The organism is Legionella sp. D16C41 (assembly GCF_048541585.1).
In the GTDB taxonomy this organism is placed as follows: Bacteria; Pseudomonadota; Gammaproteobacteria; order Legionellales; family Legionellaceae; genus Legionella_C.
In genome coordinates this window covers 1,478,084-1,535,754 of record NZ_CP183303.1, presented here as the reverse complement: position 1 = coordinate 1,535,754, position 57,671 = coordinate 1,478,084, and the positions used below count along the sequence as shown (strand labels likewise).

The following is a 57,671-nucleotide window of genomic DNA, read 5'->3' as shown; positions in this document are numbered from 1 at the left end:
GTCGCAATTTCTAAATCTTTTTGCGCAAGTTCTAATTGATATTGTTCTTTTATAGATTCAACCAAAGGCGCTGCCAAAGACTCGGTTAATTTGACTTCATTCTTGCAACTTGGGCAATTAATTATTGGCTCAGCCATAGGTAATTAATAATGTTTAAGATGCGCTTATACTAACTTAATTTTTTTTAGACTTTAAGATCGCTTGCATAAAATTAATTATTTTCAATTGCTTATTTTAATTAAATAGGAATTTAGTTTAACAAAATGAGCGGATTACAAACTTTTAACTAAGGTATGGGAATGTTTCATGATTTTTATTGGCAATAAATTCAACTTGCTCTAAGCTTACATCGCCAATGCCTGCAATATTTAATTTGATCTCGCCTAATTTTTGACCTAAATTTACACCATTGACATTGGCTATAATTAAAGTTTTTAAAGAAATTTTTCTGCTTTCAATAAACCCAAAAACATCTATTAAGTATTTACCAGCCGAAATCCGCAAGCTTTGTTGATCGAGTAAATCCCATTCAAATTCTAAAAAACCTGCTGGCTGCTCACCTAATAAAAGTTTACGTATTAATCTGCCTGTACAATCATAAATATAGGCAATGATCTTATTTACTTTTGTGATAATTTCAACAAGTATATGACAAGAAGACTCTTTATCAATTAGTAAATAATTGGCGGCAACAATAACTTTACGTCCGACAAGGGTTGAGGCCTGTAAAATTTGATTGGATTGAAAAGTAGAAGTTAGTCGCTTATTAAAATCGGGGACAACATAATTAAAATGATACCAGGTAAATAAACCCCATGTTTTATCTATATTCGGTCTAAAGGAATTTTCTTCAGCAAAAGAATCTTGTGTCTCTAATTGATTTAAATTGTCATACTTATGAGAATAACCATCTAAATCAAACACAATGTGCTCTCCAATGGTTTATTTAATTAATTTAGATGCAATAGCTATGCCATATACATTATAATTTTTTACCTCTAAGTAATTACAATAATAGCTATTAGAGTCTTTAATATCGGTTAAGCTTTCTAATTTTTTTAGGTGAAATATAGTATTATTAGGCAAATTTCCTGTTGAGATGGCCTGTGAGTAACCTACTTTTACCAAATAATGCAATTCAATTAATTAAAGATTATTTACTTAATCTGCAACAAAGTATCTGTAATACGCTAACTGCAATTGATGGTACGAAATTCCAAGAAGATATTTGGACACGAAGCCTAGGTGGTGGCGGCATTACTCGTGTCTTAGAAAAAGGTAATGTATTTGCTAAAGCTGGCGTTAATTTCTCCCACGTTTCAGGTGCACAACTGCCCCCCTCGGCAAGCGCGCTACGCCCAGAGCTTGCTGGTCGCTCTTTTAACGCTTTAGGCATCTCGATAGTAGTTCACCCAGAAAATCCCTATGTCCCTACTACTCATGCTAATGTTCGTTTTCTTACAGCAGAAAAAAGTGGTTCATTACCTATCTGGTGGTTTGGTGGGGGATTTGACTTAACTCCTTATTACGGCTTTGTCGAAGACTGTAAACATTGGCATTCTATGGCCTATCAAGCTTGTTTACCTTTTGGCGAAGAACTATATCCTCGTTTTAAAAAATGGTGTGATGAATATTTCTTTTTAAAACATCGTCAAGAAGCAAGAGGAATAGGCGGTTTATTCTTTGACGATTTTAATGAGATTAACTTTGAGCATAGTTTCGCTTTCATGCAAAGCGTGGGCAATCATTTTATTAAAGCGTACTTACCCATTGTGCAACAACGCAAAGATTATTCGTATAGCGAGAGAGAAAAAAGTTTTCAATTATATCGTCGTGGACGTTATGTTGAATTTAATTTAATCTTCGATCGAGGAACTTTATTTGGCTTGCAATCGGGAGGAAGAACGGAATCAATCCTGATGTCTTTACCACCGCAAGTAAATTGGCTTTATAATTGGCTACCTGAAAAAGGCAGCCCAGAGGAAAAACTTTATACTGATTTTTTACCTGCTAAGGACTGGCTAAGTGACTAATCTTATAAAGGCGATTGATTATTATTGTCACAAAAATATTAGTTAGTGCAATGAATAGAAAAACATCTTTTATTAAAAGATTAAATTTAAGCATAACTATAACTATAAGACTCCCTAATACCATGGCTAAAGCATTATAAATATTATTAGCCGCAATGGTTTGGGCTCGATGACTTTCTTTACTTATAGCTTGTAGATAGGTATATAAAGGCACAACGAATAAACCGCCACAAAATGAAAAAAGGAAAAAATCAATCGTAATTCGCCAATGCTGCCAAATCGATAAAAATTGGCTCAAATTAATAAGTTGAGAATCATTTTTTACAGCTGAAGGTGAAGCCCAATATAAATCTAGAGCAAACAAAGTTAATAAAAACATTGCAGCTGGGACATAACGAAGCGTAATTTTCCCAGCTAAAATTTTTATAATAGCTAATGAGCCTATGGCAATACCAATTGAAAATATAGCTAAGAACATAGCAAAGACGGTCGTGTTAGCCCCTAAAGTAAAATGGCTATAATCCGGTAATTTAATAAGGACCACAGCACCTATTAACCAAAACCAAGAGATTAACAACACGACCGGATAAGCTTGCTTATTAACAGATACTTTTTTAATCATTTCGAGGGTAGAGCACCAAATATTTAAATTTACTTTAGTTAAATTTAATTGTGCAGGAGGAGCAGGTAAAATAAATAAACTAGCTATAAGTCCACAAATGGAAGAAAAGTTAATTAAAAAAATGGCATAAATAACATGATCTTTATTGCCAATCGATAACGTTCCTAAAATAGTACCTGCAAGAATTGCCACGAAGGTACTTGCCTCAATATAACCTGTAGCAGTTAACAATTGTGATCGAGGTAGATGATCAAGTAATATTGCATATTTGATAGGGCCAAAAAAAGTTGAATGAACACCTAAACCAGTTAAAGTCAATAGCATAAAAAAAATACTACCTTTAAATAGCGCAACACTCCCTACGCACATTAATAAAACTTCACTAATCTTTATTAATCGTATTATAAATCCCTTATCATAAGTGTCAGCAAGCTGCCCTGAGATTGCTGAAAACACAAAAAACGGCAGCATAAATAAAATACTTGCTATCGATTGATACTGCTCTGAATTCGTTTGTGAGGTACTTAAATAATAACTAATTAATGTTAGCATTGCTAATTTAAACGCATTATCATTAAAAGCGCCAAAAAACTGTGTAAGAAATATAGGTAAAAAAGATCTACTTCTTAATAAATGCATTGTCTTAATATTATATAATTTTTAATTTACTACACGCTAAAGTAACCAAATATCAATCAGTTTACTCTGCTGAATTTACTTGCAATGCTCTTTTACTTAAAGAGACAATTATTTTTTCAATACTATGAACATGAGGCTCTGCTTGATTAACAATTGCCTCTGTTCGCTGCATACAATACTCCTTTACTTCTTTATCGGGTAGAATGTAAAAAGTCTTTTTTTCTACCTCATCAAGAATATATCCAGCAACATCTTCTGCAGGCCTACTGCGCTCTATTAAATCCTTTATCATGTCATGAAGTTTATTATTATTTAATGGCATTGAATTAGCTAATAATTGGGTATTTGTAAAAGAAGGACAAACTACAGATACCTCTACAGGCTTATTTAAACGCTTTAAATCAAAGTATAAAGACTCAGAAAGTGCAACTAAAGCATGCTTAGACATCGCATAAGCTGACATTTGCGAGCCACTACATAAGCCATAAAAACTAGCCATGTTAATAATATGAGAAGAATGAGGCTGATTAAACAGAATTGGTAGGAAAGCTTGTAATGCATAAATGGCACCAAAAAGATTAACGTCCATTACTTTGCGAATATGTTCCGAAGTTAATTCCCATATAGGTTCAAAATGGCCACAAATTCCTGCATTATTAAATAACCAGTCAATTCGATTGAATCGCTCAACTGCCTGCTTAGCTAGATGCTTAAGTTGTTCAGGTTTAGTAACATCGCAGGCTACTCCAAATACCTCTGCTTCTGTTTGGCCACTTAACTGTTCTACGCGATCACATAAAGTTGATACCGCATTATCTGCCATTACCACATTAATGCCACGCTGTAGACAATGTTGAGTTAGCGCAAGGCCAATACCATTTGCAGCGCCAGTAATCACAGCTACCGGTTTAACAGTTTTCATCGTTGCTGCTCCTACTGGTGAAGTTAAATATGACATGATTTAAGTTTTAACCATTTATAAATAACTTTATTTAGTTGATAGTATTATCAAAGATATCTGTAATAAAGCCAAGTAATTTAGAGGAATTAGGCCTATTCCCTAGAAATAGAAAACTAAAATAGAATTCTTTCCAAACTGTCATTGTTATCCACCAAAATTGAAAATAGAGATGCTAGTAGCCTACTTAAAGGCATTAAGTATCTTACCATTTTCCCAATTGATTTATTATACCATTAACAGTTTGGGAAAAACTCTATTAATTATTGCCTTAATTTAATTTTTTTTAGCAAATAGACATAAATTCATGCTTATTGTTAAAATAACATTTGCATAAACTTATGAACAAAAAGCTCCACTAAATCTAAATTAGTAATTTAGATTTTGCTTATCAAGGCAATAAATTTAGTATGGCTCTAATTATTCTTGAATAACGGTAACATCTTGAGCTTTAAAGCCTTTTGGCCCTTTATCAACGATGTATGAAACAAGATCATTCTCGTGCAGTGTTTTAAAACCTGTACCGTTAATATCTTTATAATGGATAAAAATATCATCACCATTTTGATTGACAATAAATCCAAATCCCTTTTTTTCATTGAACCATTTAACATGGCCGGTCTCTCTTTGCGACATTCGCTATCCCCTTTCGTCTGAAGCTTTGTAATCTAATCTAACCACAAAAGTATTTATTAGACTTAATTTAATTCCACTCCTTTATTAAATCCTCTAATTAGGAGAAAATTTAAGTTTAGAATAAATACCTAACAATGCTAAAAAATTACTAGCACTAAGATTAGCATAGCACTTTTTTGTTGATTGTTAAGGATTTTTGTAACATAGGAGAAATTTTATTTTGATTAATCAAGCACAAACGCCTCAAAATTATACGAAGCAGTCCTTTATTGAGCTTGCGTTAAACTGTGGAGTATTAAAATTTGGTAAGTTCACTTTAAAATCTGGCCGTGAAAGTCCTTATTTTTTTAATGCAGGGCTATTTTATCAAGGTCAAGCGTTAAAAATACTTGGCCAATTTTATGCTAAGATGCTTATTGACAACAAAGTGGATTGCTCACAATTATTTGGGCCAGCCTACAAAGGCTTACCACTGGCAACAGCTACCAGCATCGCTTTAGCAGATTATGGTATTAACACGACTGTTACCTTTAACCGTAAAGAGATAAAAGATCATGGTGAAGGTGGCATACTTATTGGCGCACCTTTATTAGGTAATACCGTTATGATTGACGATGTAATTACAGCTGGCACAGCCTTTAGGGAAGCGCAAACCTTAATTCAAGAAAATGGTGGTCATTTAACAACAGTCATTATCGCGCTTGACCGCTGTGAGCGTGGTTTAACCACTGAATCAGCAATAAGCGAGATACGTCAGCAAGGCATTGAGGTATTATCTGTTATTAATTTAAACGATTTAATTGATTATCTAGAAGCTAAACAATTGAATAAAGAATTAGAACTATTAAGAACTTATCAACAATTGTATGGTGCCTAGCCGTTTTAGGGAACTTGTGCCTATTTATAGGCACAAGCTTAAATATTTAAGTTCTATTAATTAAAAACTAGCAATATCAATTGTTTTTAGCTTATGGTTAAGCGTCTTACTACCTCGTTTAACTGTTAAATTAATCTCTTCACCTACTTTAACATCAGTAAGTAAATTATAAAAAGCATCATAATTAGGAACTGGATGCCCATTTACGGCAGTAATAATATCACCACGATGAATTCGGCCATCTACGTCACGATAAGTACCACGTAAGCCAGCTGCAGATGCAGGCGAACGGGGTAAGGTATCTAGCACTAAAATTCCTTTCTTAACGCCAAGGTGTTTAGCAATACTAGGTTCAACGCGACGAATTCCAACGCCTGCTAAAACTACACGACCATTTTTTATTATTTGCGGTACAATTCGCTCTACATCATCTGAAGGTACTGCAAAACCAATACCAGCTGATGAACCTGTGTTTGAAAAGATAGCCGTATTAAGCCCTATTAAACGTCCTTTGCTATCAAGTAATGGTCCACCTGAATTACCTGGATTAATAGAGGCATCTGTTTGAATCATTTCTCGAATAGTCACACCGCCTGCGCCTGGCACTTGTCGTCCTAAAGCAGAAATAACGCCAATAGTTAAGCTATGATCTAGTCCAAAAGGATTTCCTATAGCAATAACTTTTTGGCCCACTAACAAATCACGACTATGAATAATCTCAAAAGGAGTAATATTTTTTAATAAGTTTGCTGTTTTTGGCGAAGTTACAGAGAGAACAGCAATATCTTTACGAGGTTCAGCACCTATTACTTTTGCTGGTACTGTTATGTTACCAATAGTAACTGCAAGATCATCCGCTCCCTTTATTACATGATAATTTGTAACAATGTGTCCCTGATTATCCCAAATAATTCCAGAACCTGCGCCCGCAGGAACATGCATTTTTGTATAAGCACGCTGCACTCTAGCCAAACGATGAACTGAAACAACTTTCGGTGAGAATTTCTGAAAGATCTCTATAGAATTTTTTTCATAATTTAGAAGATCTTCTTGAGTGCTTGCTATAGATGTACAAGCAAAAAAACTGGAAAAAACAATGATTAGAATAGCCCAGAATTTATTGCGCATTTTCAAACTCCATAATAAAAAATTCTCAATTCACTATTAGCTGATCTAACTTAAATTTTATTTAGCTGTATTTTATACTAAAAAGAAGTTAGAAATTCTTCAATACCATCTGAAATTTTTTAACTAATTTTTTTGATAAAGTTTAAATTTAAATTAATTTAGATTTCTAATAAACAAATTAAGATTGAAAAGAGCACAATTATGCACTAATTTATTCTAAATTGGTAGAAAAAAATCCACGATTAACATTAATTAACCGTGGATTTAGTTGATTTTTAAACATTTAATGAAAATTGACCTGAATAACTTAGTGGTATTTTATCCTTATTTTTTGTATCTTTTTTGTCAAAACTAGAATTATTTGCTTCTTCTTGGCCATTGATTAAAGCTTCAAAAGCAGCAATATTTTGCCTTTTTAAAATTTCTTTTGAAGCTATATTTGGTGAAATATTTTTAGATAAATGGAACACTTTAGCCAAAAATTCGATAGGTGCTATTATTAATGCTTTAAATGTTTGCGTGGTTGAATCAATAAGTGATTTAGCAATATTTTCACTGTTTTCAGTGTGGCGAAGGAAAATCTTTTCAAGCAACGCAGAATGCTGTTGATAAACAGTATCCATATGCTCATTTCGCTTTTTTTCTTGGTCAAGAATATAGTCTTGCAACTCTTTATTCGAATTCCATAAATTTGCTCGTCTTGTTTGGAGTTGCTTGAGTTCTACATCATAAGCCCTAAGTTGCCCATCAATTTCTAGTCTCAACTTATCGCAAACCTCTTTTCGAGCAGGATTAGAGGTACCAGCAATTATTGCATTTGATTCTTTAATAATAGCTTTAGCATAACGCTCAATAAGCTCTGATTTCTTTTTTAAGATTTCCTCAATTTTTTGATCAAGATATTGAACTGCCTCTTTATTTTCACCTAGCACTTGGTAATAAGCATCATACCGTTTGTAATTTAACATCTCACTACGTAATTTCTCTAACTCAGTTGTTTCCTGAGATAATGCTCTTTGCTGTGCTAGATCATTTAAGCGTTTATCACGACTAGATAGTATTCGATGAATAAATGCTGAAATAGTACTGACAATACCGAAAACAGTTGCACAGATAACCGCTATAGCTATTGGCCCCATAGCCACCTCCTTAATGCAGATGAATTAATTGAGAGTGAATATCGATTGCGAAATAACGACTGAAGGCTTCATAAGAATCAATCTTTGGCCACTGATCTGCTTCATCACACATCCTAAGCATCTCAGCTTCAAAGATTTGAGGATAATACAAATTAAGGAACGGTTTTATTTCAGACAGATCATTAAAGTTCTTAACAATTACCGTCGCATTCTCAGCAAGGTTTGTAACAGATACTTTTTCTAAAATACTTGTTAAATCTCGTTGCTCTTCTACGGCTGTTTTCATCCACTTTAGTAAAACTGAGCGAGGTTTAACTCGTATTAATTGTCTGCCTTGTGACAAGGATTCTTCCATTAAAACAATATGTGAGTGCAGCTCAAATTTGAAACAACAGAGGAAATCTAAAAAACTACTCTCAATCTCATTATGTGCAGTGTCGCCTAGCCAGCGGCTAATTTCATGATGAAACATAAACTTAAAATGACGTTCTATTTCATTTAATGTTTCTTCATCACTGTTTTGTTTGGCAATAACGTAAGCTGTATTATCAACACTTAACAAATGTGGATCAGGTAATTCAAAATCAGGTAATTGTGAAGCTAGAAAAGATGAAAATACATAGGTTGGCTTGAGGATAATAACTTCCCACTCACTTAATTGCATGACGTTCTCCTTGATTTTTATTTGACTCATCCTGAGTACATCTAAAAAACTAAATCCTACGTCTACAACCTTTCTATATATAACCTTCTAATATAGAAGAATTTAAGAGTAAACTTAGTATTTTATAATAGCAATAGTATTAGTTTAATTTTTTTAATTTTTTTTAAATATTTATATTAAATTATACATTTTTGAGCTAAAAATACTTTAAATGAACACCTTTTTATTAAATTAGTTTATTTAAGTAAAGTTTCTTTGCATTTGCTTTGTATAATTAGGTTTTTTACTCAAGCATATTGGATAATAACTTGACATGATTTCAGTTATCTATATGCTTCCATTTTTATCTCTTCTAGTCGTTATGCAATTTATAAAGAAATTTATTATTATTTTACTCGGTTTTTTCTTATTAATTAGTTTTTTCTTTTGGTTTTTAACTAAAACAATTAGCCCGAAATTAATACAAACTTACGTATGCGCAAAAATTACGGCCCTTACTAAACAGCCTTGTGAAATTAAAGGCAATATTAGTTGGCAGATTCTGCCCCGCCCTAGTGTTAAAATAGAGAAAATTCAAATCGGCTCTGAAAATCAAGCTAGCCCTTATCAGATTAGTTTAGGGCAATTATTTTTTAACTTAAAACTTTCTGCTTTATTCCAAGGTAAATTAGTCTTTAATGATATTAAACTTGCCAATTTCACAGCAAATTTAAATACAAACCACTTAAAAGCTCCTTTAGATAAACGCACAGGAGCACCATCTAATGGAGTACAAACAAACCCTTTAGATGAGAAATTTGTTATTGAACAATTATTGATAACTAATGGCAAAATTAAAATAAACTTACCTAATCAATCGCTTACTCTTCATTCATTACAATTAGGGGCTGAGCAAATAAACTTAGAGCAAAATTTATTTCCATTCCAATTTAAAGCAGCTATAGATTTTGGTATTAATCAACAACCTAGTAATGCTCAATTACAATTTAAAGGTAATGCAAGTTTTGCTCCTAATTCAATTAATCAATTAGAAAATTTGCTGAAGTCGACGCTTGTAAGTGGCCAACTTCTTATCCAAAATTTGCAAATTGGGCAGTTAAAAATAACTAAATTAAGTGCCCATACATTATTTAAACAAGCGAGTATTTTATTAAATCCCCTAACCTTAAACCTTTATCAAGGTGAAGCCATTGGTGATTTAAGTTACAATTTTTTAGCAAAAACACTTAAGATAAATCAAACAGCAACCGGTATAAATAGCGCTAAATTAACAAATGCTCTATTTAATCAAGTTTTACTAAAAGGAAAGCTGGATTTGTCTTTACATAGTCAAACAAATTTCAATAATGATGACTGGCTGGCAACTACGATAGGCAATGGGAATATTAACCTAAATCAAGGTAGCCTCCAAAAAGTAAATTTGGATAAAGTAATTAAACAAATTAGTGCAAAAATAAGTCAAGCGCAAGAAGATAAGGCACTAGCATTAGCTTTAAGCCAAGAAATGTTCGATTACAAAGATGTAGTAGATAACATAACGCCAATTAAGCTCATATCCATGCAATATCATCTTGCGCATAAGCTTTTATTTGGCGATACAGTCGTATTGCAAACTAATATGTTGCAGCTTAAAGGGGATAGCCAACTTAATCTGGCCGATTACAGTTTATCCAGTCATTTAACCGCAACATTATCCATTGCAAATAATAAATTAAATGAAATTCAAGAGCTACTGGGTGGAAACTTTCCGCTGATTGTGCAAGGTGATCTTAATCACCCAGTGGTTCTTCCTGATTTTAAAAAAATTAATTCTAGTTTGGCTAAATTATGGATTAAAGATAATTTAACCAAGCCAATACTAAAAATAAAAGAACAACTTGTAGCCTTTTTTAATAATTAATTATGCATAAAGAATCAATTTATCATTGTTTCAGTAAGCCACTTTTAGAGTGGTTTGAAAAGCATGGGCGTAAAAACTTACCCTGGCAGCAACCCAAATCCGCTTATCGGGTTTGGATATCAGAAATTATGTTGCAACAGACTCAAGTTCAGACAGTTATACCCTATTTTAAGCGGTTTATGGCAAGTTTTCCTAGCGTTTACGATTTGGCTCAAGCGCCAGAAGATAGCGTATTGGCGCATTGGTCCGGTTTGGGATACTATAGCCGTGCTAGAAACCTTCATAAAACAGCTAAAATTATAGTAGCGGACTATCAAGGCGAGCTGCCAGCGGATTTGAATGAACTAATACGCTTACCTGGTATAGGCCCTTCTACTGGAGCTGCAATTGCCTCATTAGCTTTTAATAAACCTACAGCTATTTTAGATGGTAATGTAAAAAGAGTTTTAACAAGATATTTTATGATTGACGGCTGGCCTGAGCAAGCAGGAGTAAAAAAGCAACTATGGCAGCTGGCTAATCAATGTATGCCGCAACAACGATGTGCAGATTATACACAAGCCATTATGGATTTAGGAGCCACATGTTGCACCTTAAGAAAACCAGATTGCCTACGTTGTCCCGTACAAAATACGTGTCTTGCTAATTTAAATCAGCAAGTAGCACTATATCCTTTTAAAAAAGCAGCCAAAACATTACGCTTAAAAAAGCAATATTTTTTCTTACTTCATACCAAAGAAAATGAAATTTATCTAGAAAAGCGACCGCCTATAGGCCTTTGGGGCGGGCTATGGTGCCTTCCGACTTGTGATATAGAAGAAGACCCTATGCTTTATTTACAAAATTACGGTATTAACTATACGAATAATCTAGCAATGCCTCAATTTAGACACACCTTTAGTCATTTTCACTTAGATATAATACCTATAGCCCTAACAGTTGAGCATATAGATAATTTAAGAATCGCTGAAAATACAGGAAAATGGTTTAAGCCAGAGGATTTAGCATCTGTGGGTCTTGCAAAACCTATTAATCAAATTATTCATCATTTTTTAAACTTAAAATAAAAGAAATATTTTATTAAAATTACTATGGGCGTGTCCTCATTCTGTAGCATGTAGCGAAAATTGAGATAATTTAGCTCAAATTGTAGCTTGGATGAGGCGAATAGCCGGCTCTATTTAACGAATTCAAGCTATAATTTGGGCAAATTAGCTCGATTTGCAGTCAAGTTACAGAATGAGGACACGCCCATATATACTGTAGAAATTATGGAGTTCTATGTAAATGAAAATAGCAGTTTGTAGCGATGAACATTATTCTGTGAATGATTTTGTAGTTCAAGAATTAGAACGCTTAGGGCACAAAGCTATTTTATTTGGCTCAATTAAATCCCATAAAGATGAGTCGTGGGTCGAGGCTACTAAAGAAGCTGCAGAGGCAATTAAAAATGGGCTATGCACAGAAGGTATATTTTTCTGTTGGACTGGCACAGGAGCGTCAATTGTTGCTAATAAAGTCGCAAGCATAAGAGCTGCACTGTGCACTGATGCACAAACTGCTAAGGGAGCTCGCTTATGGAATAATGCTAATGTGCTTGTGTTATCCAACCGTTTACTTACAAGAGATTTAGCTAAAGAAATTCTTGCTGCATGGTTTGATTCTGCTACTTTAAGTAAGCGTAACGAAGATATTACTTCTGAAATTAAAAAAATAGAAGAATTAAATTTTTCTAGAAAAACCTAATGCTATTGCATCATCTACTAAGGTTTAGACAAAGCGCAAGTGAAGACGGCGAAGGAGTGGTACATAGAAGTACATGACTTAAGCCTAAAGAGCTTGCAACGAAGTATAAAGCTTAGTGGGTGATGCTATCTACCTCTCACCTTTGAGGTGAGAGTTTTTAAATGGTGAGATATATACGCTTAGTTATTAATAAGCTCTACTTCCTCACGACTACTGAAGTTAACATAAGCTAAAATAATTATCGCTAATAATAGTAGGCCAATTTCACCAAGATAGAGATTAGTTAATGGCAAATCTTTCCATTGGGTTAGTAAATAATAAAATAAAATAATAATAACACCCGAGAAACTATTAAATAGGGATTGTACTCGACCTTGATAATCAAGATCAGTCATCTCTTGTGCTAAGGTTGTAATTAAAGCCCAAGATGAAAATGAGAAACCAATTAAAAAGTGGTAAAAGATAGCCCAATTATTACTTGTCGTATGACTAAATAAGTAAAAACCTACTATACCTAAAATAATCTGCCCAACAATTACTTTTAACACTGAAAAGTAGGATGCACAGTAAGGCGCAATAAAACCACCTAAAATAATACCTAATGATAACCCCGACTCTAACCAACCAAATTGACTTACGCTACTATGTAGCACTGTTTTAGCATAAGGTGCTAATAAAACAGGAGCAGTCATATAACTAACAAAGAAAAGACCTTGAGTTAGATAGACTAGCAGCAAAGGTGGCCTTTGTTTAACATACTGCCATCCTTTAACAAATTGCATCCAAAAGGATTCTTTAAGTAAAGATTTCCGTTGCAGTTTAGGCAATTTAATTCGCAGCAAAATTAAAGTTGCTAATAAATAGCAAAAACCGTTTATCATGAAACACGCTGTAAATGAAGTTAGAGCTAAAATAAAGCCCGCACATCCCATGCCAGCAACAGCTCCTATTTCATAAGCCATATCCCCTAAAGCATTCCCATACAATAAGTCTTCTTCAGGTACTAATTCACGGATAAAACCCATAGTGGCAGGCACATAAGCAGCTAATAGAAGGCCTATAACTGCTGCTAAGATATAAACAGCTAATGGCGTTGCATACTCATTACCTAATAGTGCAAAGCCAAAAAGACAAATAGTGCGGGCGCCATTAACGATTATTAATAGAGTTTGTCGATTCCAGCGATCGGCAAGCACACCACATAGCGACCCAAATAATACATTAGGTAACCAAAAGCAGGTCATTAATATTGCAGTAGAAACTACTGACGCATCAAACTGCATCAATACCCAAACCATAATAATGTAAGTTAAACCATTACCAAACATGGCCAACATACAACTTAATGTATACAGCCTAAAATTTTTTTGTTGCAAGAGGCGATATTGTTCTTTAAACATAGCGATACCATTTATTTTAATAAGGCTTAAACCTATTAAGATTGCTTCCTGCGCTCGCCAAAGATGCTGACAAAGTATCTGAGATAACCTGAATTTAGGTTATTTAATATGAAGATTCATGAGCGTAAGCAACCAATCATTCAAGTCAAGGTGCCTAGGGGTTTGTTATCTTGTTATCACTAACAGTATTTTCATGAAATTGAACTTAAATATAATCAAGAAATTACAATATAAACAAAATGAATTTAATTAGAAAATTCTGTTATATATTAACACAAAAATTATTTGTTGCCAAATTAAAAAATTAGCAATTCTTTTAAATCTGTTTAAAAGTTTAGTATTAATTTAGTTTTTAGAAGCCATTAGATAGTAATTTTAGAAGAAACCTGTAACATCATTGTGTTGTTATTTAAATCAAGTATCATAATTGTTTAATCAGCAAGACTTTTCTAAGACATTTTAAGCAACCAAATTATATTGTTGAGAGAACAAATGTATAATTTTTTTTTAATTTTAGTTAATTTTGCAGCCTTGCTTTGGTCTGCAACTCATCTTGTCTCAGGTGCATCAGGGCTAGCTTATTATTATCGTCTACCTCCTTTATTAATTGGCTTTACTTTAGTCGCCTTGGGAACTTCTGCTCCTGAAATCATGATAGCAATCAGAGCTTCTTTGGATGGTTTAAATGATATTGCTATTGGTAATGCCATTGGTTCAGATATAGCCAATATTGGCTTTGTACTTGGTCTTATAGCCTTAATAAGACCACTTAAAGTTCAGCCTAATTTTTTAAAACGTGAGTTTCCTTTACTTTTTATAGCCATGCTATTTATCTACTCCTTAATGCTTGATGGTTATATAAGTATTATTGACAGTTGCTTGTCTTTATTAGTTTGCTTACTTTTTATTGGCTATGTGTTATATACCTTAAAAAATTCTATAGCCCAACACCAGATTACTGAAGAATTTCGGCAAGCTGTTTTACGTAAACATTCTTTAAGAAATTATGCATTTAGTCTGTGTGTAGGCCTTATTGTAGTGCCAATTAGTGCTAAATTTCTTATTATTAATAGCTCACATTTAGCTCGCCAATTTGGCCTTAGTGATCTATTTATTGGTTTGACGTTAATGGCGTTAGGTAGCAGCTTACCGGAACTGCTAACTTCTATTTTAGCCATAAGAAGAGGCGCTGATGATATTGCTATTGGAACAATTTTAGGTGCTAACGTATTTAATTTACTTGCGGTCCTTATATTTCCCGGCCTTATTCATCCATCTTTAATCAGTCATGCCATTTTATGGCGTGATATGCCAGTGATGTTTTTAACAACTATTATTCTTTTATGGATTAACACACGTCATCAAAAAATTACACGCTGGCATGGAGGAATTTTAATTTTAGTATATTGTAGTTATATTTTATCACTTTTTATTAGTGCAGCACGCTAACTATATAGTACTTTTAGACTTATACCGCCTATTGTTATTAGCTTTAAAAGTCCTCAACAGTGCCTGTAGTTGTTAGAATTTTCATAGCTTCAACAGCGTCAGGTTGCCCTTTAGAGGCTGCCTTCTCTATCCAGTATAATGCTTTTTGGCGATTTTCAATGACCCCTTCGCCATAATAATACATGTAACCTACAGCATACTGAGCGTCACTTTGCCCTCTTTCAGCTTCAGGCATTAAACGGATAAAAGCTCTACGATACTCTTTAACCTTAAAATAATTTATCCCTTGTGCAAAATTAGAAGTAGTCGTATTTACACAACATACTAATGCTATAGTCAGTACGGCCAACAGAGCTAAGCGAACAACTACCTGCATAATGTTATTCCTCACTGATTAAAGGCTTTGCTGGTTTATCAAAAAGCAAGTCATTTTTTAATAAACTTAAACTTTCTAAAGAACCATTATACAAAACAACAATTCCATTTTTATTAATACGTTTAACTACTGCTCCTCCTGGAAGCGCGTCACCCACTACAAAATTTCGCTCCTCTCCAGCTGCATCTCTAGCTAAAACATGTGAATCTTTAGGATTAGAAGAAGAAAACATAATACCTACTATTTCAACATCTAATGTGGATTCTTTAATATCTGCATCGCTGATCGCTGGAATATAATCACCAAAAAGAGGTTTGGTAAACAGTATTGACTGATTAGTAATTTTAACTTGTTTATTATTTATAGTTGCAGGTTGCGCTGCTATGTCTTCTACACGTTCTTGGCGTAAAGTGATCATGACTTGATAGAGAAATAGACCTGCCATAATCAAAAAAATCATCATAGCTACTAATTTCTGTGAATTAGGTACAGATAAAAACAATTTTCGTAATTCCATAAATTCATTCTTAAATTAGAAACTAACATACTTATGTCAACTTGGTAACCTCCATTTTATCCAGGATATGAAACCAAAGCAAAGATTGGTTAAAAAATTTACATTATTTTTTTATAAATTTAAAAAAAAGAGCCTTTTTCAGAATTAAATAGATATAAATTGATCCTTTTTACTACGAATAATACTTAATTTAAATATGTATTTTTAAAATAAGAGTGATTTAACCATTTAACTATTTACCTGCTAGATGCTAGTACTAATTTAATCAAATAAGAAAAAACTATTGATTACCTAGTTTAAATTCTTAAGAAATTTTTTAAGCTTCGCGGCTAATAATTCTAAGCTCTGCTAAAATTCTTACAACAACAGGATAAAATTTAGCATTAAGAAATTTAAAATAAGGAGATTACAATATGACCTATCAGCAAGAACCATTTATGGTATTAGCAACCATGTCACGTTGGTATGTAATCTCTCGTGCTATCCATACTCTAGCTGAGCTAGGCATAGCTAACTATATGTCTGAAAAACCTTGTTCAGTAGAAGAGCTTGCAGAAAAAAGCCAAACAAAACCAGAATTATTAGACAGATTATTAAAATTCTTAAGTGCATATCACATTGTAGCTGCTCACCCAACAGGTTATTCAATTACTGAATTATCAAAACCTTTACGTGATGATGATCCTCACTCTATAAGAGAAGTATTATGTATGGTTGATGATAGCTGGTGGGAAGCATTTGCTAAAATGAGTGTTAGCCTTAAAACTGGCGAACCCGCTTTTCATCATCAGCATCAGGATGATTTTTTTAGCTTTCTAAGTAAACATCCCAAAAAGCAAATGAACTTTGATGGCGGTATGGCTAAGTTATCAACTTATGATGATAATACGATAAGCAAAGCGTATGATTTTGCAAAATTTAAAACTATAGTTGATATGGGTGGAGGCAGAGGAGGCATGGTTAAATCAATTGCCAATCATTACCCTTCTGTTAAAGCAATTTTATTTGATACACCTTCTGTTATCAGTCAATTAAATCCAGATGACTTTCCACCCTCTGTAGAGCTAATAGCTGGTGATTTTTTAAAAGAAATACCCGTTGCTGATGCTTATCTATTTAAAGGGGTATTACATGATTTTAACGATAAGATAATGCAACAAATAATTGTTAACTGCGCAAAACAAATGCCTAAAACAGCTAGTTTACTTATTGCAGAACAAGTTATGCCGGATGATGAGGAGCCACATCCTAATAAAACTATGGATATTGTCATGATGGTGTTGTTAGGCGGAAGACAGCGCACGCTAATTGAGTGGCAAAATATAATCGAGCCGCTAGGTTTTCAATTTGAAGAAAGTTATAGTACAACAAGCTTATTTACCTTAATGAAATTTAAGCCACTGCAATAAATGGTTATTGCCAGGAATGAAGTAATGACTGGAAAAGAAACTTAGGGTCAAATTGCTTTTTCCTATCTAACCATTCACTATAGCGATAACCAAAATGTTTTTGCCAGTACTGATTCGTTAACTCTTTACCTAAGTAACCTGATAGATAACGTTTGCCACCTTGAGGTAAAAATAGTTCATCAAGGTCATTGATTGCCTCTAAACAACTAGGGATAAGGGCACTTGGCAGACCTGGGTTTAAAATCATTATCGAAAAAATGTCTTCTGCTTCTGGTAGTATAAAAAAGCCACTAGGTTGCAACGCTTTAATAGAAACAATTTGTAAAATTGGTACATAATGAAGAGGCAGAGAAGCTAATAACTCTTTTAAATGTTTAAATAGTATATGCTCTGGAATAAAACACTCATACCACGGATGTTGTAATTCCCATTGTCCCGTTAACTTCATTAATTGAAAGCGCCCATCATGTCGATGCAAATAGGATTCCATAGATTCATCTTGTTTATGTAGCACTTTCCAAGGACTAATTTGCGGGCAAACATCATGAAGTTGAGGTGCTTTTTCATCAAACTCTAATGAAACATGCAAAACATATAACCACTCCGCGAAGGGCTTCCTCCCTTTTTCTGTTAGTTTAGCCCCCTGAACGGCAGGAGAACAAAAGCATTCGATGTAATCAGCACATTGTTTAAGTAAAGATAAATCTTGTAACCATTGTTTTTCATCAAGATAAGTTAAGAAAAAAGTTCTTACATTTTGTTTGCAAGGCCTAAGTTTAATACAAGCTTTAGTAATAATAGCAAATTGTCCCTGTCCACCTAAACAAGCATGATATAAGGGAGAACTTGCATCAACCTGTAAAAGTTGACCGTCTGCCGTAATGACTTCTAATGCTTGTACATGATTAATTACACTACCATAACGAAATGAAGCTGCTCCTATGCCGCCTACCGATAAAACACCCCCAACCGATAGATTACAATTATAAGGAGTAATATAGGGTATTTTGTTATTTTTTAATGAGGTGGCTATTAGCGATGACCACGTTGCATTAACATCTACCCAGATAAATTCCTCTTGCAGATGATGCAACGAATTTAATTCTACTGTACTAATAATTACGCCATTAGAAGGCGCTAATGACTGGCCGGACTGACTCATACCATTACCACGAATAGTAACCGGTAGCCCATTTTCATTGGCATATGCCATAAATTCTTTGATAGATTCTATGCTTTCTGGAATAAAGACTGCTTTAGCTTGCGATGTTATTAATCTACCAAAATCGTAACTGAAATTATTTAACAAATGCGTATCATCATAAAAAGCTTTAGGAAATTTTTCACTACAGTATTGTAAATGATACTGCTTCCAAGCCCGTGTTCGCATTGAATGTCCTTTTAGTCTTTCTTCTTTAAATGTATCAGACAAATAACTAAACAGCTAATAACTAGGACAGACTTAAATTAATTTATATATACATTTTGGTAATGTGCTAAAAATTTTTAAGCTTTAGCTTATTAAATAAACGGATTAGTTCATTATTATATTTTGCTAGTAATGCTCATTAAAAAGAATATTTTTATCTTAAGATAATGTGATTATTTATAATTAAATTGCTTAATTAAGCATTAAATAAATTGCAACACTATCAGTGTACTTAATGTATTTACTAAAACATTCTTTAGTTAAAAGCCGCTAGTTGCTTCATGCTATCTTAATGTAAATTAAGTATAATTATCTAAATTTAAACAGATATTAAGTTGTGAAATTATGCCAATTAGCGATTATGAACCTACCAAAGAAAAAAGCTTTTATAACAAAGAAGAGAGAAATCGAACTAGAGATCATTTTTATAATCAACCGTTTCAAGGCAATCAAATTTCAATCAATCACAGCCTAACACGCGCCCTTTATCCTAATTACATAGGACCTAACCAGAGTAATGCAATAGCTAACTATACTATACCAGCTCATAGTCAATCCCAGTGGGGCTTAACAGACCAAATGGCTAACGCCAGCTTTCTTAATTCTCTAGGTGCTGTACCTTCTTTACCGCGAGCAAGCAATACTGCAAGCCAAATTTATCAGATAGCCCGTACAATCGTTAGCAATAAGAATGTAAATAAAAAGTCTAAACGAAGCGCAGCTATGGTCGATCCAAAAACTGGTAAACCCAGTGAAGCATCTAATGCTATTCCTTATGGTACTTATAGAGATCGAAGGACAGTAGATCCTATAACAGGTAAGTTTAGTACTAAGAAAAACGCTATTTCTTATTCAACTTATAGATTTCGGAAACTGGTAGACCCTATAACAGGCAAGCCTAGTAGTGAGAAGAATGCTATTCCTTACTCTACTTTCAGATCCAGAAAGCAAACGGCATACAACAATGCGCTCCTAGGTATAACATCTCCAAATTGGATTATCACCGATATAAATGCAATTAATACAAAAAAATCTAAAACTCAGGAAGTAGCTAACACAACGATTATCAGTTCAGCTAGTACTATTAATAACCTATGGGGCGAGCAGCAAATAATTGATGATTTTGAATGGAACCCTTTTCAACCTTCAACAAATACTTCTTACCTCGTTGAATTATCAAACAATGAAAGTAAAGCGAATGATGATACGTATTTAGATGCGCTAGATAATAACAACATAGTAGAGGCTGATATGAGTAATGACTTTACTAGTATAATAGCATCTACAGCATCAACAGCAGATAAATCAGAGTTAAGCTTATCTGGTTTAAGTCTAGCTGAAAGCGAGTCTACTTCTTGCCAAAAAAAAGCAGACAATGAAGCTTCGTCTCAAACCTTCGATGAGTTAGCTAGTTTATTTGAAGCAGAATTTCATGAAGCTCAGTTAAATAAAGTATTTGCCACAACCAGTATAAGTTCAACTGATACTACTAATAATCTTTTAGCTAAACAACAGCAAACAGTTGCAATTGACTCAGCCGCACTTCAACGTCCTAGAAATTTGCCTAATTACTTCACTGAATTAACAGACGGCTCTAAAAGTGAAAAAGATAACAATACAGTAACAAAAAAGATAGCTAGCAATCCTACTAGCTTAAAAGTGCCTGCAGTTTTAACAGAAAGTAATTCAAGCTTAGTAACCTTAGGTCTATTTAGCACTCTCTCTTCGCGCTCTAAAAGAAAACTAAGTAGTAGGTTTGATGAGTTAGCTAGTTCATTTGAAGAGGAGTTTAAGGCATTACAAAAATAAAGCACTAATATTGGTAGTGAATTTAGCACGACTTTCCAGTTATACGCTTAAAGAATTTAATTCATTGCAGATGATGCCATTTGTATAATGAGGTTTAATCTAAAATAGATATTTCCATGCTAATTATAATTTTATTGCAATATAAATTCTTAACCTAGTATAGTTTATTGAAAAGTAGTACTTCTTTTTAATTAAAGTTATTAAATTCATCTACCATTCTCTTACCTTTCCTTCATGCCAGAAAAGACCTGACTCTTTAGGTAAATTTACTAATTCAAATAATTCTTGTGCTACCGTTGTTGCTAATTTAGGTGCAGCATCCGTTCCCATGTCTGTTTTTACCCAACCTGGATCAAAGCTTGAAATGATAATATTATTAAGTCGGTTAGCTAATAGACTGGTATACATGTTAATGCAAACTTTAGATAATTTATAAAGTGGTGCATACGGTGAATCATTTGAGCTAAACGCGCCCCAGCCAGATGTTATGTTAATAATCTGCCCGTGCTTAGCTAATTTCGGCAAACATTGTTCAGTTAATTCAATAGTGCCAAAAACATTAATCTCAAATGTTTTTTTCAGAGCGCATAAATCAATAGTTATTTCTTGCCAATCATCTAGCAAAACCGCAGCATTATTAATTAATATATCAATTTCATCTATATTATTTACAAAATCCGTTATCGATTCTGCTTGTGCTAAATCAAGTGTAAAAATCGTAAAGTTACGATGATTAATTTCAGCTTGCCCTGTAGTTGATGTTCCAATAACTTTATAATCTTTAGCTAGAAATAGCTTAGCTGTTGCCAAACCAATCCCTCTACTTACTCCAGTAATTAAAACTGTTTTCATAACTCTTATCCATTAGTTGTGAGTATTGTTTAAATATAGTAAATCAAAATTAACTTAAATTAATTCATTTTTGTACGACTTGATTTCTTCTTTTTTATTAAGCTATTCTGCTTACGCTTAAAATTATATTTGGAGTGTCAATGAAAAGGACTTTAATTATTGGTTTATCTATAATCGCCTGCCAAAGTTATGCCGATATTTTCTCATCAGCTGATATCGATATTCTTAAAAGAAATTTTCTTGCTAATATCAATAACGAAGGTGCAGTGGTTGCCTCTCCATCGCAAGTCTACCCTAATTATTATTTTGATTGGATTCGCGATGCAGCCATTACTATGGATTTAATTGAAATCTGGTATGAGAAAGACCATCATTTTGATAATAAAAAAAGGCTTCTAAATTATGTAAGCCGGACTGAAAAAATACAAAATCAAACTGATCCTATACCAGGACAACCCATCTTAGGTGAGCCAAAATTTTACTTAAACGGTTTACCATTCGAAGGACCTTGGGGGCGGCCGCAATATGACGGTCCGGCGCTTCGAGCACTGACGCTCATTCATTTTGCACAAGTTCTATTAAAAGATAAAGAATTAGATTATGTCAAAACCCACCTCTATAATACGAATACTATTTCATTATCATCTGGCGTCATCAAAACTGATCTAGATTTTGTTGCGCTACATTGGCAAGAAAATAATTTTGATTTATGGGAAGAAGTTTATGGCCATCACTTCTTTACTGAAATGGTGCAAAGAAAAGCATTGTTAGCAGGTGCAGAATTAGCAAGACAACTTCATGATGAGTCTCAAGCAATTTATTATGAAACTCAAGCCAAACAAATAGCAAACGATCTGCAGCAGTTTATCGATAAAGAAAATAATATTATACAAGCGACTCGCCCACCCCACCCTGGCCGACAAAAAACACAAGAGTTAGATACCTCAGTAATCCTAGCAGCTTTATTAGGTAATACTCATGATAACTTCTTTGCACCTAATAATGGTTACCTTAAAAATACAGCTTTAGCTTTAAAAGAACAATTCAAAACCTATCCTATCAATGCCAATCACACTGAAGCAGTTTTATATGGTCGCTACATTGATGATGTTTATGACGGTTACGGTGATAGTGAAGGAAATCCTTGGTTTATTCTTACAGCCACCATGGCAGAATATTACTATACTCTAGGCACAATGTTACCCTTAACCCAGAAAGAACGTTTAAAAGCTTATCGAGAGCAAGGCGACAGTTATTTAAAATTAATCAAGCAGTATGCGCCTGACCTAAATCTTAGTGAGCAAATTAATCGTTATACAGGTGAGCAGCAAGGTGCTTATTCTCTAACCTGGAGTTATATTTCTGTACTACGTGCTTTAATGGTGCGTGACAAATTAAATATAATATTAAATGGCTCTACTCTGGCAGATAGTAAACTTTAGCAATATTCTCAAGATGGGATATCTCTTAACTTATATAATTATGATGCCTAGCGAAAAGTGATTAATTAATAATGCTATCTAGAATAGACCTAGATAGCATTGTACTTTTATAGAGTTAAAAAATTGGTGATAATTTAGCTTTTTCAAGAGTATTGATATTATTTTCTTGTTGTCTGCCTAAACAACGTAAAGGTTTATTACTCATTAAATAATTTTCAATCGCTTCTAAACTTATATTTTTAGTTTCAGGCATCCAGTAGTAGGTATAAATAAAACCGAGGAAGCAAACAACGCCATAAAGTAAAAAAGTAAATTCAATACCAATTTGGCTGTATAAAATAGGAAAGCTAAAGACCATTAAAGTATTAAATCCCCAGTTACTCATTGAAGATAATCCCATGCCTGCACCTCGTACATGCAAAGGAAAAATTTCGGCCATAGCAATATGAGGGATAGGACCAATACTTATTGCAAATGAAAAGATATAAACTGTTAAACAAAGTACAGATAAATAGGCTAAGGCACTTACTTGAAATAATGAAAACAAGCTTAATGCTGTCAAACTTATAAATGTACCTGCAAAACCAAGTAGCAATAACTTACGCCGCCCAATCTTATCAACCCAGAAAATGGCTAATATAGTCACCAATACATTAACTAGTCCTATACCCATCGTTGCTAAAATTTGTCCTGTAGTATTTGTAAAACCTAAATTTTTAAAAATTTCTGGCGCATAATAAATAATGACATTAATTCCACTTAATTGTTGTAAACAAAATAAGATAACTCCTAAAAGTAAAACGGGTAATAAGGGTTTACTTAAAAGTAGACGCCAATTTTTACCATTATGAGGCTCTTTAGCAAGGGTTGTTTCTATTTCATTTAGCTCTTCATCAACTGCATTTTTAGGACGCAATTTTTTTAAAGAACGAATTGCTAGATCATGCTTACCTACGCTACATAACCAACGTGGTGATTCAGGTAGAAATAAAACACCTAATGTTAAAAGTAGAGCTGGAATTGCACTTGAAGCAAACATAGCGCGCCAGGCATGTTGCTCAATAAGTAGATAGTTGACAGCATAGGCACAAACTATACCCATAGTAATTGCTAATTGATAAATAGCCACTATTGCCCCTCGCAGTTTAACTGGAGCTGTTTCCGCTAAATATAAAGGAGTGGTTACAGCAGCAATTCCAATTGCAAGGCCTAATATAAAACGAGAAGTAATTAATATTAATTCACTATTAGCAAGCGCGGCTCCTAAAGCACCTAATAAGAAAAAGGCACCTGCAAAGGATAAGGTTGTGCGTCTACCAATCAATTTAGTAAAGCGAGACGCTATCAAAGCACCAATAAACATAGAGCCAAATAATGCCCCAAAAGGAAGTGCAGAAGTCATAACACCAACATGTGTGTCAGAAAGCGAGAAATGATTTTTAACCAAGTCTAAAGAACCAGCGATAATCCCTTCGTCATAACCAAACAAAAAACCCGCTACTGAGCCAATAATTGCTACCAACCAAGCCATATTTAATCCTTACTCTTAGTCAAATTTTTAATAATGAGCACTCACATATTAATGACGGTAAATAGCATTAATAATTAGAACTATTAATTGAACTGTAAATAAGATGCTATTTTAGGCATCAGTATTAAAAATCTGGAAATTAAAAAGCGTAACTTTGTAAATACCTCTACATATTTAACCTATTAATTTTTTTGTAGTACTGATTTACCTAAAACACTAGTTGCCTGTGTTATAGCTGTTGAGCTTAGCATACTAATTTTCTCCCAATTTTTTGTTTTTACTGCCTCTTCAGGAACAATCCAAGAACCTCCCACACAAGAGACATTAGGTAAGTTCAAGTATTCTAAGAAATTATGCTCATTAATTCCACCGGTTGGGCAAAAATGAACATTTGGAAAAGGTCCATGTATTGACTTCAACATGTTAACCCCACCTGCAACTGCAGCAGGAAAAAATTTAAAATGGTTAAAACCAAACTGTAATCCCTCCATGAGTTCAGAAATACTAGCAATACCAGGAATCAATGGAATTGTCGAGTCTTTGGCAATTTGTAGTAATTCACGCGTAAGCCCCGGGCTAATTGCAAATTGAGCGCCAGCTTGGATAACTTGCTCTAATTGTGCAGGCGTCGTTACAGTTCCTGCCCCTACAAAAACATCAGGAAATTCTTGCCTTAGCCGGTAAATAATTTCTAAAGCACTAGCAGTTCTTAACGTAATTTCAAAGAGATTTATACCACTACCGATTAACGTTGTAGCCAAAGGTATAGCATCATCAATATGACGTATTACAAGGACAGGAATAATAGGACCTTGAGCAAATAAAACATCAGGTTGCAATGACCAATTACTTTGCGACATAATCTTCACATTCCATAATTTGTTTTAAATAAAGTGCAGCGCCTAATAAGCCTGGCTGCTTAGCGGTAATAACATAGGTAGGTATTTGTTTATTTAAGTCACTAAATCGCCCTTTTGCTTCAAAACGAGCCCGAAACTCACTATGTTCCATTACAGGTAATAGTTTAGGCACTACACCACCTGTAATATAGACGCCTCCAAATGTACACAAGCGTAAAGCTAAATCGCCAGCATAGCTCCCTAGACTTGCAAAAAACTGTTCTATGACTGCTACTGCAAGTTCAGACTTATTACTTAATGCTAAATTAACTATTTCTGAAGCAGGTAATGGCGAAACATTTAAATTGCTATAAGCTGCAATAGCTAAATATAAGTTTTCTAATCCAGGACCTGAAAGCAATCGTTCAGAAGATACATGACCAAACTTATTAGTTAAAAACCGCTGTATAAACCATTCTTGTTCATTTTGTGCTGCCCATCCTGTGTGGCCGCCTTCACCAGATAAAGGCATAAATCCAGAAGGCGTAGGGATTAAATGAGCAACGCCTAAGCCTGTTCCAACACCTAACACAACCATGGGTTTATTAGTATCTGGATTTCCAGAACCCATTTTAATTTTCTCTTCTCCGGTAATTAAAATGGGTAAACTCATAGCTGCAGCAGTTAAATCATTTAATACATGAAGCTCATTAAATTCTAACTCTTCTTTTAATTGTTTAATTGAGAAATGCCAATTTAGATTAGTCATAAATACATCATCATTAATGACTGGACAAGCAATGGCAATAGTAGCTTGCTTGATATCAGCAAGATTATGCATATTACGGTAATGAATTAATGCCTCTTTTAAATTAGAAAAGTTAGCACAAGGAAATACAGCTACTTCATCGACTGCTAAGGTAGCTAGATTAACACGGCTAAACCGAGCATTTGTGCCGCCAATATCAGCAGCTATTGCATAAATATCCGTTTCAGGAGCAAGTTGGGTACTCATAAATACTCCTCTGTAACAAACAAACTACAAGCGCCCTGCTCAGCACCAGTTAACTGGCCACGCAGGCAGCCAAATAATTCACGACCCGTTCCTTCATAATAAATCGATGTATCGACTACAGCAGATTTTCGTTCTGCTAATTCTTCGTTAGGAATAAGCAGTTGTAAAATACCACGCTTTCCATCTAGTAAAATTAAATCACCAGTTTGAATTTTGGCAATAACTCCGCCATCAGAGGCTTCTGGCGTTACATGTAAGGCAGCAGGTACATTACCTGAGGCGCCTGACATACGTCCGTCAGTAACTAACGCAACATGAAAGCCTCTATTTTGTAATACTGATAATTGTGGGGTTAATTGATGTAACTCCGGCATACCACAGGCTTTTGGACCTTGAAAACGGATAACTACAATACAATCTTTGTTTAATTTACCTGCTTTAAAAGCCAAGATGAATTCATCTTGGCTGGTAAAAACTTCAGCTGGCGCTTCAACTACTAAGTTATTTTGATTAAGTGCTGAAGTTTTAATAACTGCGCGTCCAATATTACCAGATAAAACTTCTAATCCACCATGATGACTAAAGGGCTCAGTAGCTGGGCGTAAAACTTCATCATCTAAAGTCCTAGCAGGCCCGTCTACCCACTGTAATTCTCCATCTTGTAAGACAGGTTGTTTAGTATAATGTTCTAAACCCTGACCAACTACTGTTTGTACATCTTCGTGCAATAAATCAGCTTCTAATAAAGTATGAATTAGGTAAGCCATGCCCCCAGCACGATGAAAGTGATTAATATCTGCACTTCCATTAGGATAAATTTTTGCTACCAGTGGAATTACTTTGGATAGCTCAGCAAAATCATCCCAATTAATTATAAAACCTGCAGCCCGAGCAATAGCAACTAAATGCATAGTATGATTCGTAGAACCACCGGTTGCTAATAATCCAATAATCCCATTAACAAGGTTTTTCGCCTCAATAATATGGCCTATCGGTAAGTAATGATTGCCTAAATCGGTTAGTGAGATGACTTGTTTAGCAGCAGCACGAGTAAGCGCTTCACGTAATGGGATACCTGGATTAACAAAAGATGAACCTGGTAGATGTAGGCCCATCATCTCAACAATCAGTTGATTAGAATTAGCTGTGCCAAAAAACGTACAAGTACCAGAGGTATGGTAGGAGGCTGCTTCTGCATCTAATAAAGCTTCTTTATCAACCTTTCCTTCAGCATATAACTGTCGAATACGAGCTTTTTCTTTATTAGAAATGCCTGAAGGCATAGGGCCTGCAGGGACAAAAACAAAAGGTAGGTGACCAAAGGTTAAAGCTGCAATTAACAAGCCTGGAACAATTTTATCACAAATCCCAAGCATTAAACCGCCATCGAATAAATTATGTGATAATGCAATAGCTGCTGATAAAGCAATGACATCTCGGCTCATTAAGCTTAGATCCATGCCGGGCTGGCCTTGCGTTACACCATCACACATAGCTGGCACACCACCAGCAAACTGAGCAATACCACCTACTTCAGTAATAGCCTCTTTAAGAATAGCTGGATAAGTTTCATAAGGTTTGTGCGCTGACAAAACATCATTATAAGAAGAAACAATAGCAATATTAGGTTGTACTAATTGACGCATGACTAACTTATCACCTTCACGGCAAGCCGCAAAGCCATGCGCTAGGTTACCACAATGCAAAGCACCACGATGTGGCCCCTTTAAACGCGCCTTTTCTATACGTGCTAAATAATGTGCGCGACTTTCGGCACTTCGTTTAATAATACGTTCAGTAATTTGTTTAATGATTGTATTCATAATTGTCTCATTACGGTGAAAACATCACTTCTAAATTAGAAACAGGATTATGTAAAAAAGCACGAATTGGCATTGCTTTTTCATCCTGCCCTGCCGCCGCTTCTTTAAGTACGGCTAGCTTATTTTCACCTACTAAAAGTAAAAAAATATAACGACTGTTTAAGAGTCTATTTTTAGTTAATGAAATTCGTTTATAAGGAGCTGTCGTTGGATTAACAACAATGGCTGCAGCATCTGATGCAGATAAACCTTTATGAATTTCTTTACTACATGGAAAAAGTGAAGCAGTATGGCCATCTTCACCCATCCCTAAGATAACCACATCAAATTGCGGCAAATTTGCTAAACGAGCCTCAATTTCAGTAAGCTCTTCTTCAGGCTTAGTACTTTTTGCTAACAAACTGATATAGTTTGCTTTTGCTGCTTTGTTTATTAACAAATGGCGTTTTAACATCCCTTCATTACTATCAGCATTTTCAGCTGGCAACCACCGCTCGTCTGCTAAAAGAATAGTTACTTTATCCCAAGCCAAATCGGTTTCAGCAAGCAGATTAAATAAATTCTGTGGAGTTTTACCGCCAGATACAACTAAATAAGCCTGACCACGCGCGACTATGGCATCAGTTAAAATTGTTTTCAATTTATTACAAAAATGGTCATTTAAACTGGTAATATTGTTAAATTGCTGCAAATTCATCTTACTCATCCCAATTTCTATCATCGCGAGCTAATAAAGAAGTGGCGGCAGCTGGCCCCCAAGTACCAGCTTGGTAAGCTCGTGGAGGTTCATTATAAATTTGCCAGGCTTTAAGAATACCATCTACCCACTGCCAAGCTAATTCAACTTCATCGCGTCGTACAAATAAACATTGGTTACCCAACATTGCTTCTAATAGTAAACGTTCATAAGCATCAACGATACGCTCAGATTTAAATGTTTCATCAAAGCTTAAATCAAGCTTACTTTGTTGCAGTTGCATCGTTTCGCCTAAGCCTGGAATTTTATTAATAATCTGAATTTCAACACCTTCATCTGGCTGCAGCCGAATAATTAGTTTATTTGCTTTTAAATGTTTGTAGGTTTTCTGAAAAATATTGTGTGGCTGCGGTTTAAATGAAATCAATATTTCACTATATTTCCTAGGCATCCGTTTACCGGTACGCAAATAAAAAGGAACACCTGCCCAACGCCAATTATCAATAAAAACCTTTAGCGCGACAAATGTTTCAGTAGTACTTATCTTCGCTTCATTTTCCTCTAAATAGCCAGGAACTGCTTTACCACCAACAAAACCACTAGTATATTGACCACGTACTGTCATTTCTTGAACATTTTCTGCAGTAATTGGCCTTAATGCTTTAAGTACTTTTAATTTCTCATCGCGAATATTATCAGCATCCAGGTTAACTGGTGGCTCCATTGCGATAAGCGCTAAAATCTGTAAAAGATGATTTTGTACCATATCACGCAGCTGGCCTGCGCTATCGTAATAACTCCAGCGCCCCTCAACGCCGACCTCTTCAGCAACAGATATTTGCACATGATCTATAGCATTATAATCCCAATTGGTGGCAAATATTGCATTAGCAAACCGCAGAACTAATAGATTTAATACTGTTTCTTTACCTAAATAATGATCAATACGATAGATCTGACTCTCTTTGAAATATTCTGCAATTTGATCATTAATAATGATTGAGGAGTCTAAGTTACGGCCGATAGGTTTCTCAACTACAACTCGAGCGGGTTCTTTAGCTAATCCAACTTTAGCTAATCCTTCACTAATGTGACCAAATAAAGAAGATGACGTTGCAAAATAACTCACAGCAATACGTGTCTTAGGATCAGTAATTTCTTTAAGCTTATTATAGTCTGCTATCTGCGTAAGATCGACTTGCACATAATGTAGTTTTTGCTCCAGACGCTGCCAAACCGCTTTATCAAATGTCTCTTGAATAAATTTTTTTACGGTTGTCTTAACAAATTCAATATAATTATCCGAACTAAAATTATCGCGTGCAACACCAATGATCCTAGTTTGGGGATTTAATAGATGCTGTTTTTCTAGTTGGTAGAGCGCTGGTAAAAGCTTTCGACTTGCAAGATCGCCTTTTGTGCCAAATAAAATTAAGTCACAAGCCTTATTATCTTCGGCTTTTCCTTGCATAACTTTTTTCCTTCTAACAAAGGGTTATTGAGTTTGCCTACATTCCATTAACTTTAAAAAGAAAATAGGAATGTAAATAGACCCTAGTAAATTGCAAAGTGTTTCGATTTTACACCAGTGAGCTTGATCGTCAACTGAATTAAACCAAATTCAGCGCTATTTAAAATTAAGAATACTTATTTGCAGAATCAAAAATTATCAACTATGTTTAATTGTAACCTTAATTTAGGAGAGAGATATGGATAATTATATGGATCGTAATGAAGGTCTTAATCGAGATTCTTCCCGTTCTCAACATGCTGGTCAAGATTCAATGATTACGGGTTATTTCCATGATAAAGATACTGCTGAAAATGCTTACCGTTCTTATCTAGATCGTGGTTATGATCCAAAAGACATTAACGTTATTATGTCAGAAGATTCTCGTCGCAAATACTATGACTCTGATCTTGCTAAGGCAAGTTCAAGCGATCGTAGTCGTACACATAGCATGGGTTCTGATACTTCAATGTCTGATTCAACTATGGATAGTGCCAGCGGTGATCGCATGAAAGAAGGCATGGGAGTTGGTGGCGCAATTGGTGGAATCGTTGGCGCTACTTTAGGTGCGATTGCAGCAATCGGCACAAGTCTTGCTATTCCTGGTTTAGGTTTAGTTATTGCTGGTCCAATAGCCGCAGGTCTTGCTGGCGCTGGTGCTGGTAGCCTTTCTGGTGGTTTAATTGGTGCTTTAGCTGGTTGGGGTATTCCTGAAGATAAAGCTCGTCGTTATGAAGAAGGTGTACGCTCTGGTGGTATCCTTATGGGAGTTCGCCGTGATCCAAGCCGTGATTATTCAGATTTAGAAAATGACTGGCGCAAATATGATATCGATAACGATATGCATCGCTAGACTTTTTTGCAGTAAAAAAAGGGCGGATTTCCGCCCTTTTTTAGTTTAGAAATTTGTTATAATTTCACTCTTTGCTTAACCACTTTCAGTATTTCTCTAAAGATATCCACTTATCTACAAAATTTATAGCCGCTATTTAATGTATCTGTTAAACTGAAATTCCCTTAATTGGAGAGAATAATTTCATGAAGATTGCGAAACTAGCAACATTATCATTACTCGTTAGTGGTCATTTAGCTGCTCAGGGAATAGAAGTTTCAGGTACAATTTCTCATATAATAACTGAGCGTAAACCATCCAAACTTTTAAATAAGGACATTGAGCAACCAAAAGAAATTAGACTATTAAAAATTAAATTATCTGATAAAGAAAGAAAATTACTGCAGCTTAAAGCAAAAAATGCTTTAAAACCTATAAATCAATTTACCAATTCTGGTGGGCCTAAGCAGATTCAACTTGGTATGAATAATGTACCTGTATTAGATCAAGGGCGGCATGGTACTTGTGTTACTTTTGCCGTGACAGCAGCTATTGACGCAGCGCTTGATAAAGGTGATTACGTTAGCCAACTATGTCAATTGCAGTTAGGTAATTACTTAGCTGAGAATGGCTATAATGCTAGTGGTTGGGATGGCTCATTAGGTCGAGTTGTACTTAACCAGATGGAAACATTTGGTATTGTTAATAAAACACATGAAGCAAAAGTAGGTTGCGGCGGTTTAAATTCTTACCCACATGGTGGCGCTGATCCAACAACTCCCATGGCGCTTGAAGAATTTCACGCTATTAGCGAGCCACTTACTCTTGATGAAATACAAACTTCACCAATCCTAGATCCTTTCCAAGCTACCAATGATCGTGTTGATACTAACAAAACCTTAGCTGAAGTTAAAAAAGCTCTCCTAGCTGGTGATAGGGTAACTTTTGCTGTTTTACTTGTCGATTATGATTTAGGTGTTTCTGGCGCAGTAGGTACTAAAAATGCTCGTAATGATAGCTGGGTACTTACACCTATAATTGCTCGTGATGCCTGGTTAAATCCTGAGTTTGTCGGTGGCCATGAAATGGTTATTACCGGCTTTGATGATAATGCTGTAGCTAAAGATAATGAAGGTAATAAACATAGAGGTTTATTGACTTTACGTAATTCTTGGGGAAAAAATCTAGGGGATAATGGAAACTTTTACATGTCTTATGATTACTTTAAAGTATTAGCTTTTGAAGCGCAAAGAATACGCACTATCAAATCTAAAGAAATGTAAGGTTTAAATAAGCTTATATAGTTATCTTGCTTATTATTTATAACTACTGATTTTCCTTATAAAGCGACTATCCTTAATCTGTATTAGGTAAGGGGGTCGCTTTTTCTATTTTTTATTTAGATTTTAAAACAGCTAAATTCTCTTGGTACCGGACAAATAAATTCTATACTTTTTACCTTCTACCTACATCCCATAATTTGTCGCGGGATCCAACCTATCAAATCATTTTGACTTTTACTACCTACATCCCGCGACTTGTTCGGCGTTGTTGCATAACTCTGAAGCTTCGCTAGCCTCAAGGCGAAGGCTGGTTAAGCAAGTAGCCTGAGTGAAACGACGTGAAACCCGGGTTTCGGCCTGCAGGCCTACACCTAGGCTACTTGCTCTCAGCGCAGTTATCGAGCCAAAGCCTGGATCCCGCGAACAAGTCGTGGGACGTAGATGATACTCTTAAGGTGAAATGAGAGCTTATGTTAAAATCTTGCCTCTACATCTGCTACCTACGTCCCGCGACTTGTTCGCGAGATCCAGCCTACCAGTCAAATCATTGGATTCCCTGGCAAGCTATGGGATATAGGTAGGGGAAAAAAGGTTTTTCAACGGTTTTTATTTTTGTCCTGTACAAAGATAGATTCTAGCCAATTCCAACCTTATTAATATTTTATTAATTACAATGTACTAAAATTATACTTTAGGCTACATGTATATTAAGTTTCATATAGTATGAGTGCTCATGAAGAAGTAGTAAATTTATATAACGCGCTAGGTTATGGCAGTGAAGATGGCCTAGGCTATGGCAATGAAGATGGTCTATGTAATGGTTTTTCGCTGCGTTGGTTAGAGGCTTCTTTATTAGGCAAAGAAGAGCAACAACGTTTTGAAAATCGTATAAAACTTATTGCCTCTATGACGACGGAATACTTAGTCGATGCAATTAATAAAACTAAAGCAAAAAAAGGTGAAAACTTAACTGATAAAGATTATGAGTTAATTGATATTATTCGTTTTTATGATAGTTTAACCTTATTTCAGTTACCAGGGGATTGGGCTTTTTTATTTAATCGCTCTTTTCTAAACCAAGAAAATATAGAAGTTCTTTCTACTCTTGCTTCGTCTGAAGAAATAGAGAAAAAAGGCGGTTTAAAACCACTTTATTCAGAACCACTTATTCTATCTAAAGAAGAAATTGAAACTTATTTAATTAAACTTGGTCAAGTATTTGATACTACTGCAAACCTATCTACAGAGCCAATAGGAATTTTATTAGGAAGTGAAAATCATACTGTAGCTTTAACCTATCAACCAAGTCAAGGCTGGTCGTTTCGTGATAGTAATCAAATTCCCTATACTTCACCTAAAACTAAACTTATGGCAGCGGCCATTGAAGCAGCTTTTGCAGAAGATGAAGATGAAGAAGAGGAAAGCGATGACTATAAAAAAGAAGATAAATCTAGCGATTATTCAGCTTTTAATACGCAAGTGATATTAACTAAAAATGATCCCCGCTGCAGTATTTTAGAAGAAAAACTAACAAAGTTTAAACACACAACTCAACCTATTACAGACGATATCGCTCTTCGGAAAGGTAGCGTTAATTTATTATTTATCGCTGCTCAGTATAATCATTTAGAAGATGTAGTAGCTTTAATTAAAGCTGGCGCAGATTTTAATCAAACTGATGAAGATAATATTACTCCTATTTGGACTGCTGCTTTTAATGGTTATACTAAAGTAGTTAAAGAATTAATTAACGCTGGCGCAAAATGCAATGAATTAGTTGGTAAAAAATCCCCACCGATTTGTGCTGCTGCACGAGGAGGTCATGTAGAAACTGTTGACGTATTAGCTAAAGCAAAGGTGGATTTAAATTTAGCGAATATAAACAATCAAACACCGCTATGGATTGCGGCCGAAAAGGGCCATGTAGAAGTAGTTAAAAAATTAATTGAATATGGAGTTAAGTTAGATGAAAAAGATAATTCAGGTAACACCCCTCTAGGAATTGCGGCAAATAATGGCCACGCCGAAATTGTTAGAATATTAGTAGAGAAAGGTGCAAGGTTAAATGAAAAAGAAAATAATGGCTTCTCACCGCTACATTTAGCAGCTAATAAAGGTCATCTAGACGTTATAAAAGAATTAATCAAAGCTGGCGCAGATTTAACTCAAGTAGATGCTCAAGGTAAAACAGCTTTATGGATAGCGGCTAATAATGGCCATGCAGAAGTTATAAGAGAATTAGTTCAAAAAAATCCTAATTTATTAGATTGCTCAAATGAAAATAGTGCAAGTCCCCTATTAATGGCAGCTAGAAATGGACATACCAACGTCGTGGAACTATTGATTGAACTATCACATAAATATAAAGATAAGGTAAATTTAAATCAACTATTTCAAGGTATGACGCCTATTTTGTTAGCTGCTCAAGAAGGTCACTTTGCTATTGTTAAAAAACTTTTAGAGGCCAATGCTGATCATACTATTCCTATGCGCCGAACAGTCGCTCAACTAAAATATTTTGCTTTATTCAAACACGATAAAAACATAGAGCAACAAGTTAAATTATTTGTGAAAGATTTACCAGATTCTGCTGAAGTAATTATTACGCCTTATGATATAGCTAATCTTATGGGACATAATAAAATTGCTGAGCTTATTAATGAGCATAAAGTACAGCAAACCCCTAATGAGACAAATACGCCATATTTAACTGGTGCAAAAAACTTATTTTTCTTACCCACAAAAACAGTTTCTGACTCTAGTAACTTGCAACCAACCTTAAGTAATAACCCTGAAACTTCAAGAGATATTTAAATAAGAGTTCTTGACAATTTAAACGTCTTAAAGTACGGCTAAATTACTTAAAATAAATTTAAGTCTAGTCCTAAGATAACCTTTCATACCTTCTCATTAGAATTAATAGCTACCTTAAGGTTGTATTAGTATAAATATCTGCTAGCCAATCTTACTTTACAATGTACAAAAATCAAACACAGTTGAAAACTCTTTTTCCCTAGGCCAACGTCCCATGGCTTGTCTATGGGATCAAGTGATTTAACTGTCGCACGGGATCCCGCGAACAAGTCGCGGGAAGTAGGCAAGAAGTGAAAACGATGATTTTTTGTCTGGTACAAAACCAAACTTAATTAAATCAATACATTTTTATTTAACCTTTAATAACCGAGTTATCTAAAACTTTTTTAGCTTGTTCAGCGCGGTAATTCTCAACAGCTTGCCTATACTCCGGATATTTATTACCCAAAATGCTAGCAGCTAAAATAGCAGCGTTAATCGCGCCTGCTTTACTAACAGCTAATGTTCCAACAGGAATACCAGCTGGCATTTGTACTATAGATAACAATGCGCCTAATCCATTTGTAAAGGTTGAAGAAGGAATAGGCACACCTAAAACAGGCAATGTCGTTTTAGCAGCAACTACTCCAGGTAAGTGAGCAGCACCGCCCGCTGCGGCAATAAACACTTCAACGCCGTCTTTTTCAGCCTATTTTAAATATTCAAATAAAGCCTCTGGTGTTCGATGCGCAGATAGTGCTCGAACTTGATGAGGGATATCTAATGCTTCCAGGATTTTACTAGCCTCTTCCATTAACGGCCAATCAGATTTAGAACCCATTAAAATTGCTATAAGTGCTTTTGTCATAATAATACCTCAATTATTTATTAGACCTATTTCCGAATTCTTGAGAAATAACCTTAATTGCTTCAACTAATAAAGCGCCTTCATCTTGTTGAATACGCGCTTTTAGCTGCTCTGGGGTGTCTTTAAATAATACTTCACATCGCTTTTGTAATAATACAGGGCCTGCATCAACTTCCTCATTAACAAAATGCACGGTACAGCCACTATATTTTTCACCAGCGGTTAAAACTGCACGATGTACCTCTAAATCCATAAGACCTGCATAAGCAGGCAATAAGGAAGGGTGAATATTAATAATTTTATTTTGCCACTCTTGAATAAATTCAGCAGATAAAATACGCATATAACCAACTAAAACAATTAAATCCACACCATAATTTTTTAATAAAGTATTTAACTTACGATCAAACTCTTCTCTGGTTAATTCTTTGGCAGAAAGATAAGCAGTTTGTAAGCCAAAGTAGGTGGCTTTTTCTAAGATGCCTGCTTTGGCTTTATTACTTACAACGACCTCTATAGAAGCATTAAGTTTTTGTTGCTTTATTGCTTCTACAATCGCTGTTAAATTAGTGCCACGTGTTGAGCCTAAAATTCCTAATCGAATCATGTACTGCGAATCCTATTCATATCACCAATACGTTGTTCAATTAATTTAGAACTACCGATATCACTACGATGAAATAAAGGGCCTTTAATCTGTATAACTGACCCCTCAGCTTGCCTCTCTGCTTCAGTAATGGTCTTAGCAACACCAACATACGCCGCCGTACGCGAACCTGTAGCAACAATAGTTTGTTCATTTTGTACATCAACTGCAGCAAGATAAAGATTTTGTTTATTTTCTACAGCACTAAAATCAATAGGAAAACCTTTTAGAGGTTGGTCAGGATAACCTTCAGGTACGACATATTTGCATACGCTAGCTTGCCGTTTAAATTGCACACTCTCGTGACTTAAATTGCCATTTACCATCTGCTGACAAATAGTTAAAAAGTCTGATTCAAGAATTGCTAAAACATTAAGTGCTTCAGGATCACCAAAACGTGCATTAAATTCAATAACAAAAACACCTTTTTTAGTAGCAATGAAACTGCCATATAAAATACCAATATAATTTTGTTGGCATTCCTCATTTAACGCTGAAAAGACACGTTGATTAATTGCAAAAGCTTCTTCTACTTCGTCTGTTGTTAGAAAAGGTAAGCTATGATTGGTATCAGAGTAACTGCCCATTCCACCAGTATTAGGCCCTTTATCACCATTATAAGCACGCTTATGATCTTGAACTAAAGGCATAGGCACTAATACTTTTCCGTCTGCAAAACACATGAAGGAAAATTCTTGACCTATTAATTTCTCTTCAATAATAAAAGTTTGCTGATGCGCTAAAATCTCTTTTGCAAAGGCTAATGCCTCATCAATAGAATTAAGGTGCTCACCCGCAACTTTAACTCCTTTTCCGCCCATTAAACCATTTGCTTTGATAACATAGTGTTCTTCACCAAGCTCGTTTATAAATTCGGCAACGTTATCTAGACTATTAAATTTTTTATATTTGGGTAAACCTGCTATTTGGTATTTTTGCATTAAGTCTCGGCCAAACTCTTTGCTTGTTTCTAATTGGGCTAGTGCTTTTTTTGGACCAATCGTTGGAATATCAGCTTGCCAAAGTGCATCTGCCATGCCCTGCTCAAGCGGCGCTTCAGGGCCAATAATGGCTAAATTTATAGACCAAGATTTAGCTTGTTGAGTGACTTTAATACAATCTGTAATGACCCCAATAGAATATTCCTTACACAATTCTTTTATACCTGGGTTAAGAGAGGTACCATAACAATATAAATTAGGTCGCTGACTCGAACGTGACAATGCTTTAGCAATAGCATGTTCTCTAGCACCAGACCCAATAATAAGAATATTCATTAAGTTTTAATCCTCTCTAGCGCTATTATTTTCATTACGTGTTGCCTCGCGATAAATCTCTATTTCCTGCATTTTATTTGCTGTGATCTTGTTACAAAAGTAATCACCATCCATACAAGCCATACAGGTTTTATTAATCTTATATCTACCTCGTCTGGTAACTGCTTCCAATAAATCTTCTTTGGTTTGGTAAAGTAATACATCAACGCCAATGAACTTAGCAATATCCTGCTCCGTGTAGTTTGCAGCGATAAGCTCCTTTCGAGACGGAATATCAATCCCATAAAAGCAAGGATTTCGTAGCGGTGGAGAAGTAGATACAAAGTAAATTTTTTTAGCGCCAGACTCTCGTACCATTTTAACAATTTCGCGTGAAGTTGTACCACGAACAATACTATCATCCACAATTAGAACTATTTTATTCTCTATTTCTGTCCGCTGGGGCGTTAATTTATGCCGTATGCTACTGGTACGGGCGCCTTGATTTGGCATAATAAATGTTCGTCCAATGAATGGATTTTTATAAAGTCCTTCCGAATAACGAACACCTAATTCGCTGGCAAAAGAAAGGGCTGCTGTATTGGCTGTAAAGGGGGCTGGAATAACCACGTCAGGAATAAGATTAGGATGAGTTTTTTGCCATTGCTTAGCTAGATTTTGCCCCATACGTAAGCGAGCTCGATAAACACTAATATCATTAATAGTGGCATCAGGACGAGAAAAATAAACATATTCAAAAATACAAGGTCTGAAATCAGCGGCTTTAACTACGCGGCGATAGAGCTTACCTGCCTTATTTACATAGGCTACTTCACCTGGCAAGATATCACCTTGTGGATTAAATCCTAGTGCATAAAAAGGGGTAGTCTCCGAAGCAAAGATAATATCTTCCTTACCACTATCCTGTGCGCGTGTACCCCATACTAAAGGGCGAATACCATGGGGGTCGCGAAAAGCGATAAGCCCTTTACCAATGACTAGGCTTACAACTGAATAAGCACCTTCAAGCTTAGTAAAAAGCAAACTCACAACCGCACATAATACCTCAAAAAACTGATCATCATCGTCAATAAAGCCTGGACTATCAGCAAGTAAATCAGCAAAAAGAAGGAGTAATACTTCAGAATCAAGAGAGGTATTTAAATGACGATGTTGCTTGCGTATTTCTTGTGCTAGTTCTTGGTAATTAGACAAATTACCATTATGTGCAAGAGCAATACCTCTGGGGCTACCAATCCAAAGCGGTTGCACATCAGCTTCGCCATATCCTCCTGCAGTTGGGTAACGTGTATGTGCTATGCCAATATTTCCCTTTAAAGCTAATACATTTTGAGCAGTAAACGTTTCACGAACCAATCCTAAACCATATTTAGAGTAAAATCGCTGATTCGAGGTTAATATTCCAGCCGCATCCTGACCACGATGCTGTAAATGAATTAAACTTTCGTATAATTCAGGAGCAACAGGCTTATGACTATAAATACCTACTATACCGCACATAGTTAATTACCTTAAAACGACAAGCACATTCAATTTTTAAGCCTTATCACCCAGTCTAGTCCATAAAATGATATTTAGACCTTAACATAGAACAAAAAACTTTAAACCTTATTAGCCCCAGCTCGATGTCTCGTGCCTTATTTGCGAAACCGGACACTGGATCCTGCGGATAAACCGCAGGACGTTGGCAGAGTAAAAAGTCATTTATTTACTTTCAAACTTAACTTGCGCCTAACCTCATTTCATTAAACCCCTTCGCCTACGTCCCGCGACTTGTTCGCGGGATCCAGCTACCTACCTTTACCTAAATTCGGTCAATCACTGCAGACTGTTGGCAAAGTAAAAAGTCATTTGTTTACTTTCAACCTTAACTTGCGCCTAATTTCATTTCATTAAACCCCTTTGCCTACATCCCGCGACTTGTTCGCGGGATCCAGCTACCTACCTTTACCTAAATTCGGTCAATCACTGCAGACTGTTGGCAAAGTAAAAAGTCATTTGTTTACTTTCAACCTTAACTTGCGCCTAACCTCATTTCATTAAACTCCTTCCCTACGTCCCGCGACTTGTTCGCGGGATCCAGTTAACTACCTCAATCCTGCGTATAGCCAAAAAGAGTAGGCAGTGAAGAGCTTATCTTTTAACTTAAATTTAGACCATCCTAACTAATATAATCTTTTATATTATGTAAAATTCGCTCTTCGATAGGCTCATCTTGCATATTGAAGCTAAATTTTTGGCCGGTGATCATTTCATAGAGCTTTATATAGCGTGCTGAAAGTTCTTCAACTAATTCAGTGGGTGCCTGTGGTAACTGCTCATCGTTATAGGGATCACAATTTTTAGCAAACCATAATCTTAAAAATTCTTTATCAATATTTTCAGGCTCTTTACCTTCTGCCAAACGTTGTTCATAGCTATCTGCTAGCCAATAACGACTTGAATCAGGTGTATGTATTTCATCAATAACAATAACTTTCCCATTCTGGTCGCGGCCAAATTCATACTTCGTGTCTACTAATATAAGATTTTGCTCACCTGCGCGTTTTACCCCTTGCTCATATAATTTAATTGCTAAAGCGCTTGCTTCTAACCAATCTTCTTCAGTCATCCAGCCTTCAGCAATAATATCCTTAGGTGATATAGGACGGTCATGAACTGCTTCTTTGGTAGTTGGTGTAAGAACAGGGCTTGCTAATTTTTGATTTTTCTTAAGACCTTCAGGAAAAACAATACCACAATACTCACGTACACCTTGTTGGTATTGCGTCCACAAAGAAGTATTTGTCGTCCCTGTAATATACCCTCTTACTACAAACTCAATAGGAAATACTTTACATTTTTTCGCTATCACAACATTAAGATCAGGTACAGCAATTACCTGATTAGGTACATTTGCAGCTGTCTCTTTAAACCACCAGGCGCTTGTTAAATTAAGTACCTGGCCTTTGTAAGGGATTAATGCTAAAGGCCTATCAAAAGCAGTTAAACGATCAGTGGTAATTAGTATTATTTTATCGCCTAAGTCATAAGTATCTCTGACTTTTCCTGCATGCTTCTTGCCAAATGAAAAGTTAGTTTCACTCAGACAAAAAGGTAAAGCTGCTTGAATCTTTTGACGATAATTATCCAATGTATTTATAGAGTTCATGAGCGTATGGGTTCCCAATTACATTAGTTAATAAAATTTCAGCCATTATTGAATCAATATTTCCATGATCACTTTTAAAATGCCATAAAACACTATGCTTAATTGACTTAATATCTGCGATTGAATAATGGTCAATCAATGTTTGTTTAGCACGAAGGCCAGCTAGATCGTCTTTGGCTCGTACTAAACAGTAAAAATTATTTTCCTGACTATGAAAAGGTAAGCTGACTTCTTGCTCCTTGCGATCACAATATAAAACACTACTTTTTTTAATTTGTGTAAATGTTTCTTCTAAATTATTGCAATCAATTTCCCAATGAATAAAACGTCTTACCGTGACAGGAATACCTAATTTTTGTAGCGTTTTTTGTACTGTTAAGGCATGATTATCTGTGATAATTAATTTTACAAGACACTGCTTATAATGAGTATTAGAAACAAAAGGCTTAAGCTTTATCGTATTTTTTTGCAGAGGAGTCGTAATAAATTCATTCGCTAAATGTAGCCCCATAATATAATCACGCATGGAGTGAAATAAAGCATCACCATTAGTAGTACGTTCAGGATGAGGCATCATAGCTAATATATTTCCAGCAGAATTACCAATAGCAGCAATATTATCTATTGAACCATTAGGATTAATTGGAAAATTATCACTAATTTCGCCTTGCTCATCACAATATTGAAATATACTTATACCTTGATTTTTAATAGACTGTAGAAGAGCGTCAGAAATTATAAATCGCCCTTCAGCATGCGCAATTGGCAAATTAATAACATCTTTAGCTGATAAATAACGAGTAAAGGCATTGGTTTTTTGCTCATGTTGAGCTAAACGAATATTAACCCAGGTATTATAAAAACCCATACCTAAAAGTTTACCGTTATAGATGCGCTTATTTTCCGTTAAAGCTATTTCAGAATTTAAATTTTGTATGCCAGGAACTAAACATGACTCTAGTAATATTTGAGCCCCATTACATATACCTAGTATAGGTTTACCTACTTCGCTTTGCACTTTGATTTCTTTTATAACCGGATCAAGCGCTGCAATAATACCAGCTCGCGAACGATCCTCATAAGAGAAGCCACCAATGAGTACATAGCCATCTAAATCTTTAAGTTTAGCAAGCGACTCATTCCATAAAAATTCAACAGGCTGCATACCGGCTCGTTTTATTGCGAGCGCTGTTTCACGCTCACAATTTGATCCTGGAAATTGAATTAGCCCAATACGTATCATAACAAGTTTACCTCTGGCTTACCGACAATCACCTGACCAATTTCATAAAGTGAAGAAGTAGGTAATTTCGTCTGTAAAAACGCCTGCATTTTCACAAAATTTTCTGGTGATAAAAATAAGACTAAGCCTACACCCATATTAAAGGTTCTATACATTTGATTATCATCTAAACTGCCTAACTGGCGAAGTAAATCAAATAAAGGATTTTGTGGAATTTTATTTTTATAAATTTCTACAGCGCAATTGGATGGTAAAATACGAGGAATATTTTCAAGTAAACCGCCACCGGTAATATGCGCCATTCCCTTAATAGCAACACCTGCATTAAGTGCTCCTAATATAGGTTTAGTATAGTTAAGATGAGGCGTTAATAAAGCTTCGCCAATAGATTGACTTAACTCTGCAATATAAGAGTCAACCTGATAACCTGCTACTTCAAAGAACAGTTTACGGGCTAATGAATAACCATTAGTATGCAAGCCACTAGAAGGAAGCATAGCAACAATATCGCCTGCTTTAATTTCACGTCCCAAAATAGCTTTTTCTTTTTCCACAATGCCAGTAATTACACCAACTAAATCATGTTCACCAGCCAAATAAGTACCCGGCATCTCAGCTGTTTCACCACCAACTAAAGAAATATCATTCTCAAGACAACCTGCTACGATGCCTTTTACAATTTGTTCAATGATGCTGGGTTTTAACCGGTCATTAGCAATATAATCTAGTAATGTTAGCGGCTTTGCACCCAACACAATAATATCATTGGTGGTAGCACTGACTAGATCAATACCGATGGTATCAAATTTTTGCATCATCTTAGCAACCATCATCTTAGTCCCAACACCATCAATACTTTGAACTAGTACAGGTTCACGATAATGCTGTAAAATAGGTTTAAGATCATACATAGACCCGAAACTACCAATAGGTGTTAAAACTTGTGGTGAAAAAGTGCTTTCTACTGCTTTTTTAATTGCTGAAACGGCCTGATTGCCAGCATCAACATCGACTCCAGCTGCCTTATAATCGATACTAGTCATTACGTTAGTTTCTCCCGTAAGCCTTGTTGCCATGCACTTTTAGCTATATTAATTGCTAAATTTAATTGGCCATCTACATTAATTGTGGGGATATTGGTTGTTTTTCCTATCACTTCATAGGAGACAAGATACTTATTAAAAATTTCTTCAATAGCTGCTAAATTTTTAGGTAGGATTTCTAGAATAAAGCCACCACTTTCTGCAAAAAGTTTTTTCTCAATAGATAAGTTACCGGGTAACTCTACTTCAACACCAATGTTATTTTTAAAACTCATTTTTGCAAGTGCAACAGCTAATCCACCTTCCGCAATATTATGGGCTGCTAGCACAAGCTCTTGTTCAATAGCAGAAAAAACAGCCATTATTTCTTCTGCAAAAGAAGTTAAATTAGGCTTAGGTAATTGATTACCGAGAATATTAAATAGTTGATAATAAACGCTCCCACCACATTCATCATTACGCTCACCAACTAGTATTAATAAAGAGTCTGCTTGCTTTAAACTATAGGTTAATACTTTGCGATAATCCGTTAATACCCCTAAACAACTAATAATAGGGCTTGGTGGAATGGCGCCTTGTTCTGATTCGTTATATAGTGAAACGTTACCAGAAACAATAGGCAGCGTAACTTCAGGGTTATCTGGTCGGTGAACAGCACTACAAGCTGCAACAATTCCTTTTATAGACTCAACAAACTCACCCATTTGTTTAAGTTTTTCTGGATTTCCAAAACATAAACAATCAGTTAATGACAATGGCCAAGCACCTACAGCAATAATATTGCGTACCGCTTCACATACCGCATTAACAGCACCCCAATAGGCATCAATTTTATTATAGCGAGGGTTATGAGCAATAGATAAAGCAACCCCTGTTAAACTAATTTCAGGAGGGTATTTGTCTTCATTAAAAGGCGCTATGACGCCTGCATTAGCTAAGCCTCTTTCAATGATGGTTCTACCTTGCACCTGTTTATCGTACCTTTCATAAATAACTGCACTGGAGGCGATATTTTCATGACTTAATAGCTGCAGTAAAGACTGATTTAAATCTAAAGAAGGTAGTGAACTAGGCTCTGGCTGAATCTCTTTTACATATTCGTAAGGTCTATCATAAATAATACCTTGAGTAATATCTGTGGCTTTAGCTCTAACAATAGGCTCATCATCATAATTAACGATATACATACCATCGTGACGTAAATGACCTATCACGGTTGCACCAGCACCATCGCAAATATCCGGAAGCGCAAAGCGATTATTATAATGATCTAGTATAATTGGCACTAAATGCTCAGGTACAACCCACATAAAGCGCTCTTGCGTTTCTGAGCATAAAATAACTGCAGGCAACAACCCTTTCATGCTAGTTGGCACTAAATTAAGATTAATTTCAGCACCATAACCTCCAGCATCAGCAAGCTCCACAGAAGCGCAAGCAATACCACCTGCCCCTAAATCTTTAAAGCCTACTTGATTGATAAGATTTTGCTCTCGTAACCAAGCAAATAAAGCATAATTTGCTTTCAAGATATGGCGCTGTAAAAAAGCATTAGGCTCTTGCACAGCACCTTTATTTTCTTCCTCTTCAGCGATGTCTAGGTTAGCTGATGCAAAAGCTGCTCCGCCAAAACCGCTGTTATCTGTAGGTTTTCCTACTAGGATAAATTTATAATCTTTAGCATTTGGTGGCGCATAGGAATGGATAACATGATCTTCACGTACCACGCCTAAAGTGACTAAAGTAACTAAGCAATTTTCATTATATGCTTCATCAAAATAAGCATCACCCGTAATATTTGGTATACCTAATGGATTAGAATAGCCTGCAATTCCTTGAACAACCCCTTCAGCAATCCAATTTGTTTTTGCCTTATTAATATCACCAAAACGTAAGCTATCGGCTACAGCAATAACTTCTGCACCCATACAACTAACATCACGCACATTTCCACCTACACCTGTTGCAGCACCTTCATAAGGTACTAATTGAGAGGGGTGATTATGAGATTCATGACTAATAACGATGCCATAACGATAACCTTGATCGTCAGTTGCTACCGCAACAATACCAGCATCCTCTTTAGGACCTAAGATAACATGTGGTGCTTGGGTTATAAATTGACTTAAATATTTACGACTACTTTTATAGGAGCAATGTTCTGAGCCTTGAATAGACCAAAGTATACATTCAGCATAAGTCGGTGGTCTTTTAAGTAAAGAATTCTGAATAAAAAGCGCTTCATCTACTGTTAAGCGCACATTGAATTCATCAAGAAGGTTGGCAATTTCTTGTTTAGATAAAGAGGCAAAATCAAAAAAACTTGGCATTTCTTGCATAGACATCACTATCATAACGAGCAAGTGGCAATACGATATATATTCTCGCCTTGAAAATCAAATTAAATCAACACTATTTTCAAAAATTTTACACAATAGAAATATTTCTAAGCAAATGGATTAAACCTACGAACCAACTCATAAATGTAAAATGCACTCTATAATTTATAGAGAGACTATCTGTTAATAGTAGGATAGGTCATGAAAATTACGCGCGCTGACTTAAATAAAGCTGTAGATGAACATATCATTAGCCAAGAGCAAGCTGAAGCTTTATATCATTACATTAAAAGCCAATCTAGCGAGCAAGTTTCTTTCAATTTTACTAATGTTTTATATTATTTTGGTGGCCTTGTAGCAATTGGCGCAATGACTTTATTTATGACTTTAGGCTGGGAACAATTCGGACCCTGGGGCATTTTAACTATAACTCTTATTTACGCCATAATAGGTTTAGTGTTAACCGCAATATTTGCTAAAAAACATTACAAAATTCCAGCAGGCATTTGTGCCACTTTTGTTGTAGCCTTAACTCCCCTAGCTATTTATGCATTACAGAAAGGACTTGGATATTGGCCGGATGAAGCTTCACATTATCGAGATTTTCATTATGTAATAGCCTGGCATTGGCTGTATATGGAATTGGGAACTTTAATTGTAGGACTTATATTAGCTTGGCTATATCGCTACCCTTTTATGCTTATGCCGATTGCGGTAACACTTTGGTATATGTCTATGGACATAGCTCAAATGATTATGGGATATGATATAGATTTTGAATTTAAAGCGTTAATATCTATGTATTTTGGCCTTGTTATGCTTCTTATTGCCTTTTGGGTTGATGTACGCTCAGGTGGTTCGGCTGACTATGCATTTTGGTTATATTTATTTGGGGTCATTACCTTTTGGACAGGAATGACTATGCAAAGTTCTGATAGTGAGTTTTCAAAATTCGTATATTTATGTATTAATTTAATCATGATAGGAATTGGTGTTATTTTAATAAGACGGGTTTTTGTGGTATTTGGCGCCATAGGTTGCTGTATGTATTTAGGGCACCTAGCCTGGCAGGTCTTTCAAAATAGTATTTTATTCCCCATCGCGCTAACCATTATTGGTATATTAATTATTTATTTAGGCACTTTATGGCAAAAGCATGAAGAAGTACTGACTAATAAAGCACAATCCTGGTTACCCAAACCATTACAAGAGTTACTTAAATCACGTGAGTAACATTGTAGTGTCACTTATTTTAAGTTTTAGACAAAACAGGAATTAGTTGAGTGCTACAATTAGGTAATAATAAATTGTTACTCAAATACTGCTTTTAAAAGATGAAAACCACCGAAAAGCAAGAAAAAAATTATAAAAATAATTAAGGAGAGAAAAGAACTTACATTCCTATTAATAGGCTTACTACCGGCATTCATATTAACACTACTGCCGTAGTCATTCACTAAACTATAATAAGTATCCTTATCAACTACGATAGCTTGTGGCGGTAACTGGTCAGATTGAGGCTTAACCGAAGATAATTTTTTAACAGCAGTACCAATAGCTAAAAATTCAATCAAGCCATTTCCCAATTGATAAACATAGGTCTTTACACCAACAACATCATCTGCTCCCAACGCTTTTGCTTCATCATTAATAATCCCTAAAGAATTTTCACGCGCATCATAGATTAAGCGAGAAAGCTCAGTAATTTCACCTCGAACAAAGGACTTAATTGCTGAAGTAATACCCCCTACAACACCTAAGGAATATACGGAAGTTCCTAATAATAATTGAAGAGGCATATAACCTAAACTAGCCATATTCCACATCTCGATATTAGTCATATCACTGGTAATCACATTATCTACCGTATTAATTAAAAAAGGGGCTTTTGACGCCGTGCCTATCATTAACATCTCATTTACGCCACCAAAAGGTAAAACCGTAGTTTGAATTCCTAATACCGCATTAGCATGATAAGTCTGGGCGTGTGCTTTAATTCGTTTAAGGGCTAAGTGACGAGTGACATTAAAAATATTTGAATACTCCTTAATTTCACCCCGAACAAGTGTTTTTATACCACCAATGAAGCCGCGTCCTACACCCATTGCATAAGCTACATTACCGAAAGCAAAAGCAATAGGTTGATAACCTGCGTCTAGTTGCGCATAAAGCTCTTGACCATCAGCCGAAGTTGAAAAAGGTTTTAAACTGGCATTGTTTGATTTAATAACAGAACCAATTGATAAAAACTCTACATTAGAGCCATGAAATATAAGCTGACTTGTTACACCAGTAATGCCAGAAGCGCCTTGCGTTTGTGCTTCTTGTTGCATACGTTCCAATGCTGTTTCACGCCCATCTTCAATTAAACGAGTAATTTGTGTTAATTCACCACCTAACATCGCTTTTAAACTAGAACCAATATTTCCTACTATTCCTAAGGAATGTACACTGTTACCAACAACTATATTGCCTGGCAAAAATCCTTTCTGCGCCAAACAAAAAAGTTCATTACCTGATAAACCTGTTGTAACAGTCATAATTGCTTCCTTATAGATTTATACCTATTTAACTGAAAGTAATTGGTATAGATAGCTAAAATAAGGCTAAGTATTATTTTGCTCAGGCTTATTAGTTTTTAAACCCTTAACAGGAATATCTATATGATAAACATAGTGTTGTATAATCTGTTTAACCTGTTCACTGGTTAAAGGCTTAGTTATAGCGCCCTCCATGGAATAGTCATCACAATCATATTTAACGACATCAGCCTGATAACCAGTTAGGGCAATAATGGGCACATGATAAGAAGTATCTTTCTCCATTTGTCGAATTTTCTTAGCCATAACATAGCCAGATGTATCTTCTAAGCTAATATCCATTAATACGATGTCATACTTACCTGGCTTAAATAATTTAGCGACTTCACCTTCAGAAGGTGCTACTTCAACTCGGCAGTCAAATTGCATAAGCAATGCTTGGCCTGCGCGCTGTGCAATAGTATTATCCTCTACTAATAATACTTTAGGCCGCTCTTTTTTAGTTTCTTGAAGATTTGTCAGTAGCGGCGCGATAGTCGCGTTAGCATTGCTTTGTTTAAGTTGCTCCTTAATCTTCTCAAGTTGCTCTGTTAAGAACTTTTTCTCTGTAATATCAACTAATATTACAACTAGCCCATCGACTTTTTTATCTTTAGTTAACAATGGTATCCGGGTTGCAAGATAATAAATTACTTCTCCTTGCTCATTAAGAACAGGTTTTTCTTCTACATCATAAGTAGTAACTTCTGAAAGTAAGGCATCAATATCATCACGCTTAAGCATATGGGCTCGATCTTCAGACCAGTGGGCAAAAGTAATTAGTCGCTGATAAAAATTTTCCTCTAAAGCGGCTAAATTAGGCACTCCAAGCAGCGTGAGTACATTATTATTACAATCTATTACGGTACAATCTTTGTCTAGAATATAAACGAGATTGGGTAGAGAATTAATGATATATTGATAATATTGATGGGGCAGATAATTATCATCCTGATTTGCTAGATTTATCTCACTAGACATGCTAATACTCCTACATTAAGCTGCATAAAAAGTATAGTACATTCTTAAGCAGGAGCAGGAAGCTAACTTAACTAGCTATGTAAATTATTAAATAGCTTACATAAAAGCATAAGTTTAATTTTATTATTTAGGGACAAAGTCATGGCAATTTCTTTACGAAATAGCTCATTAACCACTAAAATTAACACCTATCTTAATTTAAAATTGTTTAGTTTAGCCGCAATAGGTGGAATAGCGATAGGCTCTGCAGTTGCTTTTATTCGAACGTTAGTTGGCTATATTCAAATAATTTTATTTGGTGTAGAAGTCAATACTCATAGTGCTAATACTTCCTGGGAACGAATTTTAATAGTTACAACGCTCGGCGGTTTATTTTTAGGTTTTTTACTGGTTTTAATTGGCCGCTATGGGCGTCTAACACCAGTTGATCCTATTGAGGCTAACGCTGTTAATGGCGGAAAAATGTCTTTGATAGATTCTCTCTCTTTTGTGGGTTTATCGATTGTTTCTATTTCTATAGGCGGGTCTGTTGGCTTTGAAGCGGCAATGACTCAACTGGGCTCAGGTACTTTAAGTACTATAGGCCAACGTCTAAAATTAGACCGACAAGAATTGCGCATGCTAGTCTCATGTGGAACGGGCGCTGGAATCGCTGCTATTTTTGGTGCTCCCCTAGCTGGAACTTTTTATGCCTTAGAATTAGTAGTTGGCGGCTATGCAACACGAGCATTAATGCCAACTTTACTAGCTAGTGCATTAAGCAGCTTCATGGTTTATATTTTTTTGGGTTATGAACCACTTTTTAAAGCCAATATCGCTGAAAACCCTACCCTTTGGCATTTCCCTTTAGCTATTTTTACAGGCTTCCTGGCAGCATTGGTAGGCATTATTGTTATGCGTGGTACAACGGGTTTTGAATCTTTATTGAAAAAACAAAAAATTCCTGCCTTTTTAAAACCTGTTATCGGTGGGTTTCTTCTAGGCTTATTAGCACTTATTGTTCCGCAAGTTATGGGCCCTGGCCATTATGGTATTAATGAAATTCTTGCTGGCTCGAAAATGCTTAAGGTCACGGTTTTAATTCTTGTAGCTAAAATACTTGCCTCAGTTGTTTGCGTCGGTTCAGGCTTTCGAGGAGGGCTATTCTCTGCATCGTTGTTTTTAGGAGCAATTTTAGGCTGTATTATTCATTATGTGATTACTATACCACTATTTGGTAACATTATTCCGCTAGATCTAACCGTTGTTGCAGGTATGTCTGGGGTAGCCGCCTCCATTATTGGTACGCCTGCTGCTATTATCCTTCTATTGTTAGAAACCGCTAACCTAAACTTAGGTGTCTTTTCAACTATTGTCACTGTTATTGTTTCAAGTCTATTAACACGTTACTTTTTTGGTTATTCATTTTCTACTTGGCGCTTTCATATTCGAGGTTCTGATATTACCGGCCCTCAAGATATCGGCAGGCTTAAAGCGTTGACCTTTGGCGATTTACCATTAATCAAATTACCTTCCATTATGTCAAATACGTCAATTGCAGAAGCAGCTGAAATTGCTCATCGTGTTCAAGCTCAGTATCTCGCTATTAAGGACAATAAGGGAAAATTTATAGGCCTTACCAGTAACCAATTAGTGACTTTAGAACTAGGAAAAGCCTCGCCTTTATCACTATGTAATTTAATTGAAAAAAATATTCCTTGTGTTTATCAAAAGGAATCTATTGTTAAATATGTAGATTCAATTAAAGAAAATAAAATAAAAAGTTTAGCAGTTATTGATCAAAATCAGCATTTTATTGGCTTAGTCTCACAGGTATCTATTTTACGACGCTACTTAACAGAAATTTTAGCCGTACAAGAAGAAGAATTAGAACAGTTTGGACAAAAAAGTTAAACAGAGCTTACTAAGCTAAAGATCCCCAGTATTCTATATAAATTAAACGTTTAACTAGGCATACCTAGCCTCAAAATCACTTCTAGCTACAAATGTAACCACCTCAATAAAGAATACTCTAGGTTACCTATAAATATTCAATTATTTTATTTATTGTAAAATGACGTCTAGTTTAACCTGCTCTTGGATTTGCTTAACTGTGACTTGTCACCTTGAGCGGCCTCATGTAAGAACCAATATAATTTTTTAAGAAATTATGAAGAGCGTGTTAAGGCTGGAAGGCAAAGGAAACAGTAGCCGATCTCCTTACTGAATTAGAAAGTTTTTTCAAGAACGAAAAATAAAGCTTAAGTCAGAAAGCAGTTTACAAAGACGGCTTAATTTTATAAAAGATCAGTGTAAGAGTAAGCAAAGTAATGAAAATCTTACAGAATCTAACGATAATAAGATTGTAATAGAACAATCAAGCCAGCCAGTGTAAAGAAATTAAATTGCCGGATAAAACTGACATATCTGAATCTCTTGAGTACAAACATAACCACCTAAGGTATCAACCCAATTATAATCAATACGAGCAGGAATCTTTACTAAAACTGGCCACCAGATGGAATAATAGCCTAACGTATTCTTATAGGTACAAATAATACCACGGCCATACGCGCCAGCGACCATAATATTGGCACGCACAAATTGAGTATGTTCATCGCCTTGTGGCTTATGTTCGGAAAAAGGATTTTCTTGCCAAGGCTCAGGGATTTCACCCCAAGCAAGTGAGCTTTTCAAAGGGTCTGGACACATAGCAGCAAAAGATAAGGAATAAACAACATTAATTATAAAAATATATAAAAAAATTATCCGTCTCATCATTACCCTTATGTTACCCCTTGTGTTTAATTATTTAATTATCCCAATCACTTGTCAAAATCTTTCTATAGCTAAATAGCTATTGTTTAAGTTAATTTCTTTGTTATAATCCTCGCACATGCCGGGGTGGCGGAATTGGTAGACGCGCCGGATTCAAAATCCGGTGGTGGTGACACCGTGTGGGTTCGAGTCCCACCCTCGGTACCATCAAGATGCTCATGAAGCTTCTAATGATACCTCATAATTGACAACAGTTGTGCTAGGATTCCTAATTATCATTAAAATTTTAAGCAAACTTCAATTTTTTTAATTAAAATTAACTCAGGTAAATTAGGTAACCGCCAATTAGGTTTACGTTCTAATATTAATGAATGAATTCAAATTCATGCGTCTTTAAAATACTCTCCTTAGACTTAGTCTGTTCCTTTATTATTATTAAAAAAGGAATAAAGCCTAGGGCAAGCAAAAAAGCTAGTTGATATAACCCGATCCAACCTAGCCACATTTGTAAAAATGCAGCGACTGGGCCTGATAAGACTCGTGGAATACTCGAAATAGCAATTAATGCGGCAAATTGAGTTGCTGTAAATTGTTGATTAACAAGGCGCATAAATAAAACAACTAATGCTGTTGAACCCATACCGGCTGCAAAATTATCACATACTACAGCCATAGCAAATAAGCTAAAATTTTTACCAGTCATAGCCAAAGCAACGAATAAAAGATTAGCAAGTGCTTGAGCTAAACCAAAATAAAATAAGGCTTTGTATAAGGACCATCGTGTTAGTAAAGTACCAGCTACCAAACCACCTAAAAGAATGGCAGTAATGCCTAATAATTTATTGATATAACCAATGGTAGCTAATGAAAAGCCTATACCCTGTATTAGAAAAGGCATCACAATACCACTAGTTGTTGCTGTAAATGCTTCACCTAGTTTATAAAAGAAAATAAAACCTAAAAGGGCAAAAATATTAGGCTGCTTTAGTAAGTCTTTTAGAGGATTAAGCCATGTTAGGCCTAAAGGTTGGAGAGGATTATTCTGAATAATAGGTTCCTTACTCCATAACGTAGTAGCTATTCCTACGCCCATTAATATACCCATAAAATGATAAGTAATAGACCACCCTAAGTAATTTGCCATGACTAGCGCAAAACCGCCAGTAATTAATAAAGCTACCCGATAACCAACTACTGCAAAGGAGGCACCTAAGCCATGTTCACTAGTAGGCAGATATTCAACTCGCTGTGCGTCTATTGCTGTATCTTGTGTCGCCGACAAAAAAGCTAATACTAAGGCAAGGCAAGCAATAATATAGGCTGAATCGATAGGCTTAAATAGTGCCATTAAATTAAAGCCAAGACATAAACCAATTTGAGTTAATAAAATCCAACTTCTTCGCCTCCCGAGTGGCAAAAGCGAAAAGCTATCTAAAAATGGTCCCCATATTACTTTATATAAATAAGGAAGCCCTATTAAACTCAGCATTCCTGTTGCAAATACTGACATTCCACTGTCAGCAAACCATGCTTGTAAGGTGCTAGTAATTAAAGCTAGTGGGATTCCAGATGAAAAACCCAATAAAAAGACAATTAATAAACGTTTATTCATCTGAGTAAGTAATATTTAATGTTTAAAGTGATAGGTTAAATAACTTATAGTAAACACGCACTTACAGGTTGACTGCAAGTGCGTATAAATTTTTAAGCTTCAGAGGATTTTTTTACAGAAATTAAATGAATTTTGAAAATTAAAGTTTCATTTGGACCAATAGCACCGCCAATACCACGTGGGCCATAGGCTAATGCTGGCGGTAAATAAACTTCCCAAGTTGAACCAGCTGGCATTAACTGTAATACTTCAGTCCAGCCAGGAATAACTTGAGATACCTTAAATTCAGCTGGCTTGCCAGACTTCTCTGTACTATCAAATACTTGCCCATCAATAAGTTTACCAGTGTATTCAACAGTTACCATATCGTCTTTACTTGGTTTATTACCCTTACCTGTTTCAATAACTTTATATTGTAAACCGCTTGGTAAAGTGACAACACCATCTTTAGCTTTGTTTTGATTTAAGAATGATTCGCCTTTTGCCTTATTATCTTCGGCCTTTTTATTGAATTCTGCATTTCTTTTTGCCATTAAATCTTTCTGAAATTTGTTTAATACATCTTTCATTTGATCATCTGTTAATAGCAGTTGCCCTCCGCTCATACCATCTTGCAAGCCTTTTGCCATGGCATTTGGGCTAATATCAATACCTTGTTTTTTAAAATTTCGTCCTAAATCGGCACCAATGCTATAAGATAGTTTATCCATGTCACTGCTTAAAGTTGTACTACTAGTACTTGATGTAGCGGCATTACTATTGGTAGTAGCACTATTAGTAGAGTTAGTAGCATCTGCTGCAGCAAAAGCTGTTGAGGCTACTAAACTTATCGCAGCAGCGACTAATTTCATCTTCATAAACAATTCCCCTTGTTAAACTTCGTAAGATTTAAAAATCATGAAAAGTGCCCGGTTATTTTGCCTAAATTTCAATTAAATTACCAGTTATACAATAACTATGATAATTAATTTAGAAGGTGAATTTAGCTTTAAAATTATAATTTCAGTTATTGAGACGCCTGTGGCAATTTTTTTAGCATTTTTCAAAGCAAAAATTAACTAATTTAAGTTTTTTTTATCCCTTTTAGCTTATACTTATATTGTTTATATTTGGCTTTCCTTCTACACTTGCCATTTTAATTCTTTAATTAAAGAACATGAGTATTAGTCTATTTGATTTATTTTCCATAGGAATTGGTCCATCAAGCTCGCATACAGTTGGCCCTATGCTTGCTGCTAACACTTTTATTAAAAAAATTGCTGCTCAATATGAGCTTTCAAAGGTTAAACGGATTAAGATTGAGTTGTATGGTTCACTTGCCTTAACGGGTAAAGGTCATGGTACTGATAAAGCTATTCTTAATGGCCTTGAAGGCCAATTACCTGACACCGTAGTTCCTGAGTGCATGGTACCCAGGATGCGTGAAATCATTAGTACACAAAAAATAAAATTAAATGGTATACATGAAATTTTCTTTAATGACACGCTAGATTTTTTATTTCTGCAAAAAGAATTATTACCTTTGCATAGCAATGGCATGCGCTTTACCGTTTATGATGACCAAGATAATATAATTGCAAATGAAATATATTATTCAATAGGTGGTGGTTTTATTGCCACTGAAGAAGAAATGAATAGCGCACTCCCCTCAACTGATAACTTACCCTACCCTTTTTCAACTGCAGATGAATTATTACGTCACTGTCATACTAATCAATTGACTATCGCAGAATTAATGATGATTAATGAGCAAACCTGGCGGGCGCCTGAAAAAATCCAGCAAGGGATTTTGCAAATTGCAAAAGTAATGAATGATTGCATTGAAAATGGTTGTCATCATGAAGGTATTTTACCTGGAGGTCTATTACTTAAAAGGCGTGCCCCTGAACTCTTCAAAAAACTTAATAATCAGCAAGGAATTAAAAGTAGTTTTGAACATGCAGATATTATGAACCGCTTAAATTTATACGCCATGGCAGTCAATGAAGAAAATGCTGCTGGTGGCCGTATAGTTACCGCTCCTACTAATGGAGCTGCAGGTATCATTCCAGCTGTTTTAAAATATTGTCAAGAAGCTCATGACAAACTAAATGAGCACGATATTTACACCTATTTTTTAACAGCAGCTGCCATAGGCATTCTCTATAAGAAAGGGGCATCAATTTCAGGCGCAGAAGTAGGTTGCCAAGGTGAGGTAGGTGTTGCTTCTTCAATGGCTGCAGCAGGACTTGCTGCAGTATTAGGAGGCACTATTGAGCAAATTGAAAATGCTGCAGAAATTGCTATGGAGCATCATTTAGGTATGACTTGTGATCCTGTTTTAGGACTGGTTCAAATCCCGTGCATTGAACGTAATGCTATGGGCGCGGTAAAAGCGGTTAATGCTGCGCGCATGGCCTTAATGGGCGATGGCTGCCATTATATTTCGCTAGACAAAGTTATTAAAACGATGAAACAAACTGGCCTTGATATGCAAAGTATGTATAAAGAAACTTCGATGGGTGGCTTAGCAGTTAATCTACCTGAATGTTAATTTCTCTTTTAATAGTTTTTAACTTATTACATTGTAATTAAGTGCACAATTGTGCACTTATAATTTCTAATTTCGTTAGTTAGCTACGGATAGAGCCCGCTTTCTTAATTTATAGGCTAAGACTAAACAGGTCACTAAAATCCATTCACAAATTAAAAGCTCTACTAAGGCTAGTAATAAATTAGTAGTAAATTTGCTAATAATCATGACGGCAATTGTCGCACTAGCCATATTAATGAAGCTCATCATTGCAGCACCACTCGCTTTATCAGCTAAAGCATTAGAAGCGATAAAAGAAGCACTAGCTAAAGTTACACTGCAAAAAAGATATAAGTAGGTCGTGCTTACAAAAAACCATATCGCAGAGGTTGATTGTAATTGCCATATAAGGAATAAACTTACGATACCAAGGGCACTCATTCCTAATCCAAATAAAACGACTTGTACTGCATCATAAGAAGCGAGTAGTTTGCGTGACCATAATCCACCCAATAACATGCCTATCATATTTAACAAGTTCCAATAACCATATTCGGCAGGCGATAAATATAAATAATCGTTAGCAATTTGAGGTGCTACCGCGGCAAAGCAATAGCTAAAAATCGAACAAAAACCTACACCTAAGGAAAAGATAATAAGCGTTCTACATTTTAAAGCTTGTTTATAGTTAAAAATAATCGTTTTAATATCAATAGATTGCCTCGTCGTTAGCGTTTCCCTAAATAAAAAAGTGCCTATAAACATTACAATATTTTGCAACAATAATATTATAAAACAACCAGCCCACAACCAATATTCAGTAATAATGCCACCTAGACTCACAGCGATGCCAATGCCTACTGTAAATGATACTATTGCATAAGCCATAGCCGTTTTTCTCTGCTCATTAGGTAATAGTTCATTAATTAATATATAAGTACATGTTAAGCCGCTGGCTGAGCCCAAAGCTGTTAATAATCTGCCTATTTCAAATAATTCATAGTTAAGACCATACGCTGCGCCTAAACAGCATAAGATACCTGAAAAATAAATGGTTAAGCCGATACGAAGGGATGTAAGTCGTCCAAATCGATTAGCTAGCGGGCCATAAATCAACTGCCCAATGACATAGCCAATTAAAAATAAAACAATTAACCACTCCACTTCACTTTGACTCAATTGAAACTGCCTCTGAATAAGTGGTAAAGCTGGCGTAATAATGACGGCCGCAATGGAGGGTACTGATAAATAAGTCAGTAAAAAGGCTACCTTAAATCGTGATACCATAAAATTGATTCCTATAACTACTTTGACA

General features: G+C 35.3%; 47 protein-coding genes, 1 tRNA gene and 1 pseudogene (1 of these 49 cut by a window edge). 16 read left to right on the top strand and 33 right to left on the bottom strand.

Annotation, left to right across the window (positions count from 1 at the left end; translation table 11 throughout):
- Positions 1–137: the beginning of a DUF2130 domain-containing protein gene (locus tag ACNVED_RS06730; RefSeq protein ID WP_419420985.1), read on the bottom strand. The gene continues 1,162 nt to the left of window position 1, outside the view; the window shows 137 of its 1,299 coding nt (coding positions 1–137); the start codon lies at positions 135–137; its stop codon lies off the left edge, out of view.
- 145 nt (positions 138–282) lie between these two features.
- Entirely contained in the window at positions 283–924 is a 642-nt protein-coding gene (locus ACNVED_RS06725; RefSeq protein WP_419420984.1) for an FLgD tudor-like domain-containing protein, read from the bottom strand.
- 182 nt (positions 925–1,106) lie between these two features.
- Between ACNVED_RS06725 and hemF the strand changes: the two genes are divergently transcribed.
- Positions 1,107–2,033 (top strand): oxygen-dependent coproporphyrinogen oxidase, encoded by a 927-nt coding sequence (gene hemF, locus ACNVED_RS06720; RefSeq protein ID WP_419420983.1) that lies wholly within the window; start codon positions 1,107–1,109, stop codon positions 2,031–2,033.
- Here the strand turns inward: hemF and ACNVED_RS06715 are convergent.
- The 3 genes from ACNVED_RS06715 to ACNVED_RS06705 form a co-directional block, all read right to left on the bottom strand.
- A complete protein-coding gene (locus tag ACNVED_RS06715) occupies positions 2,011–3,294 on the bottom strand; it encodes an MFS transporter (protein ID WP_419420982.1) in 1,284 nt (427 codons plus the stop codon). The genes hemF and ACNVED_RS06715 overlap by 23 nt on opposite strands.
- A gap of 61 nt (positions 3,295–3,355) precedes the next feature.
- On the bottom strand, positions 3,356–4,216 hold the full coding sequence (locus ACNVED_RS06710) for an SDR family NAD(P)-dependent oxidoreductase (RefSeq protein WP_419420981.1): 861 nt from the start codon (positions 4,214–4,216) through the stop codon (positions 3,356–3,358).
- A 456-nt stretch (positions 4,217–4,672) separates the two neighbouring features.
- Positions 4,673–4,888: a cold-shock protein gene (locus tag ACNVED_RS06705; RefSeq protein WP_419420980.1), complete on the bottom strand. Its 216-nt coding sequence runs from the start codon at positions 4,886–4,888 to the stop codon at positions 4,673–4,675.
- A gap of 223 nt (positions 4,889–5,111) precedes the next feature.
- On the opposite strand from ACNVED_RS06705, the gene pyrE reads away from it, so the two are divergent.
- Positions 5,112–5,765 carry an orotate phosphoribosyltransferase gene (gene pyrE / locus ACNVED_RS06700; protein WP_419421154.1) on the top strand — a complete coding sequence of 218 codons (654 nt, stop codon included), beginning with the start codon at positions 5,112–5,114 and terminating at the stop codon, positions 5,763–5,765.
- 60 nt (positions 5,766–5,825) lie between these two features.
- Here pyrE and ACNVED_RS06695 read toward each other — a convergent pair whose 3' ends face one another.
- The 3 genes from ACNVED_RS06695 to ACNVED_RS06685 all read right to left on the bottom strand — a co-directional run bounded on the left by ACNVED_RS06695 (position 5,826) and on the right by ACNVED_RS06685 (position 8,696).
- Complete coding sequence (locus ACNVED_RS06695; RefSeq protein ID WP_419420979.1) at positions 5,826–6,893, bottom strand: S1C family serine protease; 1,068 nt, start codon at positions 6,891–6,893, stop codon at positions 5,826–5,828.
- A gap of 275 nt (positions 6,894–7,168) precedes the next feature.
- Entirely contained in the window at positions 7,169–8,032 is an 864-nt protein-coding gene (locus ACNVED_RS06690) for a hypothetical protein (protein WP_419420978.1), read from the bottom strand.
- A 10-nt stretch (positions 8,033–8,042) separates the two neighbouring features.
- Complete coding sequence (locus ACNVED_RS06685) at positions 8,043–8,696, bottom strand: hypothetical protein (protein ID WP_419420977.1); 654 nt, start codon at positions 8,694–8,696, stop codon at positions 8,043–8,045.
- A 313-nt stretch (positions 8,697–9,009) separates the two neighbouring features.
- Here ACNVED_RS06685 and ACNVED_RS06680 point away from each other — a divergent pair, with 313 nt between their 5' ends.
- The 3 genes from ACNVED_RS06680 (at position 9,010) to ACNVED_RS06670 (ending at position 12,342) form a co-directional block, all read left to right on the top strand.
- Positions 9,010–10,596 carry an AsmA family protein gene (locus ACNVED_RS06680; protein ID WP_419420976.1) on the top strand — a complete coding sequence of 529 codons (1,587 nt, stop codon included), beginning with the start codon at positions 9,010–9,012 and terminating at the stop codon, positions 10,594–10,596.
- A 2-nt stretch (positions 10,597–10,598) separates the two neighbouring features.
- On the top strand, positions 10,599–11,663 hold the full coding sequence (mutY, locus tag ACNVED_RS06675) for an A/G-specific adenine glycosylase (RefSeq protein WP_419420975.1): 1,065 nt from the start codon (positions 10,599–10,601) through the stop codon (positions 11,661–11,663).
- 220 nt (positions 11,664–11,883) lie between these two features.
- Entirely contained in the window at positions 11,884–12,342 is a 459-nt protein-coding gene (locus ACNVED_RS06670) for an RpiB/LacA/LacB family sugar-phosphate isomerase (protein WP_419420974.1), read from the top strand.
- Between the two features lie 179 nt (positions 12,343–12,521).
- Here the strand turns inward: ACNVED_RS06670 and ACNVED_RS06665 are convergent, their stop codons facing one another.
- Positions 12,522–13,742 carry an MFS transporter gene (locus ACNVED_RS06665; RefSeq protein WP_419420973.1) on the bottom strand — a complete coding sequence of 407 codons (1,221 nt, stop codon included), beginning with the start codon at positions 13,740–13,742 and terminating at the stop codon, positions 12,522–12,524.
- Between the two features lie 492 nt (positions 13,743–14,234).
- On the opposite strand from ACNVED_RS06665, the gene ACNVED_RS06660 reads away from it, so the two are divergent.
- Positions 14,235–15,191 (top strand): calcium/sodium antiporter, encoded by a 957-nt coding sequence (locus ACNVED_RS06660; RefSeq protein WP_419420972.1) that lies wholly within the window; start codon positions 14,235–14,237, stop codon positions 15,189–15,191.
- 43 nt (positions 15,192–15,234) lie between these two features.
- On the opposite strand, the gene ACNVED_RS06655 is transcribed toward ACNVED_RS06660, so the two are convergent.
- Entirely contained in the window at positions 15,235–15,567 is a 333-nt protein-coding gene (locus ACNVED_RS06655; protein WP_419420971.1) for a tetratricopeptide repeat protein, read from the bottom strand.
- Positions 15,568–15,571: 4 nt separating this feature from the next.
- Positions 15,572–16,084 (bottom strand): type II secretion system protein N, encoded by a 513-nt coding sequence (locus ACNVED_RS06650; protein WP_419420970.1) that lies wholly within the window; start codon positions 16,082–16,084, stop codon positions 15,572–15,574.
- Between the two features lie 413 nt (positions 16,085–16,497).
- Between ACNVED_RS06650 and ACNVED_RS06645 the strand changes: the two genes are divergently transcribed.
- Positions 16,498–17,493 carry a methyltransferase gene (locus ACNVED_RS06645; protein WP_419420969.1) on the top strand — a complete coding sequence of 332 codons (996 nt, stop codon included), beginning with the start codon at positions 16,498–16,500 and terminating at the stop codon, positions 17,491–17,493.
- A gap of 4 nt (positions 17,494–17,497) precedes the next feature.
- Here the strand turns inward: ACNVED_RS06645 and ACNVED_RS06640 are convergent, their stop codons facing one another.
- Positions 17,498–18,883 (bottom strand): FAD-binding protein, encoded by a 1,386-nt coding sequence (locus ACNVED_RS06640; RefSeq protein WP_419420968.1) that lies wholly within the window; start codon positions 18,881–18,883, stop codon positions 17,498–17,500.
- Between the two features lie 384 nt (positions 18,884–19,267).
- Here ACNVED_RS06640 and ACNVED_RS06635 point away from each other — a divergent pair, with 384 nt between their 5' ends.
- Positions 19,268–20,731, top strand: coding sequence for a hypothetical protein (locus tag ACNVED_RS06635; RefSeq protein WP_419420967.1), 1,464 nt, complete (start codon positions 19,268–19,270; stop codon positions 20,729–20,731).
- A 210-nt stretch (positions 20,732–20,941) separates the two neighbouring features.
- Here the strand turns inward: ACNVED_RS06635 and ACNVED_RS06630 are convergent, their stop codons facing one another.
- Positions 20,942–21,583: an SDR family NAD(P)-dependent oxidoreductase gene (locus tag ACNVED_RS06630; RefSeq protein WP_419420966.1), complete on the bottom strand. Its 642-nt coding sequence runs from the start codon at positions 21,581–21,583 to the stop codon at positions 20,942–20,944.
- 140 nt (positions 21,584–21,723) lie between these two features.
- On the opposite strand from ACNVED_RS06630, the gene ACNVED_RS06625 reads away from it, so the two are divergent.
- Positions 21,724–23,025 carry a glycoside hydrolase family 15 protein gene (locus ACNVED_RS06625; protein WP_419420965.1) on the top strand — a complete coding sequence of 434 codons (1,302 nt, stop codon included), beginning with the start codon at positions 21,724–21,726 and terminating at the stop codon, positions 23,023–23,025.
- Positions 23,026–23,140: 115 nt separating this feature from the next.
- Here the strand turns inward: ACNVED_RS06625 and ACNVED_RS06620 are convergent, their stop codons facing one another.
- From ACNVED_RS06620 to zwf, 6 genes are all read right to left on the bottom strand, one after another.
- Positions 23,141–24,556, bottom strand: coding sequence for a sugar porter family MFS transporter (locus ACNVED_RS06620; RefSeq protein ID WP_419420964.1), 1,416 nt, complete (start codon positions 24,554–24,556; stop codon positions 23,141–23,143).
- A gap of 182 nt (positions 24,557–24,738) precedes the next feature.
- Positions 24,739–25,416 (bottom strand): bifunctional 4-hydroxy-2-oxoglutarate aldolase/2-dehydro-3-deoxy-phosphogluconate aldolase, encoded by a 678-nt coding sequence (locus ACNVED_RS06615; protein ID WP_419420963.1) that lies wholly within the window; start codon positions 25,414–25,416, stop codon positions 24,739–24,741.
- Positions 25,403–26,410: a glucokinase gene (gene glk / locus ACNVED_RS06610; protein WP_419420962.1), complete on the bottom strand. Its 1,008-nt coding sequence runs from the start codon at positions 26,408–26,410 to the stop codon at positions 25,403–25,405. Before glk ends, ACNVED_RS06615 begins: the two co-directional genes overlap by 14 nt.
- Positions 26,407–28,233: a phosphogluconate dehydratase gene (gene edd, locus ACNVED_RS06605; protein ID WP_419420961.1), complete on the bottom strand. Its 1,827-nt coding sequence runs from the start codon at positions 28,231–28,233 to the stop codon at positions 26,407–26,409. Before edd ends, glk begins: the two co-directional genes overlap by 4 nt.
- Positions 28,234–28,243: 10 nt before the next feature.
- The gene (pgl, locus tag ACNVED_RS06600) at positions 28,244–28,930 is read right to left on the bottom strand and encodes a 6-phosphogluconolactonase (RefSeq protein WP_419420960.1); all 687 of its coding nucleotides are present in this window, start codon (positions 28,928–28,930) and stop codon (positions 28,244–28,246) included.
- Between the two features lies 1 nt (position 28,931).
- Positions 28,932–30,401 (bottom strand): glucose-6-phosphate dehydrogenase, encoded by a 1,470-nt coding sequence (gene zwf, locus ACNVED_RS06595; protein WP_419420959.1) that lies wholly within the window; start codon positions 30,399–30,401, stop codon positions 28,932–28,934.
- A gap of 238 nt (positions 30,402–30,639) precedes the next feature.
- Here zwf and ACNVED_RS06590 point away from each other — a divergent pair, with 238 nt between their 5' ends.
- From ACNVED_RS06590 to ACNVED_RS06580, 3 genes are all read left to right on the top strand, one after another.
- A complete protein-coding gene (locus ACNVED_RS06590) occupies positions 30,640–31,293 on the top strand; it encodes a hypothetical protein (protein WP_419420958.1) in 654 nt (217 codons plus the stop codon).
- A 185-nt stretch (positions 31,294–31,478) separates the two neighbouring features.
- Complete coding sequence (locus ACNVED_RS06585; protein WP_419420957.1) at positions 31,479–32,555, top strand: C1 family peptidase; 1,077 nt, start codon at positions 31,479–31,481, stop codon at positions 32,553–32,555.
- Positions 32,556–33,278: 723 nt separating this feature from the next.
- Positions 33,279–35,369 carry an ankyrin repeat domain-containing protein gene (locus tag ACNVED_RS06580; RefSeq protein WP_419420956.1) on the top strand — a complete coding sequence of 697 codons (2,091 nt, stop codon included), beginning with the start codon at positions 33,279–33,281 and terminating at the stop codon, positions 35,367–35,369.
- A 352-nt stretch (positions 35,370–35,721) separates the two neighbouring features.
- Here the strand turns inward: ACNVED_RS06580 and purE are convergent.
- The 8 genes and pseudogenes from purE to purL all read right to left on the bottom strand — a co-directional run bounded on the left by purE (position 35,722) and on the right by purL (position 45,915).
- Positions 35,722–36,216 (bottom strand): annotated as a pseudogene (purE, locus tag ACNVED_RS06575) (5-(carboxyamino)imidazole ribonucleotide mutase).
- A gap of 13 nt (positions 36,217–36,229) precedes the next feature.
- Positions 36,230–36,823: a phosphoribosylglycinamide formyltransferase gene (gene purN / locus ACNVED_RS06570; RefSeq protein ID WP_419420955.1), complete on the bottom strand. Its 594-nt coding sequence runs from the start codon at positions 36,821–36,823 to the stop codon at positions 36,230–36,232.
- Positions 36,820–38,139: a phosphoribosylamine--glycine ligase gene (gene purD / locus ACNVED_RS06565; protein ID WP_419420954.1), complete on the bottom strand. Its 1,320-nt coding sequence runs from the start codon at positions 38,137–38,139 to the stop codon at positions 36,820–36,822. The genes purN and purD overlap by 4 nt, the downstream gene beginning before the upstream one ends.
- A gap of 6 nt (positions 38,140–38,145) precedes the next feature.
- A complete protein-coding gene (gene purF / locus ACNVED_RS06560) occupies positions 38,146–39,639 on the bottom strand; it encodes an amidophosphoribosyltransferase (protein ID WP_419420953.1) in 1,494 nt (497 codons plus the stop codon).
- Between the two features lie 661 nt (positions 39,640–40,300).
- Positions 40,301–41,290 carry a phosphoribosylaminoimidazolesuccinocarboxamide synthase gene (locus tag ACNVED_RS06555; RefSeq protein WP_419420952.1) on the bottom strand — a complete coding sequence of 330 codons (990 nt, stop codon included), beginning with the start codon at positions 41,288–41,290 and terminating at the stop codon, positions 40,301–40,303.
- Positions 41,265–42,533 (bottom strand): phosphoribosylformylglycinamidine synthase I, encoded by a 1,269-nt coding sequence (gene purQ / locus ACNVED_RS06550; RefSeq protein ID WP_419420951.1) that lies wholly within the window; start codon positions 42,531–42,533, stop codon positions 41,265–41,267. The genes ACNVED_RS06555 and purQ overlap by 26 nt, the downstream gene beginning before the upstream one ends.
- Complete coding sequence (gene purM / locus ACNVED_RS06545; RefSeq protein ID WP_419420950.1) at positions 42,530–43,576, bottom strand: phosphoribosylformylglycinamidine cyclo-ligase; 1,047 nt, start codon at positions 43,574–43,576, stop codon at positions 42,530–42,532. The genes purQ and purM overlap by 4 nt, the downstream gene beginning before the upstream one ends.
- The gene (purL, locus tag ACNVED_RS06540; RefSeq protein ID WP_419421153.1) at positions 43,576–45,915 is read right to left on the bottom strand and encodes a phosphoribosylformylglycinamidine synthase subunit PurL; all 2,340 of its coding nucleotides are present in this window, start codon (positions 45,913–45,915) and stop codon (positions 43,576–43,578) included. The genes purM and purL overlap by 1 nt, the downstream gene beginning before the upstream one ends.
- A gap of 201 nt (positions 45,916–46,116) precedes the next feature.
- Between purL and ACNVED_RS06535 the strand changes: the two genes are divergently transcribed.
- Positions 46,117–47,148, top strand: a complete 1,032-nt coding sequence (locus ACNVED_RS06535) for a DUF2157 domain-containing protein (protein ID WP_419420949.1) — start codon at positions 46,117–46,119, stop codon at positions 47,146–47,148.
- Between the two features lie 77 nt (positions 47,149–47,225).
- Here the strand turns inward: ACNVED_RS06535 and ACNVED_RS06530 are convergent, their stop codons facing one another.
- Together ACNVED_RS06530 and ACNVED_RS06525 are read right to left on the bottom strand one after the other, a co-directional pair.
- The gene (locus tag ACNVED_RS06530) at positions 47,226–48,455 is read right to left on the bottom strand and encodes a heavy metal-binding domain-containing protein (protein WP_419420948.1); all 1,230 of its coding nucleotides are present in this window, start codon (positions 48,453–48,455) and stop codon (positions 47,226–47,228) included.
- Between the two features lie 66 nt (positions 48,456–48,521).
- Entirely contained in the window at positions 48,522–49,475 is a 954-nt protein-coding gene (locus ACNVED_RS06525; RefSeq protein WP_419420947.1) for a response regulator, read from the bottom strand.
- Between the two features lie 141 nt (positions 49,476–49,616).
- Here ACNVED_RS06525 and ACNVED_RS06520 point away from each other — a divergent pair, with 141 nt between their 5' ends.
- Positions 49,617–51,368, top strand: a complete 1,752-nt coding sequence (locus ACNVED_RS06520; RefSeq protein WP_419420946.1) for a chloride channel protein — start codon at positions 49,617–49,619, stop codon at positions 51,366–51,368.
- A gap of 486 nt (positions 51,369–51,854) precedes the next feature.
- Here the strand turns inward: ACNVED_RS06520 and ACNVED_RS06515 are convergent, their stop codons facing one another.
- A complete protein-coding gene (locus ACNVED_RS06515; RefSeq protein ID WP_419420945.1) occupies positions 51,855–52,232 on the bottom strand; it encodes a DUF3757 domain-containing protein in 378 nt (125 codons plus the stop codon).
- Between the two features lie 120 nt (positions 52,233–52,352).
- Here ACNVED_RS06515 and ACNVED_RS06510 point away from each other — a divergent pair.
- Positions 52,353–52,439, top strand: a tRNA-Leu gene (locus ACNVED_RS06510).
- A 157-nt stretch (positions 52,440–52,596) separates the two neighbouring features.
- On the opposite strand, the gene ACNVED_RS06505 is transcribed toward ACNVED_RS06510, so the two are convergent.
- A complete protein-coding gene (locus tag ACNVED_RS06505; protein ID WP_419420944.1) occupies positions 52,597–53,844 on the bottom strand; it encodes an AmpG family muropeptide MFS transporter in 1,248 nt (415 codons plus the stop codon).
- A gap of 92 nt (positions 53,845–53,936) precedes the next feature.
- Positions 53,937–54,701, bottom strand: coding sequence for an FKBP-type peptidyl-prolyl cis-trans isomerase N-terminal domain-containing protein (locus ACNVED_RS06500; RefSeq protein ID WP_419420943.1), 765 nt, complete (start codon positions 54,699–54,701; stop codon positions 53,937–53,939).
- Between the two features lie 299 nt (positions 54,702–55,000).
- Between ACNVED_RS06500 and ACNVED_RS06495 the strand changes: the two genes are divergently transcribed.
- Entirely contained in the window at positions 55,001–56,377 is a 1,377-nt protein-coding gene (locus ACNVED_RS06495; RefSeq protein ID WP_419420942.1) for an L-serine ammonia-lyase, read from the top strand.
- Between the two features lie 75 nt (positions 56,378–56,452).
- On the opposite strand, the gene ACNVED_RS06490 is transcribed toward ACNVED_RS06495, so the two are convergent.
- On the bottom strand, positions 56,453–57,643 hold the full coding sequence (locus tag ACNVED_RS06490) for an MFS transporter (RefSeq protein ID WP_419420941.1): 1,191 nt from the start codon (positions 57,641–57,643) through the stop codon (positions 56,453–56,455).
- Positions 57,644–57,671 lie beyond the last annotated feature (28 nt).

What these genes read in the sequence shown, in the direction of transcription:
- ACNVED_RS06520 (WP_419420946.1), top strand. Translation starts at nt 49,617, where the DNA reads ATGGCAATTTCTTTACGAAATAGCTCATTAACCACTAAAATTAACACC.
- ACNVED_RS06680 (WP_419420976.1), top strand. Translation starts at nt 9,010, where the DNA reads ATGATTTCAGTTATCTATATGCTTCCATTTTTATCTCTTCTAGTCGTT.
- ACNVED_RS06525 (WP_419420947.1), bottom strand. Translation starts at nt 49,475, where the DNA reads ATGTCTAGTGAGATAAATCTAGCAAATCAGGATGATAATTATCTGCCC.
- ACNVED_RS06635 (WP_419420967.1), top strand. Translation starts at nt 19,268, where the DNA reads ATGCCAATTAGCGATTATGAACCTACCAAAGAAAAAAGCTTTTATAAC.
- ACNVED_RS06685 (WP_419420977.1), bottom strand. Translation starts at nt 8,696, where the DNA reads ATGCAATTAAGTGAGTGGGAAGTTATTATCCTCAAGCCAACCTATGTA.
- ACNVED_RS06630 (WP_419420966.1), bottom strand. Translation starts at nt 21,583, where the DNA reads ATGAAAACAGTTTTAATTACTGGAGTAAGTAGAGGGATTGGTTTGGCA.
- ACNVED_RS06670 (WP_419420974.1), top strand. Translation starts at nt 11,884, where the DNA reads ATGAAAATAGCAGTTTGTAGCGATGAACATTATTCTGTGAATGATTTT.
- ACNVED_RS06555 (WP_419420952.1), bottom strand. Translation starts at nt 41,290, where the DNA reads ATGAACTCTATAAATACATTGGATAATTATCGTCAAAAGATTCAAGCA.
- ACNVED_RS06585 (WP_419420957.1), top strand. Translation starts at nt 31,479, where the DNA reads ATGAAGATTGCGAAACTAGCAACATTATCATTACTCGTTAGTGGTCAT.
- purF (WP_419420953.1), bottom strand. Translation starts at nt 39,639, where the DNA reads ATGTGCGGTATAGTAGGTATTTATAGTCATAAGCCTGTTGCTCCTGAA.
- ACNVED_RS06660 (WP_419420972.1), top strand. Translation starts at nt 14,235, where the DNA reads ATGTATAATTTTTTTTTAATTTTAGTTAATTTTGCAGCCTTGCTTTGG.
- ACNVED_RS06665 (WP_419420973.1), bottom strand. Translation starts at nt 13,742, where the DNA reads ATGTTTAAAGAACAATATCGCCTCTTGCAACAAAAAAATTTTAGGCTG.
- ACNVED_RS06530 (WP_419420948.1), bottom strand. Translation starts at nt 48,455, where the DNA reads ATGACTGTTACAACAGGTTTATCAGGTAATGAACTTTTTTGTTTGGCG.
- purD (WP_419420954.1), bottom strand. Translation starts at nt 38,139, where the DNA reads ATGAATATTCTTATTATTGGGTCTGGTGCTAGAGAACATGCTATTGCT.
- zwf (WP_419420959.1), bottom strand. Translation starts at nt 30,401, where the DNA reads ATGCAAGGAAAAGCCGAAGATAATAAGGCTTGTGACTTAATTTTATTT.
- ACNVED_RS06625 (WP_419420965.1), top strand. Translation starts at nt 21,724, where the DNA reads ATGAAAAGGACTTTAATTATTGGTTTATCTATAATCGCCTGCCAAAGT.
- ACNVED_RS06500 (WP_419420943.1), bottom strand. Translation starts at nt 54,701, where the DNA reads ATGAAGATGAAATTAGTCGCTGCTGCGATAAGTTTAGTAGCCTCAACA.
- ACNVED_RS06640 (WP_419420968.1), bottom strand. Translation starts at nt 18,883, where the DNA reads ATGCGAACACGGGCTTGGAAGCAGTATCATTTACAATACTGTAGTGAA.
- pgl (WP_419420960.1), bottom strand. Translation starts at nt 28,930, where the DNA reads ATGAATTTGCAGCAATTTAACAATATTACCAGTTTAAATGACCATTTT.
- ACNVED_RS06710 (WP_419420981.1), bottom strand. Translation starts at nt 4,216, where the DNA reads ATGAAAACTGTTAAACCGGTAGCTGTGATTACTGGCGCTGCAAATGGT.
- purM (WP_419420950.1), bottom strand. Translation starts at nt 43,576, where the DNA reads ATGACTAGTATCGATTATAAGGCAGCTGGAGTCGATGTTGATGCTGGC.
- ACNVED_RS06650 (WP_419420970.1), bottom strand. Translation starts at nt 16,084, where the DNA reads ATGGAATTACGAAAATTGTTTTTATCTGTACCTAATTCACAGAAATTA.
- purL (WP_419421153.1), bottom strand. Translation starts at nt 45,915, where the DNA reads ATGCAAGAAATGCCAAGTTTTTTTGATTTTGCCTCTTTATCTAAACAA.
- ACNVED_RS06655 (WP_419420971.1), bottom strand. Translation starts at nt 15,567, where the DNA reads ATGCAGGTAGTTGTTCGCTTAGCTCTGTTGGCCGTACTGACTATAGCA.
- purN (WP_419420955.1), bottom strand. Translation starts at nt 36,823, where the DNA reads ATGATTCGATTAGGAATTTTAGGCTCAACACGTGGCACTAATTTAACA.
- ACNVED_RS06490 (WP_419420941.1), bottom strand. Translation starts at nt 57,643, where the DNA reads ATGGTATCACGATTTAAGGTAGCCTTTTTACTGACTTATTTATCAGTA.
- ACNVED_RS06705 (WP_419420980.1), bottom strand. Translation starts at nt 4,888, where the DNA reads ATGTCGCAAAGAGAGACCGGCCATGTTAAATGGTTCAATGAAAAAAAG.
- ACNVED_RS06505 (WP_419420944.1), bottom strand. Translation starts at nt 53,844, where the DNA reads ATGAATAAACGTTTATTAATTGTCTTTTTATTGGGTTTTTCATCTGGA.
- ACNVED_RS06580 (WP_419420956.1), top strand. Translation starts at nt 33,279, where the DNA reads ATGAGTGCTCATGAAGAAGTAGTAAATTTATATAACGCGCTAGGTTAT.
- ACNVED_RS06590 (WP_419420958.1), top strand. Translation starts at nt 30,640, where the DNA reads ATGGATAATTATATGGATCGTAATGAAGGTCTTAATCGAGATTCTTCC.
- ACNVED_RS06620 (WP_419420964.1), bottom strand. Translation starts at nt 24,556, where the DNA reads ATGGCTTGGTTGGTAGCAATTATTGGCTCAGTAGCGGGTTTTTTGTTT.
- ACNVED_RS06695 (WP_419420979.1), bottom strand. Translation starts at nt 6,893, where the DNA reads ATGCGCAATAAATTCTGGGCTATTCTAATCATTGTTTTTTCCAGTTTT.
- edd (WP_419420961.1), bottom strand. Translation starts at nt 28,233, where the DNA reads ATGAATACAATCATTAAACAAATTACTGAACGTATTATTAAACGAAGT.
- ACNVED_RS06515 (WP_419420945.1), bottom strand. Translation starts at nt 52,232, where the DNA reads ATGAGACGGATAATTTTTTTATATATTTTTATAATTAATGTTGTTTAT.
- ACNVED_RS06715 (WP_419420982.1), bottom strand. Translation starts at nt 3,294, where the DNA reads ATGCATTTATTAAGAAGTAGATCTTTTTTACCTATATTTCTTACACAG.
- ACNVED_RS06535 (WP_419420949.1), top strand. Translation starts at nt 46,117, where the DNA reads ATGAAAATTACGCGCGCTGACTTAAATAAAGCTGTAGATGAACATATC.
- ACNVED_RS06615 (WP_419420963.1), bottom strand. Translation starts at nt 25,416, where the DNA reads ATGTCGCAAAGTAATTGGTCATTGCAACCTGATGTTTTATTTGCTCAA.
- ACNVED_RS06690 (WP_419420978.1), bottom strand. Translation starts at nt 8,032, where the DNA reads ATGGGGCCAATAGCTATAGCGGTTATCTGTGCAACTGTTTTCGGTATT.
- ACNVED_RS06645 (WP_419420969.1), top strand. Translation starts at nt 16,498, where the DNA reads ATGACCTATCAGCAAGAACCATTTATGGTATTAGCAACCATGTCACGT.
- purQ (WP_419420951.1), bottom strand. Translation starts at nt 42,533, where the DNA reads ATGATACGTATTGGGCTAATTCAATTTCCAGGATCAAATTGTGAGCGT.
- glk (WP_419420962.1), bottom strand. Translation starts at nt 26,410, where the DNA reads ATGAGTACCCAACTTGCTCCTGAAACGGATATTTATGCAATAGCTGCT.
- mutY (WP_419420975.1), top strand. Translation starts at nt 10,599, where the DNA reads ATGCATAAAGAATCAATTTATCATTGTTTCAGTAAGCCACTTTTAGAG.
- ACNVED_RS06495 (WP_419420942.1), top strand. Translation starts at nt 55,001, where the DNA reads ATGAGTATTAGTCTATTTGATTTATTTTCCATAGGAATTGGTCCATCA.